The sequence below is a fragment of the Planobispora rosea genome (assembly GCF_014648175.1).
Lineage (GTDB): Bacteria > Actinomycetota > Actinomycetes > Streptosporangiales > Streptosporangiaceae > Planobispora > Planobispora rosea.
In genome coordinates, this window is record NZ_BMQP01000045.1 from 1 (window position 1) to 57,671 (window position 57,671).

Sequence of the window (57,671 nt, forward strand, 5' to 3'; positions counted from 1 at the left end):
GCTGAAGGAACGCATCCATGCCATATCAAACGAGCGACCACCAAATGAGTCACGCTCTAAAGCGGCCCTGACCGGGCCGCACGCGCCGTCGACTCGACGCGGGCCGGCCACGCCGCTGGGGCTCTGCGACCGGCCCGCACAGCGCCGGTCGGCAGGCGCGGACGAGAGGACAGGGCCGCGAGGCCGGGGAAGCGCACACCCGGGTCACGGGGTTGAGCTCATCCGCGCAGGCGCGCGCAGACACAGGGCTGGCCTTACTGCATGCCTCCGGCGGGGGCACTCCGGCTCCGGGCAGGCCAAGATCACAGCGTGCGGTGGTGGAGTGGTTGCGGCGGAAGCCTGCCCGCCTGCCGTCGCTCCAGGACAAGCCCTAGCAGACCAGCCGCGGGGCCGCCTTCGTTCCATCGCGGACGTGACGCCGGGCGCGCGGCCGGACAGCCCCACGGCTGGCCCGCCATCCCTGCGGGTGGGACGACGGCAGACGGGGCAGGCCAGGAGGGAGTTGCTGGCCCATGCTCACAATCCATGGTCCCGTTGGTACTTCTCTGGGTCTCGGAAGTACTCGGAAGCGACACTCGTCGACTTCACCACCATGGGGTCTGCCAAGGGGGCGGGCCATATCTGAAGGTAGTGGTCATCACCGGCGTCCTCCGCGCCCTCAAGATCCATGCCTTTGACGTGATATCGAATGCGGTAGGTGCCAGGGCCGGCCGGGAGACATGGCACGGGGCACATCACGGCTTCATCGAAGGTGAATCCAGTCATCTCTACCTCGCCCGACATGGACACGAAGCCGATTTCCATGATGTCTTCGTATGCCGCAAGAGCCGCCCCAGGGTCCTGGTCCGCAACGGTCACGGTGAAGTTGGCCGGCCCCCATTGGTGGGTGATATGGAGATTGACGCACCCCTGCTCGACCTCGATGAACCCGATGGACTGAGCCGGTGTATCGCCGTATCCACCCGGGTTCTTATCCAGCAGATGGGCGATACCGCAATCTTGAACTTCGACCGTCAGTCGTACAGTGCGAGTCTCATCATTGTCCATGGGAGTGAAGCGTAGACACCCTCACCGACAAGATGGTTGAGCCCACAATAGGCGAACCCGAGGTCAACGAGTCGCCTCGAACAGAACCCGGCCTTCAGTTCGGGAGGCGCAACCATCGAGTGGCAAAGTGAGTGACGTCCGGGGCGCACATGGCGACGCGGCCATGCATGTCAATGCACGCCAATCGTGAGGGTCACCAGGTGAAACACCACGTTGCGTGATCAGCACGTCTGCTTCACACCCAAGGAGTCAGTGAACTTTTCATCCTCTATCGCGCCCGAAGCCTCGAAAGCCCGTGATCACCTTCAGTCGAACCAGACGACCAGCCGCACACCGTCGTCTCCGAACCGCTCAGCCAAAGCCCGCATCACGCTAAAGACGTGCTCCCATCCCGTCCCCGGTCCCAGCGCGTGCAGCCGTGTCACCGGGCCGTATTCGAGCGTCGCTCCGGCGACCTGCCACCGGCCTGCTGGGACCACGGTGGGCGAGACGTCCAGCGGCGGCGTGCCGTACTGCTCAACGACCTCGTCGGGCCATCGGTCGTCGATCCGGTATCTGCGGATCGTATGGGGCATGGAGGTCGGCCCTGATCGAACTTCAAGCATTCCCCGGGCCGCAGGACGGGCAGACATGTCGAGATCACGAAGCTGCGACCAGGAGACCCACGTGCAGCCGTGTACGGCAGCATCGGATCGTGCGCAGCCTTCGTAGTCGGCACGGACCCGTTCCGACACATCGGCTGGTAGACCGCGGCCGGCCGCGACCGGAGGCCATCCAAGCCAGTTGCGGATCCCGAAGAGGCAACCGAAGGCCACATAATCGCTGCCGTCATGGAGCGGATAGAGGGACATGGACGTCAACCACGGCTCACCCTCGTACCCGTCCTCGTCAGCGGACGGGTGCCGGACCTCGATGAAACCGTAGATGTCAGTGGGCACCACGACAGGGTAGATGAATCGAGATCCGTTACCGCTTACCGGCATTGTGGTGATCATCCGCCTACCAGGGGCTGTTCTACATCATCGGGCGAACACCGGACCCGCGATCACGCTGTGACCAGCCGCCTATCCACCGAGGATGAAAAACCTCAGTGCCCGGTGCTACGTGTGAGACCGCATGACGTCGACAGACCGCATCATCCGATCGCCGTGATTGGCTGACAGGCTGGAGGGGAGCCAGATCGGGAGCCATCCAGGGTGAACGAGCGCGAACGTGACTGAACTAGGTTGACCGGGAGACCTCGTGCCTGAATCCGTGCGAACTGATCCAAATGGGGAGATCCTGGTTCGAGTCCTATCGCGGGAGCCGCAAGACGAAGGCCCCGGGAGCAATGCTTTCGGGGCCTTGCTGCTTCTCGTCCTCTTTTTGGAGGACAAAATATGGGGAATCACGGAAGATGATGAACAGCGCACTCCGCGTCGTCGTGATCGCGCCTGATGGCGCGGGCGAGACGGCTCGGGTGCGAGGTTGCCGCGGACTGTGACGATCGCAGCGGGGAAGGGCCGCTGCGGAAAGGGCACCGCGCCGCCCGGAACGGTCGCCGTGCCTGTGAGCCACGCATGGGTGGTTGTTCAGTTGCTGACCTGGCGAAGGTCCCGGCGGAGAGAGCCGGAGCCGGTCCACGGTGTCCACGGTCTCCCAGGAGGAGCCCCAGAACGTTCGGCGGGGTACGCCGACCCGGCGGCCGCCGAGGAATTCCTGATGATGTTCCACGCCGAGAACCCCGCGGCGGGACCGCTGAAGTCGCGCCTGCGCGAAGTGCGGGCCGAGATCGCGAGAACGGGGACCTACACGCACACGCCCGGCGAGCTGGCTTTCGGTGCCCGGGTGGCCTGGCGCAACAGCAGCAAGTGCATCGGGCGGCTCTACTGGCGTTCGCTGCGCGTACGCGACCGCAGGCACGTGGACACCCCCGAGGGTGTCGCGGTGGAGTGCGTGAACCACCTGCGGGATGCGGCGCCCGGCCGCCGCATCCGCCCGACGATCACGGTGTTCGCCCCCGACCGGCCGGGGGTGCCCGGCCCCAGGATCTGGAACGAGCAGCTCATCCGGTACGCCGGGTACGAGATGGACGACGGCTCGCTCGTCGGCGACCCCCGCTACGGCCGCTTCACCACCATGTTGCGCAAGCTCGGCTGGCCGGGAGGCCCCGGCACCCCGTTCGACGTGCTGCCGCTGGCCGTCTCGATCGGGGGCGGGTCGCCGCTGCTGTCGACGATCCCCGGAGACGCGGTGCTGGAGGTGCCGCTGACCCACCCGGTCTACCCCTGGTTCGAACGGCTCGGGCTGCGCTGGCACGCCGTACCGGCCATCTCGAACATGTGCCTGGAGATCGGCGGGATCTGTTACCGCGCGGCACCGTTCAACGGCTGGTACATGGGAACGGAGATCGGCGCGCGCAACCTGGCCGACGCCGATCGCTACGACCTCCTGCCCACCGTCGCCCGCGCCATGGGTCTGGACACCGGCACCGACCGCTCGCTCTGGCGGGACTACGCCCTGGTGGAGCTGAACATCGCCGTGCTGCACTCCTTCGAGAGGGCGGGGGTGACCATGACCGACCACCACACCGAGTCCCGGCGCTTCCTGACCCACCTCGACCGGGAGGAGCGGGCGGGCCGGCTCTGCCCGGCCGACTGGAGCTGGATCGTTCCGCCCATCTCGGCCTCGGCGACCCCCGTCTTCCACCGCTACTACGACGACCGGCAGCTGTCGCCGAACTTCGTCCACCACCGTGACTCGGTCGACCGCGGGCTGGGCCGCTGCATCGCCCTGTCGTAGGACGCCGTCGCCGGGGCCGCGCTGTCGCGGGAAGGAGAAAAGGTGTAGAACGTTATTCTGTATTCGCAGGGAAGAGGGAAGGGGCGCTGAGATGCTGGACCTGGTACTGCCGTCGCTCGACTACGGCGTGCTGACGCTGACCTTCAACCGGCCGGACCGGCTCAACGCCTGGACCGACGCGATGGGACGGCGCTACTTCGACCAGCTGGCGGAGGCGGAGGAGAACCCCGACGTCCGGGTGATCGTGGTCACCGGGGCGGGGAGGGGCTTCTGCGCCGGGGCCGACTTCCAGACGCTGAACGCCATCCAGGACGGCTCCTACGAGAGTGAGCCCGACAAGCGCCCCAACTCCTTCCCGGTCACCATCAGAAAGCCGATCATCGCCGCCGTCAACGGCGCCTGCGCCGGGCTCGGCATGGTCCACGCCCTCTACTGCGACCTGGTCTTCACCGCCGCGGAGGCCAAGTGGACCACCGCCTTCGCCCGCCGCGGCCTGATCGCCGAGTACGGCCTCTCCTGGGTCCTGCCCCGCCTGATCGGTCAGGCCAGGGCCATGGACCTGCTGCTGTCGGGCCGGACCTTCACCGGCGCCGAGGCCTACGAGCTGGGCCTGGTCGCCCGGTCGGTCCCCGGCGAGAACCTCATGGAGGAGACCCTGGCCTACGCCCGCGAGCTCGCCACCCACAGCTCCCCGGCCTCCATGGCGGTGATGAAGCAGCAGATCTGGAGCGACTGGAGCACCACCCTCGACGCGGCCGAGTCGGCCGCCGTCCGCATGATGGTCGAGTCCTTCGGCCGCCCGGACTTCGCCGAGGGCGTCGCCAGCTTCCTGGAACGCCGCGCCCCCGAGTTCCCGCCGCTGTAGCGCCGTACGGCGAAGCGGCGCGCGGTCCCCTCCCGGTCCACGTACGGCGAGCCGCCCGGTCAGGGGGCCGCCCGGTCAGGCGGCGGCCTCCAGGTCCGCCGGCTGGTCGAACTGGGTCCGGAACAGCTCCTCGTAGCGGCCACCGGCGGCGAGCAGCTCGGCATGCGTGCCGCGCTCGACGACCCGTCCGTCCTCGACCACCAGGATCAGGTCCGCGGCGATCACGGTGGAGAGCCGGTGCGCGATCACCAGGGCGGTCCGCCCGTCCAGCGCCTCGCCCAGCGCCGCCTGCACCGCCGCCTCCGAGGTGGAGTCCAGGTGCGCCGTGGCCTCGTCGAGGATCACCACCCGGGGGCGGGCCAGCAGCAGCCGCGCGATCGTCAGCCGCTGGCGCTCCCCGCCGGAGAGCCGGTAGCCGCGCTCGCCCACGACGGTGTCCAGGCCGTCGGGCAGCGCGGCGACGAGGTCGTCGAGCCGGGCGCGGCGCAGCGCCTCCCACAGCTCCTCCTCCCGAGCCTCCGGCCGAGCCAGGAGCAGGTTCTCGCGGATCGACTCGTGGAACAGGTGGCCGTCCTGCGTCACCATCCCGACCGTCTCGCGGATCGACTCGGCCGACAGATCCCGCACGTCCACCCCCGACAGCCGTACGGCGCCGCCCTCGACGTCGTACAGCCGCGGCAGCAACTGCGCGATCGTCGACTTCCCGGCGCCCGACGACCCCACCAGGGCGACCATCTGCCCCGGCTCGGCACGGAACGACACGCCGTGCAGCACCTCGGCGCCGCCCCGCGTGTCGAGGTTCGCCACCTCCTCCAGGGACGCGAGCGAGACCTTCTCCGCCGACGGGTATCCGAAGCGCACGTCCTCGAACTCCACCGACACCGGCCCGTCGGGCACCCGCCGGGCGTCCGGCCGGTCGGTGATCATGGGCTTGAGGTCGAGCACCTCGAAGACCCGGTCGAAGCTCACCAGTGCGCTCATCACGTCCACCCGGGCTCCGGCCAGCGCGGTCAGCGGCGCGTACAGGCGGGTGAGCAGCAACGCGAGCGCGACGACGGACCCCGGATCCAGCTGCCCCCGCAGCGCGTAGAACCCGCCCAGGCCGTAGACCAGCGCCAGCGCCAGCGCCGAGACCAGGGTCAGCGCGGTGACGAACGCCGACTGCACCATCGCCGTGCGCACCCCGATGTCCCGCACCCGCCCGGCCCGCGCGGCGAACTCGGCCGACTCCCGGGCGGGCCGGCCGAAGAGCTTCACGAGCATCGCGCCGGGCGCGGAGAACCGCTCCGTCATCTGCGTGCCCATCGCGGCGTTGTGGTCGGCCGCCTCGTGCCGCAGGCGCGCCAGCCGCGCGCCCATCCGCCGCGCGGGCAGCACGAACACCGGGAGCAGCAGCAGCGCGAGCAGGGTGATCTGCCAGGAGAGACGGATCATCACGGCCAGCGTGAGCACGAGCGTCACCAGGTTGCCCGCCACGGTGGACAGGGTGTCGGTGAAGGCCCGCTGCGCGCCGATGACGTCGTTGTTCAACCGGCTGACCAGCGCGCCGGTCCGGGTCCGGGTGAAGAAGGCGACCGGCATGCGCTGCACGTGGTCGTAGACGGCGGTGCGCAGGTCGAGGATCAGGCCCTCGCCGATGCCCGCCGACAACCACCGCGTCAGCAGGCCGAGACCGGCCTCCGCCACCGCGATGACGGCGATGAGCGCCGCCAGCCCGGTGACGACGCCCGCCTCCGCGCCCCCGACGATCGCGCCGACGGCCTCGCCCGCGAGCACCGGCGTGGCCACCGTCAGAATCGCCGTCACAACGCTGAGCAGCAGGAACAACGTCAGACGCCGCCGGTGCGGCCGGGCGAAGGCGCCGATCCGCCGCAGCGTGGCCATGGAGACCGGACGCCGGTCGTTCTGGGCGTTCATGGTCCGGTACAGCATGTTCCAGGCGGTCACCTCCATGCTCATCGCGCACCGCCCGTCAAGAGTCGGGGGCGCGAGATCGCGTGCCGCCCGTTCATGGAGAGTCCCTCACGTGTCTTCATGGGAAGACCCTAAAACCTCAATCTTTGTTGAGGTCAACTGCCGTCCGGCGGGTGTCGGGTTGACCTGCGGCTCCCCGGACGGGCCGCTCCCCGCTTAGAGAGCGCTCTCTTAAATCCGACTTAAAGTATTGACTTGAGTTGACCGAGGCGACACAGTGGCCACACCTGGTCTCCATGCTGCAGCGTTATCCGACCGTCTCCCTCGTCCCCCGGAGAGAGGCCGCCATGAGCCACCCCCCATCCAGAAATCGCTCTCTTACCTGGATCTCGGTCATCCTCGCGGCACTGGTGCTGCCGGTGACCGCGCTCACCGCCCACGCCGCCGTTCCACCGACCCCCTCGGGCTGGTCGCTGGTCTGGAGCGACGACTTCAACGGCGGCGCCGGATCCCTGCCCTCCTCCACCAACTGGATCATCGACATCGGTCACAACTACCCCGGCGGCCCCGCCAACTGGGGCACCGGTGAGATCCAGCGCTACACCGACAGTCCCGCGAACGTGAGCCTCGACGGTGGCGGAAACCTCCGCATCACCCCGCTGAAGAACGGCACCGAGTGGACCTCGGCCCGCATCGAGACCCGCCGTTCGGACTTCAAGCCCGCCGCCGGCCGCATCCTGCGCATCGAGGGCCGGATCCAGATGCCCAACGTCACCGGCGACGCCGCGCTGGGCTACTGGCCCGCCTTCTGGGCGCTCGGCGCGCCGTACCGCGGCAACTACCAGAACTGGCCCGCCATCGGCGAGTTCGACATCATGGAGAACGTCAACGGGATCAACTCCGTCTGGGGCGTGCTCCACTGCGGCGTGAACCCCGGCGGAGCCTGCAACGAGTCCACCGGTCTCGGCGCCAGCAGGGCCTGCCCCGGAGCGTCCTGCCAGTCGGCCTTCCACACCTACCGCTTCGAATGGGACCGCAGCGTCACCCCGAACCAGCTGCGCTGGTACGTCGACGGCCAGCTGTTCCACAGCCTCAGCCAGTCCCGGTTCGACGCCACGACCTGGAACAACATGACCGGTCACCAGGGTTACTTCCTGCTGCTCAACGTGGCCATGGGCGGGGCGTTCCCCAACGCGCTGGGCGGCCAGACCCCGACCGCCGCCACCGTTCCCGGCCGGTCGATGCTCGTCGACTACGTGGCCGTCTGGCAGAGCGGCTCCGGCCCCAGCCCCACCCCCACCCCCACGGTCACCCCCACCGGCGACCCCGGCGGGGTGGACGCCCGCTCGACCATCCAGGCCGAGCGGTACCAGGCGCAGTCGGGCACCTCGGTGGAGACCACCACGGACACCGGCGGCGGGCAGAACGTCAGCCGCATCGCCGACGGCGACTGGCTGCGCTTCGACAACGTGCGCTTCGGCGGCACGGCGGCCACCCAGTTCAGGGCGCGCGTCGCCTCCGGGGCGCCGGCCGGGGTCAGCGGGCTGGTCCAGGTCCGCCTCGGCAGCCCGACGGCCGCCCCGATCGGTGACTTCGCCGTCGGCAACACCGGCGGATGGCAGAGCTGGCGCACGGTTCCCGCCAACATCAGAGGGGTGACCGGGACCCACACGGTCTACGTCACCTTCAGCAGCGGGCAGCCGGCCGACTTCGTCAACCTCAACTGGTTCTCCTTCGGCGACTGAGCCCGTACGGCTCCCGCCGAGTCCCGCGGCTGGGCCCGTACGGCTCCCGCCGAGCCCCCCGGCTCCCGCACCAGTGTGCGGGAGCCGTACCCCTCCCACCGGGCGGGACGACGGGGCGGCGGGGTCAGGTGACGTGGGCCAGCCAGCGCGGGCGGGCCGCGAAGGGGGCGGCACGGGTGGCGACGGCCTCGAGGAGGTGCTCGGCCGCGGCCCGGGCGGAGGCGATGACGTCCGCGGGATAGGCGTAGCGGACCCGGTGCTCCTCGAACTCGTCCTCGTCGTCGAGGAAGACCCGGCCGTCGCGCATGCGGATCACGTCGAGGTCGAGGTCGACCATGGTGACCTCCCCATCGTTCCACTCCGGCACGGTGGTGACGTCGCAGTAGATCTCGGTCTTGTCCGGCTGGGCGTTGAAGACGGCCGTCCACCACTGGTCGCGGGGGAAGAGCATCACGAACGCGTGCGGCCACACGACCGGGGGCTCGTGACCCCGGCTGCCGCTGGAACCGGCCGTGCAGCCGGTCCAGACGCCGTGCTCGTCCTCGCCGAGCAGCAGACCGCGATGGTGCCAGTGCAGAGAACCGTCGAATTTGCGGTACACGACGTTCACGTTTTCGAAGGGCATGCTCCGACCCTAGGAGCTCGGGCACTCCGGCGCGGTTATCCGCTCGCGGCGGCGTCGGCGCCGGAGGTACCGTGATCGTATGACTGCCCAGGTGATGACGACCCGCTGACACCGGTCACGTTGCCGAGGCCCCGAAACAGGGGCCTCGACCTGGCTGCCGGAGCCCCGTCACCGGAGGTTCCGATGCCCCGAGTTCTCCTGAGCACCACCATCCCGTACGTCAACGCTCGTCCCCACCGGACGGGCGCAAGATCAGCAAACCCGGCGGGGCGGCCGTCGATCCGCTGGAGCTGGTCTCCGCGTACGGGGTGGACGCGCTGCGGTGGTGGCTCCTGCGCGACGTGCCGCGGGTCGGCGACGCCGACTTCACCGTGGAGCGCCTCGTCGCCCGGCACGACGACGAGCTGGCCAACGGGCTGGGCAACCTCGTCAACCGGGTGGTGGGCATGGTCCATCGGTACCGGGACGGGTCCGTGCCCTCCGCCCGGGATCCGGAGCCGGACGCGGTACGGCGGCGCGCCCCGGGAGCGGTGGCCGAGGCTCTCGACGCCTTCGACTTCCGCCGGGCCACCGGCGTGGTGTACGGGGTGGTCGAGGCCGCCAACCGCTACGTGAGCCAGGTCAGGCCGTGGCAGCTCGCCCGGGAGGGCTCCCCGCGCCTCGACCCGGTCCTGGGCACGCTCGTGGAGACCTGCCGCGAGCCGGCGGGCCTGCTCGCGCCCTTCCTCCGCGGCGCCGCGGCCCGCATCGCCGTACAGTGCGCGGGAACCACGGGGAGCCCAGGGAGTCCGGGAACCCCGGGAACCCCGGGAACCCCGGGGGATCGTCTGCCCGAGCCGGTTCCGCTCTTCCCGCGTCTCGCGGGCAGGGCGCAGACCTCCGGTCCAGCTCAGTCCTGGTAGGTGGCGTCGTAGAGCTTCCACAGGTCCTGCGGCGTGAGCTCCAGGCCGCTGTCGTCGGCCGCGGCCTGGACGACGCGGGCGAAGTCGGCCCGCCGCTCCTCGGGCAGGTCCAGCCCGTAGTGCTCGCGGAGGAGGTAGGCGACGCCGCCCTTGCCCGACTGGCTGTTGACGCGGATCACCGCCTCGTAGGTGCGGCCCACGTCGGAGGGGTCGATCGGCAGGTACGGCACGGACCAGTGGGAATCCTCGGCCGCGCGGGCCAGGCCCTTGCCGATGGCGTCCTGGTGGGTGCCGGAGAAGGCGGTGTAGACGAGATCGCCGCCGTAGGGGTGGCGGGGGTGGACCGGCATCCGGATGCACTCCTCCACAGTCCGGCGGACGAGGTCGATGTCGGAGAGGTCGAGCATCGGGTCCACGCCCTGTGAGTACAGGTTGAGGGCGAGGGTGACCAGGTCGACGTTGCCGGTGCGCTCGCCGTTGCCGAACAGGCAGCCCTCCACCCGCTGGGCGCCGGCGAGCATGGCCAGCTCGGCGCAGGCCACTCCGGTCCCGCGGTCGTTGTGCGGGTGGACCGAGAGCACGACCGACTCGCGCCGCCCCAGGTGGCGGTGCATGTACTCGATCTGGTCGGCGTAGATGTTGGGGTAGCCGATCTCGACGGTGGCGGGCAGGTTGTGGATCACCGGCCGGTCGGGGGAGGCGTCCCAGAGCTCGGTGAGACCGTCGCAGACCTCCAGCGCGAAGTCCGGCTCGGTCATGTTGAACACCTCCGGCGAGAACTCGAACCGGGTGCCCTCCCCCGCCAGCCGGTCCATGCGCGCGGCGGCCTCCATGATCATGGCGTGGAGCTCCGCCCGGTCACGGCCGAGCACCACCTCCCGCCAGACCGGGGCGGTCGGGGTGTAGAGGTGGACGATCGTCTTCGGCAGGCCCTCGATGGCGGCGAAGGTCCGGTCGATCAGGTCGGCGCGGGCGCCGGTGAGCACCGAGACGGTCACGTCGTCGGGCACCGCGCCGGTGTCGGCCAGGTGCCGGACGAAGTCGAAGTCCGTACGGCTCGCCGCCGGGAAACCGGCCACGATCTCCTTGAACCCCATCCCGACCAGCAGGTCGAACATGCGGCGCTTGCGCGGGGTGTCCATCGGCTCGGCCAGCGCCTGGTTGCCGTCGCGCAGGTCCTCGGCGACCCAGAGCGGGGCCTGCGTGATCCTGCGGGCCGGCCAGGTGCGGTCGGTGAGGGCGATCTCGACCCGCTCGTGGGCGGGCAGGTACTTCCGGTACGGCATGCCGCTGGGGCGCTGCGGATTCGTCAGCGTGCTCATCAGGTCTGTCCTTCGGTCGTCGCTGTCGTGGCTGTGGTCGGGGAGGGACCGGCAGCACGGCACCCGCGGCGGGGTGCCGGTCGGATCAGACCCCGCCGCGGCGGCCGAGAAGGAGACGGTGCGGCGACATACCGGTATGCTAAACACACCTCAGCTCCTCAGACAACCTGAGAGGTAGAAATGGCACTCGGAGCCCTCAGCCCCAGCTCACTGGTCGACCAGGCCACCCGCCGCCTGCGCGACCAGATCACCTCGGGGGAGTGGCCGGTCGGCACCAGGCTGCCCGGCGAGACGACCCTGGCCAAGACGCTCGGCGTGGGCCGCTCCACCGTGCGCGAGGCCGTCCGCGCCCTGGCCGGGGCGGGATTGGTGCAGGCCCGGCAGGGCTCCGGGGTCTTCGTCATCGCCACCGAGCCCGCCGAGGACTGGCCTGCCCGGCTCCGCCGCGCCGGCGTCGTCCACGTCTACGAGGTGCGCACGCTCGTCGAGGTACAGGCCGCCCGCCTGGCCGCGGAACGGCGGACCGACGCTGACATCGCCGCCCTCCACGAGGCGCTGACCGCCCGGCGCGCCGCCGCCGCAGGCGACGACGGCGCCTTCGTCGACGCCGACATCGCCCTGCACGCCGCGGTCGTGGCGGCCGCCCACAACCCCGTGCTCACCGACCTGTTCGCGGAGTTCGTCCCGGCGCTCCGGCAGGGGCTGGTCGACCTGGTCGACCTGCTCGGCCTCCGGGAGCACGACGGCAACCCCGGGGACGACACCCACGCCGCCCTGGTCCGGGCCGTCGAGCGGGGAGACGCCGAGGCGGCCTGCCGTACGCTCCAGGGCGAGCTGGACCACACCCTGGAGCTCCTGCGCAAGACGGCGCAGACCGGCGAGGGCGCCGGTGCCGCCCTGTGACGCCTCAGACCAGGCGGCGGGCTCCGGAGGCCGGGGTCGCGGGGTAGATCTCCGGAGCCGCCCAGCCGCGCTCGGCGTAGGCGGCCGTCACCGCCTCCCGCACGGACTCCACCCGGTCGTCGGCGACCAGCGCGATGGCCGAACCGCCGAACCCGCCCCCGGTCATCCGCGCCCCCCGGGCCCCGCCCCGGATCGCCGCCTCCACGGCCACATCCAGCTCCGGGCAGGACACCTCGTACTGGTCCCGCAACGACAGGTGGGAGGCGTTCAGCAACGCCCCGATCTCCCGGACCGCCCCCGCCCGCAGCAGCCCGATGAGCGCCTCCACCCGGTGGTTCTCGGTCACCACGTGCTGCACGCGCTTGCGCTCGTCCCCGCTCAGCTTCGCCAGCGCGCCCGCCAGGTCGGTGACGTCGCGCAGGGCGTCCACACCCAGCCGCTTGGCGGCGTTCTCGCAGTCCCGGCGCCGCCGGGCGTACTGCCCGTCGGCGAGCTCGTGGTGGACCCCGGTGTTGACGATCAGCAGCTGGAGCCCCTGCGCGGCCAGGTCGAAGGGGATGTTCCTGGTGCCGAGGGTCCGGCAGTCGAGGAAGAGCGCCCTGCCCTCCTCGCAGAGCGCCGACGCCGCCTGGTCCATGATCCCGCACGGCATGCCGACGAAGTCGTTCTCCGCCTTCTGGGCGAGCAGCGCGATCTCCATCGGGGTGAGGCCCAGGCCGTACAGCTCGTTGAGGGCGAGGCCGACCACCACCTCCAGCGCGGCGCTCGACGACAGCCCCGCCCCCTGCGGCACGTCCCCGTCGAGCACGATGTCCGCGCCCCGCACCGGATGCCCGGCCTCACGCAGCGCCCAGACCACCCCGACGGCGTACCGGGCCCACCCCTCGGCGCCGTCGAGGTCCCCGACGGTCACCGCCGGTCCGTCCACCTGGAGCGAGCGGAGCCGTACGACGTCGTCCTCCCGAGGGGAGACCGCCGCGGCGACCCCCCACGGCACGGCGAACGGCAGTACGAACCCGTCGTTGTAGTCGGTGTGCTCCCCGATCAGGTTCACCCGTCCCGGAGCGTGCCACACCCCGCGCGGCTCGGCGCCGAACGACTCCCGAAAAGCTTCAATAACGCGCATGACCCAACACTCCTCAACAGGCTCACACGGTACTCTAGTGCTCCGCCCCCGGGGACAGTAGGCGCGACGGCGACGCGCCCGGCTCGCCCGCGTCGTTGCGAGCGCGGTGCCGGCACCCGTCGCTCGGTCCGATCTCGCGCACAAAGGTCACATCTTGGATCAAGCGGCCCGCCGGATGTGCGAACGGGGCTCTCCTTTGGTTGAATGCGTTGGTACGGCTTGCGCGAGGGGCGGTAGCTCAGCCGGTTAGAGCAGGGGACTCATAATCCCTTGGTCGCGGGTTCGAGTCCCGCCCGCCCTACCCCTTGTGACCTGCGGTTGTTCGCTTTTACTGATCATTTGGATGTCCGGCTTGTCGCCGGGTGGGCACACGGTGGGCACATGCCGGACCGTTGCTGGACCATCGGGCGATTCCCCGTCCCTTCGTGGCGGTCACTTTCCGAGCGCGGATCGGGGCACGATCGCCGCCACGGCTTCGGCGGCGGCCTTGGCCACCTCGGGGAAGACGTGCTGGTAGAAGTCGCGAGTGAAGGCGGCTGTGGCGTGGCCGCACTCCTCCTTGACGACGTTGATGTCCACGCCCGCCGCGAGCATGAGCGAGGCCGCGCCGTGCCGCAGGTCGTGCAGCCTGATCGGCGGCAGCGGGGCCTGGAGAGTCGTCAGGATGGCGCGCTCGGGCACGGCGTGCGCGCGGGCGAGTCGATCGATGCTCCAGCCATCCTCCGTGTGCCTGCGGCGGATGGTGGCGTGGCGGGTGAGGAAGCGGTCGAACCGCTGGGAGATGCCGTCCGGGCTGAGCGCCTCGCCGGTCTCCTTGGTGAAGACCCTGCCAGAGTCCACCCAGCCGGTGCCGAGGGCGAGCCGCATCTCGCTCTGCCGCTTCTTGTAGGCGCGTAGGACCTGGACGGTCTGGTCGTCCAGGGTGACGGTGCGCTCGCCCGCGTCGCTCTTGGGGTCGTCCCAGTCATCCTCGTCGCCGGGGACGTGACCGGGATTGGTCTCGCGGACCAGGAGTGTCCCTGCCGCCAGATCGACGTCGCTCCAGGGCAGCCCGGCGACCTCGCCGCGCCGCAGCGGACGGTAGGCCAGCAGGTGCCAGAGTGCGTAGAGGGTGTCGTCGGCGACGAAGTCCAGGAACGCGCCGGTCTGCTGCGGCGTCCACACCATGACCGGTGCCGGGCGGCGGCCGGTCTGCTGCCAGCGCTCGATCCGCTCGGCCGTCCAGACCAGCGGGCGCCGCCTGCGGGGTGGCACGAGCTCGACGTGCTCGGCGGGGTTGAAGGGGATCCGCTTGCGGCGGACCGCGCTGTTCAGCGCACTGGTCGCGGTCGCGTGGATGCGCTTGATCCGCGAGGCGCTGAGCGGCCGCCGGGCCTGCTGGGTGTCGGTGCGGGCCTCCAGCAGGCGGCGCAGCATCGGCGACGGCCGCACTCCGTCGGCCAGGCGGCCGATCTGCCGCATGGCCGCGTACAGCTCCTCGAAGTGGTGGTCGCGCAGGTCGGACATGCGGACGTGCCCGAGGCCGGGCCGGTAGTAGAGCCGGATGTGCGTCAGGTAGCCCTTACGGGTGTTCTCGCTCAGCCCGACCTTGCCGGCGATCCACTGGTCGAGGTAGTCGCCGAAGGTCTGCCGGTTCACCCCGTGGTTGGTGCCCTTGTTGGCCCCGTCGACGGCCTCGGCCAACGCCGCCTCCGCCTCGGCCCTGGTGGCGTAGGGGCCGATCTTCTCTTGTCTGCGCTTTCCGTCTGCTCCGCGCGGCAAGTCGTAGCGGCCCCACCAGGAGCCGTGATCCTTCTTCTTCAACTTCGGACAGCTGGGGCGGTACTGCCTGCCGGTCACCGGGTTACGACAGCCGCAACGCTTGTAGGTGGAGCCCTTCACTGATGTGCACCTCGTGAGTCGTCGTCGGGGACGTCGGCGAGGGGAGGACGGTTCGGTTCCAGACCGAGCACCGCGAGCAGAACCGCGGTCGGGACCAGGTAAGAGCGGCCCACGCGGATCACCCGGCAGGGGAACTCGCCCGTGCGGGCCAGCTCGTAGGACTTGGTCCGGCCGAAGCCGAGAACCCTGCCTGCCGTCACGATGCCGATCACCGGCGGCAGCGCCAGCAGCTCCGCCCGGGACATGGGCGCGTTCATAGCCGCTCCCTGACTGCGCTCGGTATACCGCCGCCGTTCGACCCTCGCCTGTTGGACAGGCCCTGGACGGTGGCTGGGGCGCGGAACCGGAGCGGTTCCGGCCGGTCAGTCGTCCGGGGCAGGACGGATGCACCCCTGCCTCGGGCCGGGCCGTCAAGGTTCTCGTCTCGCCTGCCGGTGGCGTGGTCCCGCATGCAGTGCCGGAGAGCGGCCCCGGTTTCGTGCTTCGGATGCTGCGATGTCGTCATGCCGATGTGGCCCGGATCCCGCGCCACCTGGTCCCCTGCTAGGGAAATACCTGTGGGATGGGACCGGATCGGACATCGACGACGGTAAAGAGTTCGATCAGCGCAGCCGGCAGGCCCGATGGCGGCTCTGAGAAGCCATATAAGCGCAGGTCATAGCGTTCTCGGACACTTCCCGGACAGATTCCGGACATGGGGCTTGATGGACACCTGGCCGGTGGTCTTCCGGCCTCCGGGCCGACCATCTTCCAGTCAAATCCCCAAGGTCGGTGTCCCAACCCGGCCTGAATCCCAAGTCTTTTAACAAGCGATAGGGCAGCACGGACGGCTTGGAGCTTCGGGAGTCACCCGCCACCGGTCCCCACCGGCCAGTCCGTAATCTCGCGAGAAGGAGGAGAGCCCGCCGGCTCCCGAAGGATCCCGGGTCCCGTGCCGCCCTGACGTTCCAGCCTTCTTCCTACCGTTCTTCGCGATCCGCTTCCCTCTGCCAGGCCATTACCGGGACCACGCTCGCCACTGGTTGGCTTCCCGGTCTCAGTAATGCCGTGGCCGACCGTGACCGCGTCGAATCACGCCCTGACAGGCGCGCTGATGGGCGGGGCGTACAGCCCGCCATTGGGTCCCAGCCTGACGCCGTGACGCCGACGTCGGCCACCAACGGCCCGTCCTGCTACCGGCCGCCGATGTGTGAGCCCTCGGCGGCGTGCGCACCCGATTTCCGATCATGTAGCTGTCCGCAGACCCGTACCACCGAAGGAGCACAGGCCATGGCAAGAAACCCGCGCAGTCTCCGTCAGCCGACCGGTCCTCGCATCGACCCGTCCCTCATGGGCGAGCTCGCAGCCCGCCTCACCGACCGCGACCACGACCTGCTGGCCACGGTGTTCGAGCACCGCGTGCTCACCACTCACCAGATCGAGCACATCTTCTTCACCCGGCCGCAGATCGCCCGGCGACGCCTGGCCGTCCTTCACCGCCTGGCAGCGCTGGAACGCTTCCGCCCGTGGGCCCCGACCGGCTCCTCACCCTGCCACTGGGTCCTCGGCCCCGCCGGGGCCGCCGTCCTGGCCGCCCAACGGGGGATCAGCGTCGCCCAGCTCGGCTACCGCCGGGACGCCGCGATGAGCATCTGCTTCTCCTCCCGCCTCGGCCACCTGATCGGCGTGAATGACTTCTTCACCTGCCTGCACCGGAGCGCCCGGCAGAGTCACGCTTCGGCGCGGGTCGCCGAGTGGTGGAGCGAACGCCGCTGCGCCGCCCTCTGGGGCGATCTCGCCCGCCCGGACGCCTACGGCCGCTGGATCGAGAACGGTGACCAGGTCGACTTCTTCCTCGAACACGACACCGGCAGCGAACCACTGGCCAAGGTCGTCCGGAAGCTCGACGACTACGCCGACCTCGCCGAGACGACGGGCATCACCACGCCCGTCCTGCTCTGGCTGCCGAGCACCCGGCGAGAGGCCAACCTCCGCGAGCTCATCGGAGTCCCCGAGGCGCCGGTCGCCACGGCCGTCCACACCTTGATCGGCGACGGCCCTGCCGGACCCGTCTGGTTGCCCTGCGGATCGCAGGGACCGCGGCGGCGGCTGATCGAGTTGGCGGACGTTCCGCCGTGATCGAAATCGGCTCACAAATCCCGGCGGTGCCACTCTCGTGATCACCTTTGGTGATCGCGAGCCGTCTCCGCTTCAAGACCGCCACGCGCCAGGTGGAAGGCCGTACACGCGGCGGGGAAGAACTTCGAGTACGGCGAGCACCACGACGGGACGACACCCGACCTGGATCTGTACGGCGCGCACATATGGCAGGGGCGCCCTATGGGCGAGTCGGCCCCATCACGGCATCGTCCGAAAAGGCTTTGGCCAGCAGGAACGTGGAATCTCGAGGGAGGCAATCAAAGCAGCCTCATCGATTACAGCAGCGACCACAAGACGGACGGAGACCCCGGCAGGATGGCTTATGGCCACTCCGGATCCGTCTGGATGACGCTGCCGTGGAGTTGTCTGCGCGACTCGGGATCGTCCTTGACTTGATCTCTCATGATGATCGCTTTTCCGCGGGTTGCCCGGACCCGCACCAGCTAGGATCATGAATCGACTCTCCGTTGCCTCTCAAGCCCATCATCCGGGCAGGCCGCACCATCGGCACCTGACGAGGGGAGTTGATCAGCATGCTCCCGAAAACGGGAGACATCGTATGAGGAGAAGCCGTGGTCGAGTCGGAGCGGACTTTCGTCTGCGGCAATGACCATCTGGACCGGCTCTTGGCCGACCCGGGTATCGTGGCCGAGGTCGCGCAGGCACACAAGGCGGCCGAGGAGATGGATCGTGTCTACAAGATGATCCACAAGGCTGGGTAGATATCGTCAGGTGGTCTCGATGGCCTATGAGTCGGTTTCAGGCCCGGTGAGTCGGCTTATCGGGCCTGCCCTCGCAGGAGGGACTCCCAGAGCCGTACGGCGCGTGTGGTCACCGTCCACTCCGTCTCGTGGACGACGTCGCGGCCCCGAAGGGGTGCAAGGCGGCGGATGAACGCCAGCCCGCCGGCTTCACACAGCTCGAACTGGATCTCCCGGCAGATGCAGGTGTGGCTGCGCACCCGGATCCGATCGGTCCGGGGCACGGGTACGACCCAGCGGATCCGCTCGTAGGTGGTGGTGAGCGGGGCGGCATGGATGCCGTGAAATCCCGGGGGAAACGTCATGTCCGCCTCCTTGGATGGCTGCGGCGGCATGGTCGGGATGGTGATGCGTCTCGGCCATGCCGCCGCGTCGTACGGCGCCTTCCCCTCCACGAGCAGCGCCGTACGAGGTCGTCGGGTGTCGGATCGGTGAGGCGCGGCGACGTGTGGGATGGGCCCGCAGCCGCTTACGGGTTGGTGCGAGCCGCGCCGCCGTGCCGGTCAGAGGGCCGGTCGGCCGACCTCGGCGAGGACTCGCTCGATGAGGTCGGCGGCGGCCGTGACGTCGTCGACGCGGCTGATCGGCGCGCGCCAGGGGAACCAGTACCAGAGCGCACCGCCGTCGTCCGGGGCGGTCAGGATGCTCTCGGTGAGGACGGGCGCGGCGATGTTGGTGACGGTGAGGCTCAGCGGGCGGCCCTCGATCGCGCGGAGCCGCACGCTGAAGCACCGCTTCTCCAACTCCGCCGCCAGGCTCTGCAGCGCTTCGTGGGCGGCTTGGATGTCAACGAGCTCTCGGTTCATGCCGCCGACCGTACGGCCGCTTCCGGGCGGCGAACCCAACCGGCACTTGGGGGTCGTTAAGCGATGACGCGGGCGCGGACGGCGAGATCGAGCAGGGACGGTGCGGGGCGGCGCTGCTTTTCGATCAGCTCGGTGATGGCCTGCCGGGCGACCGGGCTGAAGAAGATCGTCTCGGTGGAGTGCTGCTCCGACAGGCGCAGGCACCCCAGCGCCTGCTCCGGGTCACGGCGGTGAACCTGGCTGCGGGCCAGGTTGATGAGATGCTGCGCCCGGCGGTTGGACGAGGGGATGCCGGAGACATCGATGGCCTTGGCGCGGTCGACCGCCACCGCCGACCGTCCGGTCTCCACCTCGATGGCCACGGCGTAGACGGCCACGTTCGCCTCGCCGAACATCGTCAGCGGATTGTGATGAGCGGGTCCCAGCGAGGATGCCGCACTATGGGCCAGGTCCCAGTGCCGCCAGGCATCGGCGGCCTGCCGGTTCTTCGCGCACGCGATCGCCGCGAACAACTGCAGGGAACCCCACGCCGACAGCGCCGCCTCGGACGTCTCACACGCGGGCCGCAGGTGGTTCGCCACGGCGGTGGCGACCTCGCACGCCTCGTCGGCCTGGTCGCGGCCCAGGGCCGCCATGGCGGAGGTCCAGGCCGAGGTCGCGATCAGGACCGGATCATCGGTCTCCTCGGCGGCGACCACCGCCCGGTCGGCGGCCCGGGCCGCCAGCTCCGGCTCGCCCACGCAGTACAGGAACCGCTGGGCCAGCTGGAACACCTCGGCCAGGACCGCCCAGCTCGCCCGCCGCTCGGACGGCTGCGCCGTACGGTGCACGCTGAAAGCGTCGCGCAACAGCCCGGGAGCCACGACGCCCAGCGCCGTGTACGGCCGCACCGACCGGTGCCAGGACGACCACGCCATGGCCAGCCGACGCCGCAGCCGGTCGACCTCGACCGACAGGTCACCGGCCGGCTGGGCGGGGAAGGCCGGGGTCGACAGCACCTGCCGCAAGGCGGGCACCGCCTCGTGCCGGACCCGGCCGCCCTCGGTCAGACTGCAGGTCAGCCCGCCCAACCGGTCCTCGGCGATGAGACCGAGGTCGCGGACACCGAGCACCCGGGCCAGAGTGACGAGGGTGGAGAGTTTGTCCAGCCGCTGCTCGCTGCGCTCGACCTGGCGCAGCCACTCCTCGGTGCGCCCGCACAACTCGGCGCAGGCCCGCAGGCCCAGCCCGTGGCGCAGCCGGAGCGCGCGGACACGTCGGCCGATGCGCCGGTCCGCCTCACCGTCATCGTTGTGCTGGGTCACCATGGCACGACCTCGGGCCTCGGACGTAGGGTTCGCGTGGAACCACAGTAATCACGCCGTTGCGCCATTGCAGGACGGCAACGGGTGATCGGTGCAGCGAGGAGCGCGGCGGGACATGACGAACGGCAAGCCGGTTCTGTATGTGATCGCGTGCGGAGGCCGGCCGGCGGGGGAACTTCCTGACCTCGTGACGCACGCCCAGCAGGAGGGCTGGACCGTCTGCGTGGTCGCGACCCCCTCGGGAACGAAGTTCCTCGACATCGCCGGGCTCGCAGCACTGACCGGGTATCCGGTGCGCAGCGACTACAAGCGCCCTGAGGATCCGGACGTCCTGCCTCCGGCCGATGCGATGGCGGTGGTCCCGGCCACCTTCAACACGATGAACAAGTGGGCCCAGGGCATCAGCGACACCCTCGCTCTCGGGCTGCTGAACGAGGCGCTCGGGCTGGGGCTGCCGATCGTGGCCGTGCCCTGGCCCAACGTCGCTCTCGCCCGCCATCCGGCCTTCGGCAACAGCGTGGCCCTGCTCCGGGAGTGGGGTGTGAAGGTCGTCTTCGACCCGGAGAGGCTCCCCGCTCCCGACTCGGGCCAGCCGGGAGCCGCCACGTTCCCCTGGGAGGACCTCCGCAAGGAGCTCCAGGTAATGCGCTCGGCCTGCAGAGGCTGATCATTCACTCGACGATGAATAGTTCGAGCTCATGAGACTCACAGAGCGTCTGACGGGTCATCAGCCGCTGGGCGGAAGCCACCGTTGGATCAGGTGCCGGGGGATGGTGGCATCGACATGCCACAGCTTCCTCTCGTTGAACCAGACAGGTCGCATGCTGGCAGCGCGCACCACGCGCTTGAACTCGTCATTCTCCCCATAGGGGACGCATATGTAGAGTCGTCCGTCCAGCACGTCGCCCGCTCTGACGTCGGAGACCGGGCTCGGCTCAGACGACGGCCCAGGCGGTGTCTGCTTCCAGGTGCGTGCGGGACGTTCCATCCGCGCGCGGTCGACGATGTGACGGACCCGCTGACAGGAAGCTGGGTCGGTGATCCGCATCATCAGGTCGGTGGGACCGGTGTTTGCAAGCAGATTGAGGGACCCGTGCCACAGCACGATGTCATCAATGATCATGATCTTCTCGTGCATGCGTTCGCGTACGGTGACTAGGCAACCGGCCGCCTCTAGTTCATGGACGAGATCCCGCTTGCGCGTGTCGTCGCTCTGGTCCCGGGTGTGGACGGTCACCTGGATTCCTTCCCTGATGCGCGGAGTGAGGCACCGTAGCCATCTGCTGACGGGGGTGGGATCCAGGAAGGCGCAGTAGATCTCGATGCTGCGCTGAGCCCGTTCGATGTCCCATTCAACGGCGCGGAGCACCTCGTCGGCGGGGAAGAAGGCGGGCCGGGCCAGCTCATCCTCGTCCAGCCCCGCCAGGTCGGCCGCACAGCGGACCGGTACAAGATCGTCGACCGAGAGCATGCGGGCATGGCGTTCCAGGTGGCTGAGCATACGTGCGGCTTCACTGCCGGGGCTGAGGTTGGTGTGGAGGAACTCGGTGTTGGCGACGACGATGAGATGGTCCTGCGCCCGGCTGAGGGCGACGTTGAGCAGGCGGCAGGTGGAGGAGGACAGGCCCACACCCTCGTAGAAGTAACCGAGCCGGTCGCCTGCGCCCGCCACGGTGTCGATCACCACAAGGCGACGCTGGCTGCCCTGGAAACGGTGGATGGTGTCCACCAGGCCCTCGTACTGTTCGCCGAACCGGTAGGACAGGCTGCTGCGGAGCGCCTTCACCTGGTCCTTGTACGGAGCGATCACGGCCAGCCGGTCGGACGGTCCCTCTCCAGAGGGTAGATCCGTCCACTTGCGGGCTGGAAGGACCTCGTCGTACTGCAGGCCGCGGACGAGTTCATGGATGACCGCCTCGTGCACCGCGTTGGCCTTGTGCCCGTTCCGGCGGCCCGACAGGCCGGGCACATGGCGCGGAGCGGTGTCCACGAGGATCAGCGGACCGTCGATCAGCGGTGAGTGCGGGAGGCTGCTGCGGTCACCGCGTCCGGTGCGCAGGGGCGCGTCAGGGTAGGCGACGACGTTGACCAGCTCACAGATCGACGGACGCATGCGGTACTGCGTGTCCAGGCAGACCATCCGGCGGTCCTGCCGGGCCGAACCCGTAGGGTCCACCAGCCCGGCCGTGGCGAAGACGTCGCGGTCCATCCAGAGTTGGGCGTGCTGCCTGTCCTCGGGCGATGCTTTCTTGTCACCGGAGGCCTTGGTCACGGCGGGCAGCTGCCGGAAGTCCCCGGCGACGATGACCCGTCGTGCGGCGAGTCCGGCGGCGTACCAGGCCGAAGGGGTGTTCACCATGCCGGCCTCGTCGATGACCACCGCGTCGACCGAGTCGAGCAGTTTGCGGGACTGCACGGCCTTGGCGACCGTGGTGCCCATAACGCGGCAGTTCGCGCGGACCGCCTCGGTGATCTTCGACTGCTCCTGCTCCAACGCGCTGAGCTGCTGTTGAAGGCGCTCGACGGCGTCCCGTAGGGGAGCGGCGGCGGGGATCTCCTTCAGCCGGGCGCGGAGGATGGCCAGTTCCGGCTCGAGCCTGGCGGTCTCGGCCGCGAGGTGCTGCTGAGCGGCCAGCGCGGCTCGTAACTGCTGATCGAGTGTGGCGACGGCGTTCCGGAGCGCCTGGTGCTCACGGTCGAGGGCATCGAGCCTGGCCTGTTTCCTCTTGGCGCGGAGTCCGGACGGGATGCCGATGTCCCGGATCTGCTGCTCGATCTCGGCGATGGAGGTTCGGCCGTCCTGGGTCCGGCGGTGCAGGACGGTGCTGTGCCGTGCGGCCTCGTCGTGTCGTGCCCGCAGGTCCCGGAGTTCGTCCGCGAGACGTCCGGCCTCGGAGTGGAGCGCGAGGTCCTGCCGTGCCGCGTCCAGCATCTCGCGTGTCCTGGTGATCTGCGCGGCGGTGGCGGCGGCGAGCCGGGCGGCGATCCGCCCGGCGTTGATCTGGTCACCGAATCTGCCGGCCAGGGAGGCGAGCTCGATGTCTCCGGCGCGCTGCACGAGTCCCGCGTCGAAGTCCTCCTCGTCCGAGAGCAGGTCGCAGATCCGCTCCAGTGCCTGGTCCACGGCGACCTTGGTCGGGGCGACGAAGAGGACCCGCATTCCCTGCCGGTAGCAGCCCTCGACGATGGAGGCGACGACGTCGGTCTTCCCGGTCCCCGGCGGCCCCCAGATGAAGGTGAGGTCGCTGCCGAGGGCCTGCTCGATCGCCTGTCGCTGTCGGGGATTGAACGGACGTTCGTGATACCCGTGGACGAAGCGTTCGGGGGTGGTGCAGCGGTCGATACGCGGCCGTCCCTGACCCAGCAGCCAGCCCGCAGTGGTGAGGTTGACCGGGCCGTCGGCCTCGCCGGCGGACTCCAGCCGCTCCACGAGGGTCTCCAGGCCCGCCGACTCGTCCATCCGCAACTGGGCGTTGTCGGGCCGGGTGCCCAGATCGGCCGCGGTGCGGACCAGGATCTTGCCGTCGTGCATTCGCGCGGCCTCGGCCCTCGCCCACGGAGCGCGGGAGCGTGACAGCCGGACGAGCAGTTTCTCCCCGGAGAACGTGTCCTTCCACTTCTGGCAGGAGAACAGGTACTCGTGGACCTCCCCGTCGCTTCCGTTCCTCCGTCCGGCGGTCAGGGGGATCTTCTCCCCGTCACCGTCGCTGCGGAGTTCGGCCGCGATCTCCAGCCGCACGGCCCGAAGGAGGTCGTCGACGGGGAAGGGTCTCTGCTGTGTTCCTGTCATCATGCTCCCTCGGGGGTGAGGAGACCGGCATGCCGATGATCGGAAACTCGGCTCTGCCGGACAAGGGCTGGATGGTGCCATCGCCGTTCCGGCGGCGGGGAGAGGTCGTCGGTGTCTCTGCGCCGGGGCGGCGTCGTCTCCACGCGCAGACGACGCCGCCGTACGGCAAGCCCGTGCAGGGACGGCCGACCCAGGCGGCTTCCGGCCGCCTGGGTCACGACGGGGTCATTCGGCGGGGATGCCGACGACCTCGACGTCCACGTCGTAGAGGGACTTCAGCGTCGTGGCCATGTTGACGAGCGCGACCTGCGCGAAGGGAAAGAGCGTCTCGGGAGTCAGCGTCCGTCCGGTCTTGAGGTGGATCGCGAAGACCACCTTCCTGGGCCGGTAGTCGAGAGGGACGTTCCGGGTCCCCTCGCTCACCTCGGCGACGACCTCCCGGAACCGTGCCCTGGCTTCGGGCTGGTTGACCAGTGCCTCGACCGCGACAAGGGCCTGGTTGAACAGGTGGCTCAGCGGAGGGGAGTCCTGGGCGGGCTTGACGCAGACGAGCCGGCCTTCCGGGCCGTAGTGGTCACAGGCCTCGAACCCGTTTCCCCGGTGGAGAGTGGTCCGCACGTACTTGCGGTCCAGGCACAGGTAGTTCGCGCGGCCGAGCTCGTGCTGGACCCGCAGGTTGTAGGCGGCCTCGTGCTCACCCTTCCTCCACGGCGGCAGGACCGTCGGGGAGTCCGTGCTGATCAGCTCGGTGACCTGCCTGCGGATGGAGTCGAGGTACTCCAGGCCGGTCTCGTGCCACTCCCCGTCGATCAGGAAGTAGTGGTGGGCACCGATGGTGAGCTCGGTCTCCAGCCAGCAGATGGCGGGGGCCCCGCCGAGGGAGCCGGTCCCGCCGCAGTCGCCGGACAGTTCGATGCGGCCCTCGCGCAGCGCCGCCGTCGGCGTGCTGCTGTGCAGGACGCGGCAGCGACTCAGGATGTCCTCCATCTCCAGGCTCCGCCTGTTCCTCATCCACACGGGGCCGATCCTGATGTTGTACGAGGCGGTTTCGGCGAGCTTGGGGACGAGGTCGACGGGCACGGCGAGGTCGAAGGGTGCGTCGACCTCGCCGCGGAGCCCCTTGTCGAGCAGGGCGTCCAGACGGCTGATGAGCGAGGCGTCCCGTACCGCCTTGATCGCCTCGATGAAGGCGAAACTCGGGTGGACGTTGGCCGCGCAGACCTTGGTGATCTGCTTGAGGAGCGCGACGAGCTTGACGTCGTCCAGGGGGATGGGGAGCCGCAGACCGGCGGAGCCGTCGACGAAGACGGAGGCCCCGTCCTCCAGCCCCAGGATGTCCGTGTGCAGTTCGCCGCCGAGCCGCCGCACGATCTCGGCGTGCTGCCGGACGCCGATGCTGCCGATGGGCAGGCCGGAGGGGACCACGGTGGAGTCCTGGCGGCCCCGGCGGGTCATCGACCGGCGGACGATGTCGCGGACGCAGTCGGGGTCGACCGCGCGGACGGCGAACCGGAGCCCGAAGTCGGGGTCCTTCAGGTCGTCGGGGACGAGCCGGAAGCCCTGGCCGAAGCCGATGGCGAAGACCTTGTCGTCGACGGCGATGAGGAGCAGCGCGGCGGCCTTCCTATCGTCGAGCGACAGGTCCTCTCCGACGAGCTGGGACAGGTCGCCGGACCAGCCGACCTTGGGGATCGTGAAGTGGCCGCGCACGAGGTAGGCGACGGCTCCGGGGAACTCGGGGAAGAGCGGAGCGAACTCCAGCTCGTCGAGGCGCTCTCCGTCGAGCGCGCAGAACAGTCCGGCGAGGGTGGGCTCGACGTCGAGCAGGTGGTACAGCGTGACAACGCGGGTGTCAGCCATGTCCGGTTCTCCACAGGGAAGCGGGCCGTGTCTCCAGGCACGACCGAGGGGAACGGCGGGATGGATGGTGCGGATTCGAACCACGTGCGACTGCTGGCGTCGCTAGACTTGCGACGCTGAAAGCATCTAAAGAAGACCATGGAGTGAAAGCATTGTCAATCAGTTTTACATTGTTCGCAATGTGTGTACAGTGAAGCGTGTCGACGATCCGTTCGAGTCTTGGCAGGTGAGTGGTGTCTCAGCAGCCTGAGCAGCTGACAGCTGCCGGGATATCCCGTCTCGCGGGAGTCACGCGGGCGACGGTCAGCAACTGGCGGCGCCGTCACGCGGACTTCCCGCTGCCGAGCGGGGGCACGGAGGCGAACCCCACCTATGACCGGGTAGCGGTCGAGGCGTGGCTGGCGGCCCGCGGGCAGCTTCCGGAACGGTCGCCAATGGACGAGCTCCGCGCGGAGCTGCGCGGGCTTCCCCGTGAGGTGACCGCCGACCACCTGTCCGCTTTTCTTCTCGCCGTCGCGCGGATGGACGGCGCCGCACGCCGGAAGCTGATCGGACTCTCGGACGAGGAGTTCCTTGCCCGGATACAGGGTCCGTTGGAGGAGCGAGTCGGTCTGTTGCCGCACGCCCGCCGGGACGGGCTCACGGCGTCGGCCGTCCCGGCGTTGAAAACCGTCCTGCGGGCCGTGAACGCGAGCGGAATCGCGGAGACGCTGGACGTGCTGCACGAGCGGCAGTCCGCTGACGGCACCGCACGCGGCGTGTACGGCACGCCTGAGGTGGTGGCCGACCTGATGGCCGTGCTCCTCGAAGGGACGACCTATCCGGCGAGCGTCTACGACCCTGCCTGCGGCTCCGGAGGATTGCTGATCGCGGCAGGACGACAGGGCTCCGCGAGCCTCATCGGGCAGGACGTCTCCCCGGTCCAGGCCGATCAGGCGGCCGTCCGCGTCGGTGCGCTCGTCCCCGGATCCGAGGTCCGGATCCGGGCGGGCGACTCCCTCCGGGAGGACGCCTTCCCCGGGCTGGCCGCGGAGGCCGTGCTGTGCAACCCGCCGTACGCGGACCGGGACTGGGGGCATGACGAGCTGGGCTACGACGCCCGGTGGGAGTACGGCGTGCCCCCCAAGGGGGAGTCGGAGCTGGCCTGGGTCCAGCACTGCCTGGCCCACCTGGAGCCGGGCGGGCCGGCGGTCATACTGCTGCCTCCCGCGGTCGCCGAGCGGTCCGGAGGACGGAAGATCCGCGCCGAGCTCGTACGGCGTGGCGCACTGCGCGCGATCGCGTCCCTGCCGCCCGGAGCCGCGCCGCCCCAGCACGTCGGCCTCCACCTGTGGATCCTCCGGCGGCCCGCCGACGACAGGGCGGACGTCCCACCGGTGCTCTTCGTCGACACGGCGCAGGATGATCTGCCCGGCACGCTGCGGCTCACCACCGGCTCCGGGAAGACACAGGCGGTCCTCGCGGAACTGGCGAGGAGCGCGTTGGGTAAGGGAGAGATCCGTGTACTCACGTGGAAGGAGTCCCCGCACGACTTCCGCCGGACCATCCTCCAACACTGGCGACGGTACGAGGAGGCGCCTGAGGACTTCGAGACGGTTCCCGGCGTCGCCCGTGCCGTGCCCGCCCTGGAACTGATCGACGAAGGCGTCGACCTCACCCCGAGTCGCCACGTCCGCACCGCGCCTCCTGCGGTCGCACCGGACCAGCAAGCCGAGTCGGCACGCGCCACACGCATGCGGCTGCGCCGCGCGGCCGACGCGCTCGTCGCGGTGAGCGGTGGTGAGGAGTGGAAACCCGGCGGTGCGAAGGCCGCGACGTGGCGCACGGCGACCGTCGCCGACCTCATGCGCGGCGGAGCCATCGGGCTCCACCGAGTGACAGGGGCATCACGGGGAAGACGGCTCACGGAGCCGGTCGTGCCGCCGGACGGCGATGGCCGCCGCGTCCTGACAGCGGGAGACGTCGTCGCGGACCGGACGGCATCGGGCAGCGCAGAGGAGAGCGCCCTCACCGAGTTGCTGGAGCTCCAGCGCGGCGACGTCGTGCTCCCGGAGATGCTGCACGGAGGCGCGGGAACGGCCCGGGTGGTCGACGACCGGGACGTGGGAGCGCTTCTCGGCCCGCACCTCTATCTCTTCCGGCCCGATCTCGACCGGCTCGACCCCTGGTTCCTCGCCGGCTTCCTGGCCGCCGAGGAGAACCTGCACAGCACGGCCACCGGCAGCACGGTCGTGCGCGTCGACGCCCGGCGACTACGGGTGCCGCTGCTCCCCCTGGAGGAGCAACGGCGGTACGGCCGGGCGTTCCGCAGACTGACCGCGATGCGGAGGGCCGCGAACCTGGCCGTACGGCTGGCGGAGGAGACCTCGCGGCAGCTCGGCATCGGACTCACCAGCGGGTCCCTGCTCCCGCCCGGCGACTGACCCGGGCGACACCCCGTCTCGGCATTCGAACCCTGAAGTAATGACGGAAAGGAAACCGGTGAACCACAGCAAGGTCGCCGAACTCGCGAACCACGCCTGGTCGGTCGCGGACCTGTTGCGCGGCGACTACAAGCAGTCCGACTACGGCAAGGTCATCCTGCCGCTCACGGTGCTGCGCCGTCTCGAATGTGTCCTGGCGCCCACGCGAGCCAAGGTCCTGGCCGAGAACAAGAGGGTGGAGGAACTGGGCCTCGACCCGGTTCTCTGGCTGACGAAGGCCTCGGGGCACAGCTTCTACAACACCAGCGAGTACACGCTCAAGAAGATCGCGGGCGACCCGGAGCATGCGGCCAAGCACCTGAGCGCCTACATCGGCGCGTTCTCCCCGAACGCCCAGGAGGTCATGGAGAAGTACGAGTTCGCCCAGCAGATCAGGCGGCTCGACGCGGCCGACCTGCTCTACCAGGTGGTGGGACGGTTCGCGGACCTGGACCTGCGCCCGGTGCGGCGGGACGTCGACGGCGAGGTGGTCATCGGCGAGGACGGCAAGCCGGTGGTCGTGGTCTCGAACCACGACATGGGCTACGTCTTCGAGGAGCTGATCCGGCGGTTCGCGGAGCAGTCCAACGAGACCGCCGGTGAGCACTTCACCCCCCGCGAGGTCATCGAGCTGATGGTCAACCTGCTGCTCGCCCCCGACGACGACGTGCTGACCGTTCCCGGCGTCTCCCGTACGGTGCTGGACCCCGCCTGCGGCACCGGCGGCATGCTGACCGCGGCCGAGGAGCACATCCGCGCCCTGAACCCCGACGCCACCGTCGAGGCCTTCGGTCAGGAACTCAACCCCGAGTCCTGGGCCATCTGCCGTTCCGACTTGATGATCAAGGGGCACGATCCGGAGAACATCAAGTTCGGCAACTCGTTCAGCGAGGACGGGCACCGCGGCAAGACCTTCGACTACCTGCTCGCCAATCCGCCGTTCGGGGTGGAGTGGAAGAAGGTCAAGGACGTCGTGGAGCGCGAGCACGAGAAGGAGGGGACGAGCGGCCGCTTCGGCGCCGGCCTGCCCCGTATCAACGACGGCTCGCTGCTCTTCCTCCAGCACATGATCTCCAAGATGAAGCCGGTGGAGAAGGGCGGCAGCCGCATCGCCATCGTCTTCAACGGCTCCCCGCTGTTCACCGGCGCCGCCGGGTCCGGCGAGTCGGAGATCCGCCGGTGGATCCTGGAGAACGACTGGCTGGAGGGCATCGTGGCCCTGCCCGACCAGCTCTTCTACAACACCGGCATCTCCACCTACTTCTGGATCCTCACCAACCGCAAGGACAAGGGCCACCGAGGCAAGGTTGTGCTGCTGGACGGCCGGGAGCACTGGGCGAAGATGCGCAAGTCGCTCGGCGACAAGCGCAAGTACCTCACCAAGGAGCACATCGCCGAGCTGACCCGGCTGTACGGCGAGGCCCTGCACGCCGCCGCCGACCCCGGGCACCCGCTGCACGGCAAGGTGAAGGTCTTCGCCAACGAGGACTTCGGCTACCGCCGGATCACCGTGGAGCGCCCGCTCAAGCTCCGCTTCGAGGTGACCGAGGCGACGTTGGACGCGATCCTGGCGTCGAAGGCCCTGGCCAAGCAGGTGGACGCGGCCGCGATGACGGAGGCGATCAAGCCGCTCGTCGGGCAGAGCTGGGAGGGGAAGCTCGCCGCTTTCGCCGGGGTGCGCGAGGCGATGGCCTCGGCCGGCATCCTCTGGCCGTCCACGCAGCCCTTCCTCACCGCGCTCCGCGACGTCATCGGCGTGCGCGACCCGGAGGGCGAGGTGCAGCTGAAGAAGGGCGAGCCCGAGCCCGACCCGGAGCTGCGCGACTACGAGAACGTCCCGCTGGACGAGGACGTGGAGGAGTATCTCCGGCGCGAGGTGCTGCCGCACGTGCCCGACGCCTGGATCGACCACGGCAAGACCAAGGTGGGTTACGAGATCCCCTTCACCCGTCACTTCTACGTGTACAAGCCGCCGCGCCCGCTGGCGGAGATCGACAAGGAGCTCAAGGCCCTGGAGGCCGAGATCCAGGCGCTGCTGGGGGAGGTGACGGAGTGATGACCGTGCGACTGCGACATCTTGCGGCAGTTAATCCGCCGACGCCTGCTTTTGAGCGTCTCGCTGATCAAGAGGAACTCACTTTCCTTCCGATGGAAGCGGTATGGCCAGGGGAAAGGCTGGATATATCGCGCCGTCGAACCAAGGCGGAGGTTGTTACTGGGTACACGCGGTTTCAGGATGGTGACATCCTTGTTCCAAAGATCACGCCAACGTTTGAGGCGGGGAGAGCTGTACTGATCAATGGCCTTCACTCGGGGGTTGGAGCCGGAACGACAGAGCTTCATGTGCTCAGGCCAAGTCCGCGTATCGATCCTCGATTCCTCTTCTACGCGGTAAACACCCACAGCTTCCTTAAAATCGGAAAGTCGGAGATGTATGGCGTTGCAGGCCAGCAACGTGTTCCTGACGACTTCCTGCGTAACCTGCCAGTGCGTCTACCTCCATTGGAGGAGCAGCGGCGCATCGCTGACTTCCTCGATGCCGAGACGGCCCGTATCGACAGGCTGGTCTTCTTGAGGGCTAGGCAGAAAGATCTTCTTGTGGAAGCGCTGATGGGGCGCGCCGCTGAGACCACAGGCCGTGTCGCAGTGCGGCAGGGGACATCTCCGGGTTCATGGGGCAGGGTTCCGCTCAGGCGGGCTGTGCGTTCTGTGCAGACGGGCAGCACGCCAGCAGGCTTGCGGGAAAACGATTCCGGCGACGTGGTGGAGGGGGGAGTGATGCCCTGGTATACACCCGCCGCCTTGAATGAGTTCATGTCTGTCGGACGTGCCGACAAGGCGGCTGATGTCGCCGAGACGGGCGGGATCCCTGTTTTCCTCCCCGGGAGCATCTTGGTGGTCGGCATAGGCGAGTCGCTCGGCAAGGTCGGCTACCTTGATCATCGGGCTACCGGAAATCAGCAGCTTACAGCTCTCCATCCAGCGGAGTCGGTGGACGGGAGGTTCATCGCGTGGCAGCTATGGGCGGCCTATGAGGAAATCAGGGCTTGGGCTCAGTACTCAAGGATCCGCATTATCAACAACGACGTCCTGAAGTCGTTCCCTATAGCTCTCCCTCCTGTTGAGGTGCAGGTTGCGGTGAGGAAAGGCCTTGATTCCGATAAGCAGAATCTCGATCGTCTTCGCGATGCGGCGGACAGATTTTCGAAGCTTATGGCCGAGCGCCGACAGGCCCTCATCACGGCGGCCGTCACCGGGCAGTTCGACGTGTCGTCCGCCAGTGGCCGGGGGATCGAGGTGCCATGACCGACACGCCTGAGCAGGCATCGCCGTTCGTCTCCCGGGTCCGGGTGAAGGGGTTCCGCTCCCTCGCCGACTGCGACGTCCGGCTGGGGCCGTTGACCGTGCTGGCCGGGTTCAACGCGGCGGGCAAGTCGAACGTCGTCGACGCGCTGCGCTTCGTGCGCGACGCCGCCGCGCACTCCGTGGGGCAGGCCCTGGCGGACCGCGGCGGCCTGGACTCCGTGCTGACGCGAGCCCGCCCCGCGGCGGGCGGGCGGGCGGCGACGTCGTTCGCCATCGCCCTGGAGCTGTCGCTCGGCGAGGCGGGCGGGACCGCCTCCTATGAGGTGGAGATCGGCCGTGATCCGGCGGGGGAGCACTCCCACCTCGTGCTCCGGGAGGCCTGCACCCTGTGGCTCCCCGGCGAGGAGGTCTCCTTCACCGCGGATCTGGATGGCGATGGGCAGCGGGTGGTCCGCGGTGGGATCCCGGGCGCGCGGCTCGGGCCGGAGGAGCTGCTGCTGCCGATCGTGGGCCGCCTGGCCCCCTACGAGGTCCTGCTCCGCTCGCTGCTGGCCGCGCGCTTCTACGAGCTGGACCCCGATGTCCTGCGCTCCCTGGACGAGACCCGGACCAGGCGGTCCCGGCTCGGCGAGCGCGGTGAGCACCTCGGGCAGGTGCTCGGCCTCCTGGCGCGGGACCACCCCGCGTACAAGGAGTCCCTGGACGAGTACCTGCGGGCGCTGATCCCCCTCTCACTCGGGGTGGACCGGCGGCTCCAGGGGGACTACGCCACGATCCAGGCCAGGTTCTGGACCGGTGAGCCGGTCCTGCCGTACTGGACGGCCGTCGCCGAGGACGCGGTCCATGCCGGGGACCCGCACGTTGAGGTGTTCCAGCGGGAGCAGCTCTCCGAGGGTACGGTCCGGGCCGCGGGGGTGCTCGCCGTACTGCACCAACCCGATGTGCTGACCGGCGCCGTCCCCCTCGTCGTCATCGAGGAGCCGGAGAAGGCGATCCACCCCTCCCACGTCGGTGTGCTCCTCGCGGCGCTCAAGGAGGCGTCCGAACGGACCCAGGTGATCGTGACGACGCAGAGTTCGGACCTCCTGGACACCGAGGAGGCCCACCCGTCCCAGCTACGGATTGTGGAGATGGTGGACGGGGTGACGCGCATCGGGGAGCTGAGCGACTACACGCAGCGCCATCTGATCGAGCGCCCGTCGCAACTACCCGAGATGCACCGGCAGGGGCAGCTGCGTCCGGCGAACCCCGCCGAGCGGGAGGTGTGAGCGCTGTGGGGAGCCCTGTCCGCATCGCCACCCTCGTGGAAGGGCACGGTGAGGTCGAGGCCCTGCCCGTGCTGCTGCGCAGGATCGCCGCCGAGGTCGCCCCGCATCTGTGGGTGGACGTCCCCGCACCCCACCGGGTCGGCCGGGACTCGCTGCTGGCCGCGCACGGGATCGAGTCGGCCCTCGACCGGCTCGTCGTCGGCGTCGAGGGCGTGACCGGCGTTCTCGTCCTGCTCGACGCCGACGATGACTGCCCGGCTGAGCTGGGCCCCGGCCTCCTGGCCAGGGCCCAAGCGGCTAGACCCGATGTGCCGTCCGCGGTCGTGCTGGCGAACAGGGAGTTCGAGGCGTGGTTCCTGGCCGCGGCCCCCTCGCTCGGCGGACGGCGGGGACTCGCCGCCGACCTTCAGACGCCGCCCGACCCCGAGAAGCCGCGGGGATGCAAGGAGTGGCTGACCAGGCACCGGACGGACGGTCGCCCCTACGACCCGCGCAAGCACCAGGCCGGCCTGGCGGCCGTCTTCGACCTGCACCTGGCGCGGGCGAACGCGCCGTCGTTCGACAAGTTCTGGCGTGACGTCGAGTATCTGATCACCGGGAAGAGGTAGATCCCCCCATGAGTCCCATCCACCACGAGTCGGCGTTCGGCGACGCGATCGTCTCCTCGATGCGCGCCAGTGGCTGGCGGCTCGGCCTGAGCTCCGACTACCGGCCCGACCTCGGGCTGGACACGGCTGAGCTGTTCACGTTCATCGGCGACACCCAGGCCGACGACTGGCACGATCTGGTCACCGCCTACGGCGGCGATGTCGAGGCCGCGCAGCAGGGCTTCGCCAGGCGGCTCGACCAGGCGATCGCCGCTGACGGCCTCCTCGAGGTGCTGCGCAAGGGCGTCAAGGACCGCGGGGTGCGGCTCCGGGTGGCGTACTTCAAACCGTCGCTGGTGACGTCCGAGGAGATCCTGAGCGACTACCGCAAGAACCGGCTGACCGTGGTCCGCGAGCTGGAGTACGCGGCCAAGCAGAAGGACAAGGGCAACCGGCTCGACCTTGCGCTGTTCCTCAACGGCATCCCGGTGGCGACCGCGGAGCTGAAGAACCCGCTCACCGGCCAGGGGGTGGAGGACGCAAAGAAGCAGTACCGGACCGACCGCGACCCCACGGAGCCGATCTTCTCGCGGCGGGCGGTGGCGAACTTCGCGGTCGACCCCGACCTGGTCTTCGTCGCCACGCGGCTGCGCGGGGACAAGACCGTCTTCCTGCCGTTCAACCAGGGATCGGAAGGGCCGGGCAGGCCGGGTGGCAAGGGGAACCCGAAGGCCGTGAAGTCCGGAACATACGCCACCTCCTATCTGTGGGAGGAGATCTGGCAGCCGGACAACTGGCTCGACCTGCTGGAGCGCTACGTCCACCTGCACAAGGAGAAGGGGCCAGACGGGCGGACCACCAAGCGGATCATCTTCCCCCGCTACCACCAGTGGCACGTCGTGCGATCCCTGACCGACCACGTCGCCCGCCACGGCGCCGGGCACAACTACCTCGTCATGGCGTCGGCCGGCTCGGGCAAGTCGAACACGATCGCCTGGCTCGGCTACCGGCTCTCGTCCCTGCACACCCCCACCGATCCCGCGCTCCTCGACCCCGAGGCCGTGGCAAAGGGCCTCAAGCCCGGGGAGCCGGTGTTCGACAAGATCCTCATCATCACCGACCGGCGGAACCTGGACGCCCAGCTCCGCGACACGGTCGGCAGCTTCGAGCAGACGGCCGGACTCGTCGTGGCGATCGACGAGAAGCGGGGCGCCAAGTCCGAGCAGCTCGCCGCCGCCCTGTCCCGGGAGACCGGGAAGATCATCACGGTGACGCTGCAGACCTTCCCCGCTCTCCTGGACTATCTACGGCGCACGCCGATCGAGATCAAGGGCCGCAGGTTCGCGATCATCGTGGACGAGGCGCACTCCTCGCAGTCCGGGGACGCGGCCACCGCGGTCCGCGACGCGCTGCGCGACCTGGGCCTGGACTCCGACAGCGACGAGGCGGGCGCGACCAGCCTCCCCGCGGCGCCCGCCGTACCGGACGGAAAGAGCGAGGACACCGACGCCAAGCTCAAGGAGAGGGCGGCCCGGCGCGGGATGAGCGCCAACCTGTCGTACTTCGCGTTCACCGCGACGCCCAAAGCCAAGACGCTGGAACTGTTCGGCACGCTCGGCGAGGACGGGGTCTACCGGCCGTTCCACACCTACGCGATGCGCCAGGCCATCGAGGAGGGCTTCATCCTCGACCCGCTCGCGAACTACATCACCTACAACACGTACTGGAAGCTGGTCAACAACAACCCGGAGGAGCGGGAGGTCGACCCAGTCAAAGCGAACCCGCTGCTCGCCCGGTACGCGCTCACCCACGAATCGACCGTGGCGCAGCACGCGCAGGTGATCGTGGAGCACTTCCAGGCCCATACCGCCGGCCGGCTCGGCGGCCGGGCCAAGGCGATGGTGGTGACCGCCTCCCGGCACAGCGCCGTGCAGATGGCCCGCTCCATCAAGCGCTACATCGGTGACCGCGGATACCAGGGCATCGGGGTGCTGGTGGCGTTCTCCGGGACGCTCGTTTACGACGGCGAGGAGACGAGCGAGTCCAAGGAGAACGGCGGCCTGCCGGAGCCGGCGTTGCCGAAGGCGTTCGCCTACACGCGCGCCGACGACAAGTCCGTGCAGCCGGGCGGGCCGGGGCAGCCCGAGTACCGGATCCTCGTGGTCGCCGAGAAGTACCAGACGGGCTTCGACCAGCCGCTGCTGACCACGATGTACGTCAACAAGAAGCTCACCGGGATCAACGCGGTCCAGACGCTGTCACGGCTGAACCGAACCATGGACATCAAGTCCCAGAGCGACCTGGCCGTACTCGACTTCGTCAACGACGCCGAGGACATCCAGGATGCCTTCCGGCCGTACTTCGAGGAGGCGCAGGCCTTCCCCACCGACCCCAACCTGCTGTACACCGCCCAGGCCAGGGTGATGTCCGTACCGATCCTGGTCGAGGCGGAGATGCAGGCCTTCGCCGCCGCATACCTCGCCGCGGAGGAGAAGGCCGCAGGTGACCAGGGGAAGTGGATCAAGCTCCATGCGGAGCTGTACCGGCTCCTCGCGCCCGCCTGCGAGAGATTCTCCGCCCTGCTGCACAGCGAGGACGAGGACGAACGCGAGTCCGCGGAGGAATTCCGGGCCGATCTGAATGACTACGTCCGTAAGTATGCCTTCCTCTCCCAGATCGTGCCCTACAGCGACGAGGAGCTCGAGCGCCTCCACCTGTTCGGGCGGCACCTGCTGAACCGCCTGGAACGGCGTGACGACGGCAGCGTGGACATCGGCGAGATCGACCTCACACATCTGCGCGTCGAGAAGACCGGCGAGCACGATGTCAGCCTCACCGCGGAAGGCCCGGAGACGCTGAGGGGGTTCGGCGACGGGCGCGGCGGCGGCAGGGAAGTGGAGAAGACGCCGCTCTCCGAGCTGGTCGAGAGGTTCAACGAGCGGTTCGGTACGGAGTTCACCGAACAGGACCTGATCAAGCCCTTCGAGGAGACGATCAAGAATGAGAAGGTCCAGCTCGCGGCCGTCGCCAACGCCGACGAGGAGAACTTCGGCTTCGTCTTCGACCGGGTCTTCGAGGAGAAAATGATGGAGCACTTCGACACCATCGCGGACCTGGGACGCAAGTACTTCGGCCCGGATCCGGACTTCCGCAGTTCGCTCAACCGCAGCGCCCGCAGTGCCGCGTGGAATCTCATCCGCCGCCAGCAGGGGATCGGGGACGACGTCAGGTGACATGCGCCGCTGCTCCCGTGAGGGTGGGGGACCAGCGGTGATGAGTGGTTCCCTGGACGGCGGACGGCCTGAAAGATCAAACTGGTCCCATAAACGGGAGCAGGGGTGAGATGACCGGGGAATCGGTGCGGTCGCGGACGATCGGCAGACGCTACGAACTCGTCGGAGAGATCAGCGCCGGGGGAATGGGCCAGGTCTGGCGGGGATACGACACGGTCCTCGACCGTGAGGTAGCGATCAAGTTGATCCTTCCCGAGGCCGTCTCCTCCGCCGAGCACGCCGAGGTACTGGCCAGACGGTTTCGCCGTGAGGCCCGCATCACGGCGCGCATCAACCACCCCGGCGTCCCGCAGGTGTACGACGCGGTCCTGGATGAGGATTTCACCCGCCTCTTCCTGGTGATGGAACTGGTCCGCGGGACGCCGCTGACGGCGTTCATCTCCCAGAGCACCCCACTGCCCGTCTCCTGGGCGGCAGCGGTGGTGGCCCAGATCTGCACCGTGCTGTCCCACGCGCACGCGATCCCCGTCGTCCACCGGGACCTGAAGCCCGACAACCTCATGGTCGCCGAGGACGGGACCGTCAAGGTCCTCGACTTCGGGATCGCCGCGATCCTGCGGACCGACGTCACCAGGCTCACCGCCACCGGCCTGTTGATGGGGACGACGCGCTACATGTCCCCCGAGCAGATCCAGGCGATACAGGTCACCCCGCAGAGTGATCTGTACGCCGTCGGCTGCATTCTGTACGAGCTTCTGGCAGGCAGGCCGGTCTTCCAGGACAGCCCCCGGCTCATGCAGCAGCATTTGTTCGAGGCGCCTCTCCCGCTGCGCGGATTCCGTCCCGATGTTCCCGCCGATCTGGAGTACCTGACCCTGGAGCTACTGGAGAAGCTGCCGGAGCAGCGTCCCGCGGACGCTCAGGAGGTCTTCGAGAGACTGGTCCCGTTCCTTCCCTCCGCCGGAGCCCGCCCCAGTGGTTCGGAACGGGCTCCGGCAGGGATTCCCGACCCGACCCGCCCCTACCGAAACCCCTGCGCACCGCGGCGCCGTCCCGAGCAGGCGGTGACCGAACCACCCGCTGAGGAGAGCGTCGTCTCAGCGGACGAGGCCGTCATGGCGATCAAAGCCGCGGTGGACCAGTCCGACGACCTGCTGGCCGATGACCGGTTCACGCAGGCGGCCGATGTGCTGCGGTCGGTGCTGGAGCCGGCCGCCGCCGCACTCGGCGCGGACAATCACCATGTCCTGTCCCTCCGTCAGCGACGTGCGGCGATCCTGGTGATCGGCGGTGACTTCCGGCGGGCCCTGCCCGAGTTCGACCGGCTGGCGGAGGCGTACGCACGTGTCGCGGGACCCGACGACATCGAGACCCTCGGATGCCGGCGGCAGGCCGCCCTCTGCCGGGCGGAGCTCGGACAGGGCACGGCGGCGCTCGAGCAGCTCCGGCAGGTGCTGGCCCGGTACCGCGCGGCCAAGGGCGACGGCGACGAGACCGTGCTGGAGCTGCGGCGCGACATCGGCGCTCTGCTGGCCGCCGAGGGCCACGTCGAGGATGCGGTCGGTGTGCTCCAGCCTCTCGAGCAGGACCTGAACCTGCTGTACGGCCCGGCTCACTCTCTGACTCGAGAGGTGAGAGATCTCCTGGCCAGGCTCCGTCTCACCAGCGGTTGATGCGGACCGGCCGCTCCTGGGCCTTCCCGGTGTGGACACCGGGAAGGCCCATGAAAGCGATCAGGACCCGTTCGCGTCGGGCCGGCGAGGACGGACGGGTGTCCTGCCGGCGAAGAGCCACACACCGTTGCTGTACGTCGCTCCGAGAACCCGGCCGTCGTCCAGGAGCCAGGGATACTCCGCCTGAAGTTCCTTGTAGCTGTCGTTGGTCACGATGACGGCGTTCTTCTTCTCCGCCAGCATGGTGATCAGCCGGTCGGCCTTTCCGTGGGTGCCGGCGGGAGTCTGGGTGATGATGCCCTGCCGGATGGCGTCCTGGAGGACATCGCGCTCCAGAGAGGTGAGCCGGTGGGCCATGGCGGCGTCCACGAACACGCTGATCTCCGCACCGGGGAACTGCGCCTTCAGCGCCTCGATGCCCTTCAGAAGCTGGTCCAGGCTGGGTACGTCCCCCTTCTTCACGTCACGACCGAACCAGGCGAGATTGGATCCGTCGACGACGAGAGGTCGCACACCGGGCACCGACGGCTCCGGCTCCGCGACGGGCACGGGAAGTGACGCCGCCTCGGGGGCGGAGCTGAAGACGGGTTGCGGAGGCGTGGTCACGGTGCGGGGCTGCGGAGGAGGAGCCTGGGGAAGTCCTTCCAGAGCCCGCATATGCCGCTGGATCTCCGTTATGGACAACGTGTCACCATGGGTGAAGTCCCTGATCTCCTGATCGAGGACCACCTCGCCGGTCTTGTCGAGGACGGCCTTCACATGCAGGAGCCCGTCCTGCGTGTAGGTGTAGTTCAACCTGAAGACCGCGTCCTCTTTGGGCATAGGTCTGGGGTACTTCAGCTCCAGCGTGGTGAGCTGGAAGTTCTCCGGATCCTCCAGCGGTTTGGCGGGGTCGGCCTCCCACACCGAGATCGAGAGCCGCTCCCGGTTGTCCTTGACCGGGTTGTACTTGTTCTCTCCCTCGATGGGCAGGGGTGAGTGCTGGTCGATGATCGTGCTGAAAACCTTCTTGCCGGTCTCCTTGTCCGTTGCGCCCGTGCCCAGGGCGAACATGGACGACACCTGAAGGTAGCTGTCCAACTCGCCATCGAAGATCGCGGCGGCGATGGCCGCACCCCGGGCCACCGCGGTCATGGGATGACAGATCTCGGCAGGGACGGTCTCGTCGTCCATGAACTGCTCGACGGCCCGACGCACGCAGGGCATCTGACTGGTACCGCCGATCATCAGCACGCCGTCGATCTCGTCAGGGGCCATGCCGAGATCGTTGAGGCACATGCGGGCGGGCTGAAGGGCCTGTTCGACCAGGTCAGTGATCTCGTCCTCCAACTCGTCCCGGGTGACTTCGAGCAGCTTGTCGCTGCCCGGAATTCCCGCCAGGACGGCCTCCTCGGTCGAGAGCCGGATCTTGGTTCGTTCCACGACCAGGTCGAGCTCTCGGGAAGCCTCCGTGGTGAGGGTCGGACGCCGTCCCAGCTTCCGGAAGAGGAGTTCGCGGAGTCGCTTGTCCACCTCAAGGCCGCCGAGCTGGGTGATGCCCTTGGAGGCGAGTTCCTCGAACACTCCGTCGACGTGCTCGAGGATGGTGACGTCGATCGTTCCGCCGCCCCAGTCGAAGACCATGATCCGGCCCTCGTCCTGCATGTCGTGCATGTAGGAGAGCGCCGCGGCCGTGGGCTCGTTGAGCAGAGCCTTCACCGTGATGCCGGCAGCGCGTGCGGCGGCTCGGGTCCGGTAGCGGGCGGCGCCTCTGGCGTTGGCCGGAACGGTGATGACAGCGCTGTCGATCCGGGTGAGCAGGTTCTGCTCGGCCCTCTCCCGCATGGCCTGGAAGACTCCGGCGGCCACCGCGGACGCCGGCACCCTCCTGTCACGCAGCTGCAGACTCGCGTCGTCCTTGAGCATGCGCTTGCACGCTTCGAGGACGCGGTTGGAACGCAGCTTGGCCTCCCAGCCGAACAACGCGCCCAGCCGGGTGGAGCTCTCACCCGCGATGGTGGGGAAGAGATTCTGGAACGACGGGTAATGCCAGTCGGAGTCGAGGTTGTCGCTGTCGAGCGCGAGCACTTCGACGTCGTCCCCGACCCACTGGGCCACCACGGAATTCGTGGTACCGAAGTCGATACCTGTTGCCACGGTCAGATCTCTTCTCCAGACGCAGGACCAGAGCTTTCCGGAAGGAAGACCGGGTCGGCCACGTGCCGCAGACGCCCGTTGCGGACGACCCGGCCCGTGGCGCCGTCGAGGTACGCCGGCTGGACCATGGAGATGAACTGTCCCTCAGCCGGTGTGTTGACGATGGTGAAATGCTGAGGGTGGTCCGTGTACGTCTCCATACGGCGGAGACCGGCCACGGTGAGCAGCTCGTCGACCAGGAGGAGAAGCGACTCCGGCCCGCCGGTTTCCCGGAGTCTGCAGTCGAGCTCAGCCAACTGCGCGAGGTGGAGCTTGCGGCTCTGGAAGGACTCGAGGACCGCCTGCCGGAGAGTGCTCACAAGCTGTTGCTGAGTAAGGTCGCCGTGCCTGCCTTCTGATTCGGCGAGGAGGTCGGCGGCATGGTGGACGAATCCATCGAGGATCTTCAGAGGGTCGAGCCGTTCGTGATCGTTCACCATGGACTTCAAGCGGTTCGCCATCTCGACACGGATCTCATGCGTGATCTCGTCGCGGACCTCCGCTTCGATCTCGGCTCGAATCTCGTCCTTGAGCGCCGACCGGACGCCGGACCGCACTTCGGCCTGGATCCTGTGGCCGATGGTGGCGGACATCGCGGCGATCTTCCCTTCCAGGTCATGCCGGAGGTCCTTGAGAAGAGAGATCGTCGCGATGTCGCCCCGGTTGGTCCCACCGTGTGTGGAGCGCGTCTCCCGCGAGACGGGCGAAGAGGCAGGACGGTCCACCCGGCCTCGGCCTGACGAACCCGAACCGTTTTTCTGGGGCTTACCTGCCATGGTCGGCATCCTCTTCGATGGTGACTTCGCGGAAGTGGTTGAGAATTTCGTGGGCGGCGGCATCGCGGAGTGCGGCGAGTTCTTCCCGGGTCGCGGGAGACGTCCGACGGGGGAGCGGCTCGATCGGCGGTAGCAGTACCGGAGAGCGCTCGGAGGGCGCCGAGAGCGTCTCGTCGTCCAGCGGGACCAGAAAGAATCCCGTGCCGCTTGTTTTGTCATCCATCAGACGCTTCACCGCCTTGTTGACGGCTGCGAGTCGCTTGACGTCCCCGCGGAGGTCTTTCAGGAGTGATCGGTAATGGTCTTTCCAGTCCTCGTAACCGTGGGGGAGACCGATGGCCAGATAAGGGTTCTGCCAGTCCTGGCGCTCGTTGACGGTGGTTTCCGATCGTTCTCTGACGATCTTCAGGTTCCTTGCGGCGCTCGGTTCGATGTCCTTGACTTCTTCCAGCAGCCGGATGGCGAACTCGAGTTCGTTCGTGTCCTGCGCCAGGTAGGCGCAGATATTGTTGATCTCCGCATAGGTGGTCTGGTCGACGAGGTACTCTCCTCGGTCGTCCTTCGCGGCTGCCGCCTCCAGCAGCTTCTCCGCTTGTGTCTTGGCCTTGTCCAGCCAGCCCATCAAGATCCATCGGTAGCAGTTGTAGAAGGCCCGCCATGCGTGGAACTCGGTCAGTTTCGCGTCAACGGCCGCGGACGGTGTCCATAGCGCGGAGAGCAGCGACCACAGGCCGTAGTCACTGGTGAGGTGCTCGGGCCAGCGCCCGGTCTGCGCACCGAGCAGGATCTCGTCGAGAACCGCCTGCTTGCCGGCCGGGAGGAGGGGGCGGAGCCGTAGATTCTGCTCGCCTCGCCACAGCGAGGCGAGCAGGCCGTAGACGTCTTCGCCGGTGAGTTCGTCGCCGACGAGGAAGGCGTGCCGCCGTTGCATGTCCGACCAGCGGATCAGCTCCGCCCCCTCCGCGCTGATCGTTTCCGGAGCGACTCTGGCGCGGATGTAGACGCGCTCCTTCTCCTGCCCCGGGAATTTCCAGGGTTCGTCGGTCCGGTCGAGGAGAGCGAGGTCGATGAGGTCATCGACGACGGAGATCGGCGGATCGGGCAGACACGCGATGATCTCATCTGCGGAGACCTGGCTGGGGTGACCGAGTGCGGCCAGGTAGGTACGCCAGGCAGGTCCTCCATCGAGGAGGGCGGGTGGAAGCGTCCTGATGGTTCCCGCTCGGGGCATGTCGAGGGACAGCAGTTGGGCGCGCTCGCCCCCGTGCTCACTCATCCACGGCATTCCCGCTTGAAGGAGCCGGTTCACTGTCGTGATCAGCTTCTGCGGCGCGAGAGTGCTCAGCAGGGTGCGGACCGCGTTCGGCAGCGTGGGGTCGGGCACGCCGTCGACCGCGGTTTCCACGATCCCCCGCTCGGGGGTGGGGGCCGGGGAGAGGTTTATGAGATCACTCAGGCAACGCTGGAGTGCGGCGACCGTGTCGGCGCCTTGGACTCCGAGTTTCTGCCAGCCCGCGGTAACAGGATTGACGATCTTCCCGTCTGGTCCCCGAGACGCTTTACGCCGCGCTCGGTTCTCCCGCCAGGCCGCCAGGGTCTCGGAGCGAGATGATTGGCTGGGCAAAGAGGGTCCAAAGAGAACTAAGGATTGGCTGTGATAAGATGATAAATTTTCAAAATGCTATAAAATTGTAATATTTTAGCCCTTCTATGATATGCCCCAGATTGGCTTGCTCGGGGCATGGCTTACTCGGTGATCGCTGAATCATTTCTGGTCGGCGATGCTGGTCAGATGAGCCCGAAGAGTAAGGCGGCTGGGGGTGGACGGGGGCTCCTGGTGGGTGGTGGTCGGCGAAGAGCCAATGTCTCGATCAAGGAATCGGTGCTGCCGTACGCTCCGTTCCACTCCTGCAGACCCGCGTTCAGGCAGGAGGGCAACTGGCTTATCGGTCTTGACCAACGACGTCCATGACGTCGGAGCTTCGCTGTTGCCCTCGCTGCGCCACCGTGGTGAGCAAATCGTCCTTGGCTTGTGCGCCACCGGGATTGATCGCCGCTCGGGTGAAAGAGTTTGGTGATCACCCTCCGTGGTGAGCCTCGGTCTGTCGTCCGCGCCCCGTGGGATGTCAGCAGCCGTCCGTCACCGGATTCATACTCGGTGAGTCGCGGTCAGATGCCACTGCCCTATCGCACCGGCCTATGGTCTCTCGCGTGTCAACGGCCAAGTGCGTGTCGCCGCTGGTGGCCGGGTCGAGGTCCCCATCCCGAAGAAGTTGACTACTTCTTGGTCAGGCGTCCGCCTGTCCGGGTTCGTGCCTGTTTCATGCGGAAGGACTTGCCCTCGGTGACCACGACGACGGTGAGATGCCTGTTGGGCCGATGTGATGATCGCGTAGCGTCCGGCCCTACCAAGGACTGCAGTCGGCAGGAGGCCGAGGGTCAGGAGGTAAGCCCAGATCCGCCAGTACCGCGAGTGCCTCGGAAAACGGCCTCAGGAGAGGATCGTGCGAGACCGGCCGGACGCCGTCGAAGCTCCTCTGGGCGGTGAGGCTGCGTGGATCACGAAGACCGGTGAGCCGGTAGTGGCGCCACAGAGTACGTGGGCCGGCGTCGATGGTGAACAGGTCCGGTCGACGCCACATGACCAGCGACCAGGTGCCATTGGAGGAGGTGGCCCAAGCCCCGACAAGGCTAGAAGCCTGGGCCGCTGCGACCGCCTGGAGCGCGACAAGACGCGCGTTGCCGAAGGCGCCGGTGACGTGCAGCAGGCGTTCTCCATGCCGGTGTACCTTGTGGCGCTGCTCTGCGAGCGTGCGCAGAGCGCCGGTGAGAGGGTCGGCCTGGACGATCTCAGCGGCGAGACTCTGGATCGCGTACGGACTTAGCTCCGGGCCGAATGCGTCCTGCAGCAATTCGCTGTACTGCTCGATGTACTCCGGTTCGGCAGCGGGGAGAAGGTGATCCACCACAGCGGCGGCTCTGGTGAAGGCGACCGTGGTGGCGGTGCTGACATGGCGGGGAGCGTGAGCGCGAAGAACGGCGAGGCCGACGGCTGCCAAGCTGGCCACCTGCGGTTCTACTTCGGTAGGCGGCGTATCGGCACCCAGTTCGCCTACGGCGTCCGCCAGGAGGTCGAGCCAGGCGTGGTCGTCGTGATCCCAGGCGCCGGCCGCTGCCGTCCAAAGCAGGAGCCTGGTGACGAGCATCCGCTCTGGCAGCTCCAGCGTCGGCGCGACCCGTGTGAGCCGGTCGGCCCAGCGCTGGTAGCGGCGACGTGTTGCGGCATCGCGTGTACGCAGGTCGGGAGGGGCCGTGACGGTGGCGGGCTGATCGGTCACGGTTTCGGGGTCGTCGTTGTCGAGCCCGGCGTCGACGTCGTTCGCGAACTGCTCCTCCCAGGGCACCGGCGGCACCTCCTCGTAGGTGCCTTCCTGCTCGGCTGCGAGAGAGGGCAGGCCGAGGGCGAAACGCAGCAGTGGCGTTCCAAGGCGGCCAGCGCATTTGTCTAGGTAAGCTGTCCACCCGCCGCCGAACAGATTGGAGGCGCCCTCGACTCCCGTGGTCGTGGTCGACGCCGCGGCTGGCGCCGGCAGGGTGGAGGGCCGGGTCAGCGAGGTGGCGAGAGTGTTGAGGTCAGCGAGGAACTTGTCGGCCAGGCGCTCGTTGGTGAAGAGCTGGCCGGGCTGGGTCGTGGGGGCGGGGGCACGCGTGAGGCCCTGTCGGGCCTGTGCGCGGGGAAGATCGACGGCGAAGACGACGTTGCTGTGACGCACCTGGCCGTCCACGGTGGTGACCAGTCGGACTCGGCTGCCGCCGTCAGTGGGTTGGGTGACCAGTACCTCTGTGAGGCCGGCGGACACCTCGCCGGCGCGTTCCCACGTCTCGGGCGGGGCCGTGGCGGCGGACAGTTCCAGGTATCCGCCTGTGCGCAGCGTGCGCGTGAACATGACGTGCAGGCCCCGTTCGGTCCGGGTGGCTCCGAGTAGAAGTGGCGCTCTTCGCTCGGGCCGCGAGCGGATCGAGAATTTCAGGGAATGCAGATCAGCAGGGGGAACGATTGCCCCTGCGGGCATGCGTGAGGCCTCGATCGGTGTGATGAGACCGAGTTCGCAATTGCCGCCGTTTTCCAGGGACGTGGACAGTGCGGCGGCCGACAGATTAGGGCTGCCGGTGAGCGCGTACCGGCGGCCCTCGACGACCCATTCGATGAGCTTGCCGTGCCGGTAGCGGGGTTCGGCATCGAGGCGGACGTCGGCATCGAGTTCGGTGACAAGGTCGGCGAGCGCGCGGCCATCGAGTTCGGTGCGGCCGGGTTGGAAGCTAACGACCAGCTGACGCGGCCTCATACGCTCAACCAGACGGCGCAAGGTGACAGCACCAGGATCATGGAACGGCGCGCACACCGCGAGTTCCTCAACCGGGCCTTTAGGGAGCTGTTCGATGATGGGCCGCTGGCTGGACGACATCAGCCGGAGGTCCGGATGCACGACCTCGGCTCGCTCCTGCAATGCCGCAAGACCATCGGCGACTCGGCGGAGCGCATCTGGCACGCCCACGGAGAACCGGACTCGGTCCGGCAACCCGGACAGCCACGTCGCGAGATCACCGAACAGGCCGGGGACGTGGCTCTGGTCGGCTCGTAACACGGTCCACAGTTCCGCGTTGGCCTGCCAGCCTGCGAGTGTGACATTGCCGGAGCCGATGGCGACGGTGGCCCGCTTGGGGCCCACCAGTACCATCAGCTTGGGATGGAAGGCTCCATCACAAACGGCCTGGCCGGGCAAGTAGACACGTCCGGCGCGGCGCACGGCACGCGGGTCGATCACGCTCATCGCAGCGTCGCCGACCAGACTCACCCGCGCCCCGCACATCTGGGTGATGCCCAGCACGACCGTTTCGAAGAAGCCGAGATCGGTGGTGAAGCTGAGGAACAGAGCCTCCTCAGCCTGCCGGTCCCCATGCCGCTCCTCCTCCATCAGCAACGTCAGCGGGGAGGAGAGCTCCAGGTTTATCGGTGGCTCAGTCAAGGAGCACCTGCCCGGCAGCGGTCACTCGCCAGGTCCCGCCGGTCAGTTCGAGCACCCCAGCGCCGGCCAACACAGAGGTGAGCTGTGCCAGCCGCAGTCCCACGTCACCTCGTCCTTCCTTGCTGGTCCGGTAGAGGAGTCCGTCACGTTCGTGCAGCCGGGTGGGCAGCCATAAGGTTCCGTTCGGCCGGCGGCGGGCCTTCGACAACGCCACGCGGCGGGCGCGGGTCAGCAGATCGTAGGTGAGCCCCCGAACGAAATCACGCGGCGAGCCAGACCAGGACTCGGCCAGCCGCCATGCCATCCACTCAGGGCCGAGTTCGACGCCGCGTTGCCCGAGGAAGGCGTCGCGTACTCGGCCGGACAGTTCCTTAACTCGCCGGGTATTGACGATTAGCACTGCCAACTCGCGTACCGGGACGGGGAGGTCGCTCATTCGCAGCTGTTCCTCTGCTGGGGCGGGGGCACCGGTCGGAGTGACGGTGGAGGGCAGCCCATCCATGAATGTGGCCATGGTTCCGTCCGGCATGCTGTCGGCGAACCGTTCGGCGAGGTCGTCGGCGGGCATCAGGCCGACGACCTCGGACACGAGCCACGACCACAGTCGCCGCCAAGCGCCCACTGCGTAGTTGCGTAGCACCACTCCACGCCAGGCCGGCGCCGTGTCCAACGAGGCGGTGACGGGGTCACTGGTCAGGAAGTCTCCGTACGCGATCACTGGCCTGACGTGGTTAGTGACGTCGCCGATCTCATGCGTCTGCATCACCCGGGCGAGCAGTCGAATGGTGCTTCGCCGGCTCAGCGCGGTGGTCTGGGCGGACTGGTCGTCGGGCTGGCAGAGTAGCCTCGCGAGCCACGCGCCGTCGGCCGCTCGGCCGCCACCACACACGCAAAGGTGCGGGTGGTTCCGTAGCTCGTCCACGCTGAGTTGCCGACGGGCCGCCAACTCAAGGATGCCGTCTAACCCGGCGATCACCTGCTCGGCCGCGCACGCGGGACCTGGGACCGGCATGCTCGCGGATGAGAGGATTCCGAGGGAGGTCTCCGAGGCCTCGTACGGTTTCCAAAAGCCCCACGCGTTGCGTACGTAGCCGCCCTTGACGGGCTGCGCGGCCTCGGCCATGACCACCTCGCCGCTCTGTAGCCGAGCTGCGAGAGCATCGAGGCCGTGCGCCCGCGGCAGTCCGATCTCGCCGTGATCATGCGCGTACGACACCGCTGCCATGACGACCTCACAACGGCGCAGCAGGTCCTGCGCCTGCTGGGGGGACAGACGGCGGCGCTCCGCCTCTATGGCGACGAGGGCGTGCAGACTGTAGTAGCGGGCGTGCGGCGTCACCGTCGTCACACCTGGCACCAGCAGGTCAGCCATCCGCATCACATGCCGCTCGACCGACAGCGGATACCTGCCCGCGGCGACGTCGAGTCCGCTGGCGCTCCAGCCGGGGCCCTGCACCATGTGCATCGACGTCTCCTGGATCCTGGGCGTCATAAACGCCGACACTACCGAGCATGTCCGCTTGATGAAGCAGATAGTGATGAGAATGTCACCCAGAGAGATGGTGTGCGGATGTGCATCTGGCCGCTGATCGACTTGATTGAGACATGAGGGAACCGTGGCATCCTTCTCCTGGATGTACGGGCCGCAGTAGGCGAGCATGCCGCGTTCACGCTAGGACTTCACGGCGAGGGCGTCGAGTTGACGGCGAAAATGGACGGGCGTGAGAAAATCCACACTCGTCCGGGTGTCGTGCTCCTCGGCATGGCCGAGGTCTTGGGCTTCGGCGATCCGGAGATCGGGTGCGTGCTTCTGGACAACTTTGACCGTCCGCACCCGTAAATCTGCGCAGCAGTCGGGTGGTCGTGTAGTGCGACTGTGCTGCTGGAGTCGGCCGACTACCTGCGTGGCCGGAGTTCTTTCTGTTCGCGGACTTCGGTGATCTGCTCGCTGCCCACGCTGTAGGTGACGACTCCACGCCAGACCTTCCGGGCGGGATCCTTGTGCCACTCCAGCAGGAGGCCCGGCAGCCACGTCGACTCACCGCGGATCCAGCAAGGCTTGGCGTTCGCGGGCACGAAGTTGGGAAAGCATGGAATGCACGCTCCGCGTCCCTCAGCCTGTGCCTGGCGGAGGGGGACCGGCCTCGGCTCGTGAATCTGTTGTCCGAAACGCGCAGCTTTACGCTGGCCTTCGAGAAGGGCCTCGCAGGAAGCGGACCGGTGAAAGACCGAGCCGCCCTTGGATGTGTACACCGTATTTGACAACCCTGGTGGAACGGGTGCGCAATCGGCGCATTGACCCAAGACCAACTCATGTATGCAGCGTTCTTCGGCCATATCAACGATGATCTCCCGTGTGATCATCTTTGGCAACGGAAAATCGCTGCTGTGAAGCATATGAAAATCGCAGGGAGTGCTGGATGTGGCCCGGTGCGGTCACTGCGCGGCCACGTTCGTGATGGGCACGTGGTGGGCACGGACGGGTGTCCGTGCCCACGTACGAACCGTCAGTAGCCGTCACCGACAACCGCCGCTGACGTGCGGAAACGGCCCCGTCCGGCACCGCCGGTCATGGGCCGTCACGGGGCGAGGCACGCTCATAATCCCTTGGTCGCGGGTTCGAGTCCCGCCCGCCCTACCCCTGCCAGCCTCTACAAGAGTGCCCCTGACCTGCGTGTTTGCACCCTGAAGATCTCTCGCCGTATCCGGCGGTGTACGGCTGTCGCCGGGCCATTGCGGCTTGCTCTTCCCAATGCCTTCCCGCAGGATCATGCCTTTTGAGTGCCTTGGGAATCCGGCGTCGGGCGGCCTCGTCCTAACCTACGATGCACTTGGCGTAGATCCGTAGGAGGACGTTCATGCTGCGGCCGGCCCACTGGACAACTCTGGGGCGTGGAGGCCTCAGAGTTGTGTCAGGCCGACACACAGGCGTGTTGGAAGTCGTAGACCTTCCCTCGGAAACTTCAAGTGTGATTGTGAAATAGCAGGTCGGGAAGTGTCCTCCCCACGCCCGTGGGGGTGAGCCGCAGCGGGACAGCTCGGCGGTGGCGGTGTGCAGGTCCTCCCCACGCCCGTGGGGGTGAGCCGATGAGCCACTCCAGCGTCAGGTCGGGGGCGGGGTCCTCCCCACGCCCGTGGGGGTGAGCCGAGCACCACGACGACGCCCCCCAGGCGCCCGAGTCCTCCCCACGCCCGTGGGGGTGAGCCGTTCGACGGGCCGCTGCGGGTTCTACTGTTCGGGTCCTCCCCACGCCCGTGGGGGTGAGCCGACCCTCAAGCACGGCTGGGGCGTGGCCAAGACGTCCTCCCCACACCTGTGGGGTGAACCGAATCGAATCAGGACAGCGTAACCCTGAGACGCTTTCGCTGTGTTCGGCTGTCGTCGATCTCCTGCGGTTTTCCCCAATGTCTCTCACAGGATTACGTCTCCTTGAGCGCTTCGGAGATCCGGCGCCGGGCGGTCTCATCCTGGCCCACGATGCATTTGGCGTAGATCCGTAGAAGGACGTCCACGCTGTGCCCCGCCCACTGGGCGACCTGGGGCGCGGGAACCCCGGCGTTGAGCCAGGTCGACACGCAGGCGTGCCGGAGGTCGTAGATCCGCCTGGCCAGAGGCAAGGCGACCTCCTGGGGGGTGAGGGCCTGCTCGCGCGCCGCTGCCCACGCCCGCCGATAGGTGATGGCGGGCAGATCCCCACCCTTGACCCCGTAGAACAGTCGACCGTCGGGGTCATCGCCGAACTCGGCGAGGTGCGCACGGAGAATCCTGGTCAGCTCCGGTGGGCACGGTACGGAACGCGCCTGCCCGTCGGCACGGTGCTTGAGGGAACGCACCTCGCGCAGTGCGCCATCGTCGGTCCATTCGCGGCCGGCGAAGGGCGCGGCCTCGGAGAAGATGAGCTCTCCCCAGTCATCTGCGGGTTCCTCCATCTGTCCCGTCTCCGGGTTCTGGATCAGGGGCGGAATCGTGACGTTGTGAACCCGGAGGTGGACGGCTTCCTCGGGGCGCAGCCCGGCGTAGTACATGATCGCGAAGAACGCCTTGAGCCGCTTGCCGCTCGGTCTCCGCGCCTCCACGGCGGCCAGCAGCGCCCGCGCCTGGGCGTGGTTGACGACGCTGCGGCGGTCCACCTCGGTGGCGGTCCTGGGCCGTTTCCACTTCAGGGCCTTGATCGGATTGTGGGAAAGGATCTTGAGCTCCACGGCGTAGTCCAACGCGGTCTGCAAGATGGTCTTGTTCCGCAGCACGGTGCTGGTGGCGGCGCGCTTGCCGTCCAGCCGGGAGGTGGCGACGGCCAGCAACTCCCGGACGGCCGACGGATCGGCGAGCGCAGACAGGGGCTTGGTGTTGGCCGCCAGCCAGCGCAGCACGGCGGCCGCATCCTCAGGTGCGCTATCCCGCTGCCGGGTGTTGAAGGCCCAGCGCTTGAGTGCTCTTCGTACGTCCTGGTCCGCGGGTCTGCCACGCCCATCGATGATCATCGCGGGAGTGGCTGCAGTCAGCGCCCGCGCGATGTCCTGGCGGTAGTTCGCCGATGAGGCGCTCCATTTCATATCCACGAACGTGCACGCGAAGGCATACCAGCTCATCTCCGGCATGTCGATCCGCTGCCAGGAGAGGGGCTCGCCGGTCAGCAGGCTGAACGGCTCACCGGTCCGCGCGGCCGTCAGTAGCGCGCTGCGGTAGGTGTCCGCCTGGGCCTGCCGGGGGAACGACTTCTTCCACGGCTTGCTGGCGGTCTGCCACAGCACCCGGTACGAGGTGACCTTGCCCTTCGCGTTCGTGCGCTTCTCGATTTTGTAGATGCGCACGTTATGGGTGACGTCCCTCATCGGGCGTCGTCCTCCAGGCCGGCCAGCCAGCGGTCGAACTCGCTGCGGTAGATGCGCAGCTCCCCGTTGGGCAGCCGGAAGCACCTGGGCGCGCGACCCTTCTGGCGCCAGTCGTAGAACGTGGAGCGGGTGATCCGCAGCTCGGTGCAAATGTCGGCGACGGTGAGCTTCTCAGCCTTGGACATGGCGGGACTCCTTGCGGTCTTCGATGACGGGGCGGGTTCGGTGATGCTCGGCCACGGCTTCCGGAGGGATGCCATGGCGGCACAGCGCGCATCCGGCCGAGTGGGAAGCGCCGTGCGGGCAGGTGGAGGTGAGGGCCTCGGCGACGCTGCGATCGGCCGGGCTGTACCGCAGTGGCGGGCGGCGCGGTGGAGCGGGCAGGTCGGCCAGGCGGGCGGCCAGGACGGCGTACGGATTGCGTACGCCCAGGACGTTGGCGCCGATATGGGCGGCCAGGGCGTCAGGGCTCCAGCCTGTGGCCAGCGCGGCCGTGACGGCCGGGGTCAGGCGCCGGATCTGAGCCGGGGACAGCGGCCAGGCCGATCCGAGCACTTCGATGAACCGCCGGATCGGCTCCTGCGGCTCTTCCGATCGTTCTGAGTGAGATTTCCCGCCGCCCGGACCTCGGCCCGTCACCGGACCGGTGCTCTTGAGCGTTCGCGCGGGAGGTGGTGGTTCCTGGTGGTTCTTTGGTGGATCGGGTGACAGCTGCGTCACCCCTCCCCGGACACCCGTGTCACCCCCTGCGGTCACCGGCGTCACCCCGGACAAGTTGTCCGGGGTGACAAGTTGTCCGGGGTCAGCGCAGTTATCCACAGGCTGCGCGGGAGTGTCTGCGGGCGTACGGAGGATCAGCGTGTAGCCGTTGGTGCCGTGACGGCCGCCGCCACGGGTGACCTTCAGGTGCCCGGCGGCCTCCAGTTCGGCCAGGATCCGGCGGACGCTGCGCGGGCTGATGTTGGCCTTATTCGCGACGGCGGCCACCGCCGGCCAGCAGCCGGTGCCGTCGTCGCGCGAGCAGGCATCGGCCAGGGCGAGCAGGACCAGACGCTGGTTGCCGGAGGTGGGCGAGTGCTGCCACACCCAGTTCATGACCGCGATGCTCACGGGTGGTGTCGACCTTCCCTGTGGTGCTGATGGAGTGCTCAAGTGGGAAGGGCGGGTTCATGGCGCCGGTCCGAGAGCGTTCCGGGCCGACGGGGGACGAGCCATCGGCTACCACGCCCCCAGCGGCAGCGCGGTGACCAGCATGGCCAGGGCAGCCAGCAGCAGGTGCACCGCGGCCTTCAGCCGCCGGTACTTGGTGCGGGTCAGCGCCGACAGGCCGAGAATCTCGGTGCCAAGCCGCTGCTCCGGATCGGCGGTGAGCGAGCCGATCAGAGCCTCGACATCGGCGGCGTCAGCGTGGGCGATGAACCCGGTCCCGGACCGCCCGCAGCGCGGCAGGGCGGGCCGGATGACGATGAGCAGGACGACGATCGCTGCGGCCAGCAGGGCGGCCCCGGCGATGACGGCGGCCAGGGCAGCCGCGGGCGGGGGGATAACAGTCAGTGCGGCGGCCAGGACGGCGAACATGGTGCCGGCCGTGCCGAGCAACGCGGTGGCCTTGACGTCGATGCGGCCCAGCTCCAGCCGTACGGCGTCGGCTTCGCACTGCAGGGCCTCAGCAGCGGCAGGGCCGGGGCGGTAGGCGCGTACCGCACGCAGCAGAAAGGCAGCGACCTCGGCAGGGCGTTCAGCGGAGATGTCGATCCACAGGTGTGGCGCATCTTCGGTGGTGAGGTCATTGATGGTGATGGCCCACTGGCAGTTGGGGTGGAGGCGGGGATCGCGCAGTGGGATCGCCTGCCAGAAGGTGGTATCCGGGTTCGGGCTGTTCGGCTGGTCAGGGGTGGCCGACGGGCGGGTGGTTGGCATCATGGAGGTACTCCTGATCTCGGTTGAGTGAATGGGGTGAGCGGGCGCGCCCGGCGCGGGCTGGTCTTGGCGGATTGACCGTGCTGGTGCGCGCCCGTCCCGGGGTCAGCGGTGGTCGGTAGCGAGGTGGCGCAGACGCATGGCCGGGCTCGGGTGGCTGTCGAGCATCCAGCCGATCAGCCGGTGCCAGCGGCTCGCGGCCGGGAGCGTGGCCAGGCAGGCGGTGAGTGTTGCTCGGCCGTTGCGGCCGATGGCGTCCAGCAGCCGCACCGCATGGGCGTCGGCGGCCAGTTCCTGGCGGCGCGAGGCTCGGGTTGCAGCCAGGCGCCCGATCAGGTGAACGGCCAGGGCGGCGTCGGTGGCGGCCACAACTATCCAGCGCGGTGCCGCGAGGAACAGCGCGCCCAGAGATAGCAGGAACAGCGCGGAGGTGAGGGTGCTCCAGACTCTCGCGCCCGGTTCGGCGTCGTGGTCCAGTACGTGGTGGGCGATCTCGTGGGCCACCACCATCGTCAGCTGGTCCGGATTCTCCTGATGTAGTAGGTCGGTGCCCAGGATGATGCGCGGGGTGTGGGTGCAGGCATCGACTCCGGCCACCGCGTCGGCCTTCAGGGTGGGGTCGAGGGTGACCAGCACGCCGGGCGTGCCGGGCAGATGGGCGGCGCCGGCCAGGGCCCGGGTCAGGTGGGCCAGGCCGGGCAGAACCGGTGACGAGGTGTGCGGTAGGTCGGCGCCCTCATCACGTACCCGGATGGTGGCGGGGACGACGGGCGGGCGGGATTGTGAGCCGTTCGGTCCGGTCATTTGCGGAGGTCTCCTTGTCGGGTGATGGGGATGGCGGGAAGGTGAAGTCAGGTGCTGCCGGTGATCCAGCGGCCGGCATAGGGCATCAGGCGGCCGCGGGCGATGAGGGCGTAGATGGCGGCGTAGGTCTCGCCCAGGGTGACGGGCACGGTGATCAGCCGGGCCAGGGCGTGCTGAAGCCGGTACGGCACAGGGGCCAGGACCTCCAGGGCGGCCTGGCAGTCGGCGATGGTCGCGTAGGCCCAGGCGACGACCTTTTCGTTCTCGTCATCCAGATGACATTCGGCGTCGCGGCAGGTGGCTTGGATGACGGCGATGGCGTCGATGATCTGCTGGTCACGCTGGCGCAAGGCGATTTCCAGCTCGACCAGGGCACAGATCAGCGCATGGTCGCTGGCCCAGCCGACGCACATGCGGTGCGGCTGTCGGCCCAGGGTGACGGCGGCGCCGATCAGCCCGGCGTAGGAGCGCACGTCCAGGCCGGCGCGGGTGCAGCGGCCGGCGTGCGCGGCGGCGACCACGGCTAGATCATCGGTGTCAGCCAGCACTTCCGCCTGGGTGAGATAGCTCATGATCATCTATCCGGTTCGGTGACGGTACGTGGTCGATGACGACGCACGAGGGAAGGCGGCCGGAAAATGTCCCAATGTCCCAGCGAGCCTCCTAATACAGGCCCTCTGACGGGGGTCGGGACATTGGTATGGGACATTTCCTGGGACATTTCGCGGCCCCTTGATCGGCTACGCTGCGTCGCCGTCGGCGGTGCCTGAGGTGGTGTTCGGGTCGCGGTCCGGGTGGTAGCCGATCAGGTGCCAGCGGCTGCCGCGGCCGCGGCCGCGCAGCTCGGCGAAGCCGTCCAGGCGCAGCCGGTCCAGTGAGCGCCATGCGCCCATGCGTGACAGGCCCATGGCCTCCAGAGCGCGTTCCACCTCGCGTACGGTGGTGCCGCCGTCTCGGGCCAGCAGCTCGATCAGGCGGGCCAGCACGTTGGGGGCGATCTCGGTCTGTTCGGCGGCCTGGGTGCGGCGGGCCTCGGCGGCCTGGGCCAGCCGCTGCGCCATCTGCGCATCCACCACCGGTAGGTCGGGTAGAGCGGCCAGGTAGCGACGGGTCTGCTCGCGGCTGCTGGCGGCCTGGGCCAGCCGGGCGGCCTGGCCGTCTTCTTCTATGTCCATGTCCTGCCCCTCCGGGTTGTACGGCTGGTGCGGGGGTGCGGCGGGCTGGCCGGCCGACTCGGAGAGATCGCCGGGAACAGCGGACGCCGGCGCCTCGGAAGCCACTGCGGCGACCGCGGCGGCGGCAGCGGAGGCCTCGCGGCCGCCGATCGGGGCGTTGGCGGTGGCGGGGTCCTTCAGTCGGGCATAGGCCGGGCCGATGCGCTCCAGCAGTTCGGGCTCCAGGGCCGAGGAGCGGCGTTCGGCGGCCAGGGCGGTGATGTCGTCGAGCTCGTCCAGGCAGAAGGTGCGCCCGGCGGTGTGGGAGCCGTCCAGGTCGGCGACCAGGGTGACGCCCTTGTGGCCTTCGCCGTAGCGGGCCATGTCCGGCAGCTCCAGGCCGAGCTCACCGGCCACGTGGGCCATCTCGGTGCGGCGCGACAGACGCAGCATGACGATGTTCTCGATCTGGGTACGGATGTCGGTGGAGCCGATTTGGCCGATGGTGCCGCGCTGACCGACCAGGATGAGCTCGACGCCCTCGGAGCGGCCGGCGGTGGCGACGGCGGCGGCGGCCTCCTTGATGGCCTGGGCCATCGGGTCGTTGCCGGCGAACAGCGCCGACATCTCATCGATCACGATGGCGATCAGCGGGTGACCGGGTCCGGGCTGGAAGACCTTGTTGTCGTTGAGCGCGGCACGCTCGGCGATGATTTTGACGGCCAGCTGCAGCATGCGCAGCGCCTTGCGGCGCTCGCCTGGTAGCGCCAGCAGGTCCAGAGCCGGAGCCCAACGCCTGAGGTCCTTGCCCTTGCGCAGGTCGATACCCCAGATGCAGGCGTCGTCGGCGGTGCTCAGCTCGGCCAAGATGTCGTTGAGCAGGACGGTCTTGCCGGACCCGAGCATTGCGATGATCATCGTGTGGCGGGCGCCGTCGGAGGTCCAGACCGGCAGGATCAGCGGGCGGCCGGTTTCGGGATCCATGCCGATGACCAGCGGCTCGCGTACGGTGCCGGTCTCCGGCAGGGTGATTTCGGCCTCCGGATCCAGCCGCGGATGGCGGATCTTGTTGGCCCACGGATCAATCAGCCGGATGGTGATGCGGATCCGTCCGGCGATCTTGTCTGGGGCCACCTTCACGCGGGTGAGAGGCAGCTTGTAGTACTCGGCGACGCGTTCGGCCAGATCGGAATGGGTGATGGTCGAGGCGCGCCGGCCGGTGCCCTGCACATCGATGAGCAGCTGCTCACCGAGACGAGTGGGCTCGACGCGCAGCAGGTGCGAGCCGCCGATGCCGAAGTGTGCGGCCAGGCGGTGCCATTCGGCGCGGCGGCGTCGCTCGGCGATCGCGGCTCGGGTCGCCGCGTCCATGCGATACAGGCCGTAGGCGGCGGTGGCGAAGGTCCAGTAGGCCCAGGTGAGCATGCCGCCGGGGCCGGCGGCCGGGCCGAGCTCGGCCGCCAGTGCCAGCCACAGCCCGGAGGCGGTGACCAGGGCACCGGTCTTACCGGCATGCTCAGGATGGCTGCGGGCCACGGTGGCGTAGGCGGCCAGTGCGCCGCCCGCGGTCACCGGCACGATCCCGGCGGCGGGCAGGTCCATCAGGTCGGCCAGGCCGCCGGCGCCGTACAGCGCGGTCGCCAGTGGCAGCGGGGCCCGCTGCAAGGGCTTGGCCCGCACCCAGCGCACCGCAGCGGCCAGCCCGCGGCCGCCGGCGCGCAGCAGACCCGCCCCGGTCCCGGCCGCCGACGGGCCGCGCCGCATCGAGGCATGGCCGAAGTGCGGAGGGATCGGGCAGCGCTCAGCGGCGCTGCGAGTGCGGGCTTCACGCAGGCTGGGCTTGGGTGGGCGCGCGCGACGGGCCAAGACGAGTCTCCTTGCAGCAGGTGGATCACGACGGTCGCGGCGTGGGATTCCCGGTCCCGGGAGAAGGCGGGCCGGGAGCCCCGGCCGGGATCAGGCTGCGCCGGTGAACCAGCGACCCTGATAGGGCAGGACCACCCCGCGGGCCACGGCCTCCATGACCTCGGCGTAGACGGTCAGGAACTGCTTGTGCGCCTCGACCATGCGCGCGGCCAGCTCGGTGGCCGAGGCGGAGTACTCGGCCAGGCCCTGCACCGAGGACGGGTCCAGCCCGACGGTGTTGACGCAGGTCTCGTGCAGCGCGCCCAGGGCGTCGGCATAGCCGCACACCCCGGCGACCTCGCCGGCCATCAGCTGCAGCAGCTCGGTGTCGTCGGCCGGGGCGTGCTCGGTGATCCGGGCGATGATCTGGATCCAGTCGGCCGGGGGAGCGACGCTGGTGACGGTGCCGGCGGTCTGGGTCATGGTGGGTCCTTTCGCGAAGGCGCCAGGGGCGCCGGGAACGGGATCGGTGCTGGTCGAAGTGGTGTCGGAAGTGGACCGCCCGGTGGGGCGCGGCAGGGGATGGGGGACAGCGCGTAACACGTCTTGCGCGTTGGGCTGGGAGGCGGGGCGTCCGTTCGGCGGCGCGGACGAGGACGGGGCACCGGTCGGTTCTGCGCCGGGCAACGGCTCCAAGGCGCGCAGGCACCCATGGCACAGCCACCGGCCGCGCCGCTGACTGAAGCGGGTCAGTTCGGTGGTCGAGTGGCAGCGGGTGCACGGATGCCGCTCGGGCGCAGCTGACTCGGGCGTCTGCGGAGTCGGCTCGTCAGTGTC

Annotated in this window: 41 protein-coding genes, 1 tRNA gene and 1 CRISPR repeat array (1 of these 43 running past the window's edge); of the genes, 16 read left to right on the plus strand and 26 right to left on the minus strand. The window is 68.7% G+C overall.

Annotation, left to right across the window (positions count from 1 at the left end; genetic code table 11):
- Window positions 1-516: 516 nt before the first annotated feature.
- Entirely contained in the window at window positions 517-1,047 is a 531-nt protein-coding gene (locus IEZ08_RS31920) for a hypothetical protein (protein WP_068922131.1), read from the minus strand.
- 305 nt (window positions 1,048-1,352) lie between these two features.
- The gene (locus tag IEZ08_RS31925) at window positions 1,353-1,985 is read right to left on the minus strand and encodes a hypothetical protein (protein ID WP_189243572.1); all 633 of its coding nucleotides are present in this window, start codon (window positions 1,983-1,985) and stop codon (window positions 1,353-1,355) included.
- A 625-nt stretch (window positions 1,986-2,610) separates the two neighbouring features.
- On the opposite strand from IEZ08_RS31925, the gene IEZ08_RS31930 reads away from it, so the two are divergent.
- Entirely contained in the window at window positions 2,611-3,828 is a 1,218-nt protein-coding gene (locus IEZ08_RS31930; protein WP_268249388.1) for a nitric oxide synthase oxygenase, read from the plus strand.
- A 91-nt stretch (window positions 3,829-3,919) separates the two neighbouring features.
- The gene (locus IEZ08_RS31935) at window positions 3,920-4,693 is read left to right on the plus strand and encodes an enoyl-CoA hydratase-related protein (RefSeq protein ID WP_189243573.1); all 774 of its coding nucleotides are present in this window, start codon (window positions 3,920-3,922) and stop codon (window positions 4,691-4,693) included.
- 75 nt (window positions 4,694-4,768) lie between these two features.
- Here IEZ08_RS31935 and IEZ08_RS31940 read toward each other — a convergent pair whose 3' ends face one another.
- On the minus strand, window positions 4,769-6,652 hold the full coding sequence (locus IEZ08_RS31940) for an ABC transporter ATP-binding protein (protein ID WP_068922134.1): 1,884 nt from the start codon (window positions 6,650-6,652) through the stop codon (window positions 4,769-4,771).
- A 302-nt stretch (window positions 6,653-6,954) separates the two neighbouring features.
- Between IEZ08_RS31940 and IEZ08_RS31945 the strand changes: the two genes are divergently transcribed.
- Window positions 6,955-8,352, plus strand: a complete 1,398-nt coding sequence (locus IEZ08_RS31945; RefSeq protein WP_189243574.1) for a glycoside hydrolase family 16 protein — start codon at window positions 6,955-6,957, stop codon at window positions 8,350-8,352.
- Between the two features lie 124 nt (window positions 8,353-8,476).
- Here the strand turns inward: IEZ08_RS31945 and IEZ08_RS31950 are convergent, their stop codons facing one another.
- Window positions 8,477-8,977 (minus strand): DUF402 domain-containing protein, encoded by a 501-nt coding sequence (locus tag IEZ08_RS31950; protein WP_189243575.1) that lies wholly within the window; start codon window positions 8,975-8,977, stop codon window positions 8,477-8,479.
- A gap of 251 nt (window positions 8,978-9,228) precedes the next feature.
- Between IEZ08_RS31950 and IEZ08_RS31955 the strand changes: the two genes are divergently transcribed.
- Entirely contained in the window at window positions 9,229-9,879 is a 651-nt protein-coding gene (locus IEZ08_RS31955) for a class I tRNA ligase family protein (RefSeq protein WP_084779737.1), read from the plus strand.
- Here IEZ08_RS31955 and IEZ08_RS31960 read toward each other — a convergent pair.
- Window positions 9,867-11,201 carry a 2-isopropylmalate synthase gene (locus tag IEZ08_RS31960; RefSeq protein WP_084779739.1) on the minus strand — a complete coding sequence of 445 codons (1,335 nt, stop codon included), beginning with the start codon at window positions 11,199-11,201 and terminating at the stop codon, window positions 9,867-9,869. The genes IEZ08_RS31955 and IEZ08_RS31960 overlap by 13 nt on opposite strands.
- Before the next feature lie 180 nt (window positions 11,202-11,381).
- Here IEZ08_RS31960 and IEZ08_RS31965 point away from each other — a divergent pair, with 180 nt between their 5' ends.
- A complete protein-coding gene (locus IEZ08_RS31965; RefSeq protein ID WP_189243576.1) occupies window positions 11,382-12,104 on the plus strand; it encodes a FadR/GntR family transcriptional regulator in 723 nt (240 codons plus the stop codon).
- Window positions 12,105-12,108: 4 nt separating this feature from the next.
- Here the strand turns inward: IEZ08_RS31965 and galK are convergent, their stop codons facing one another.
- Complete coding sequence (gene galK / locus IEZ08_RS31970) at window positions 12,109-13,230, minus strand: galactokinase (protein ID WP_068922138.1); 1,122 nt, start codon at window positions 13,228-13,230, stop codon at window positions 12,109-12,111.
- 227 nt (window positions 13,231-13,457) lie between these two features.
- On the opposite strand from galK, the gene IEZ08_RS31975 reads away from it, so the two are divergent.
- Window positions 13,458-13,531: transfer RNA gene (locus IEZ08_RS31975), tRNA-Ile, on the plus strand.
- 131 nt (window positions 13,532-13,662) lie between these two features.
- On the opposite strand, the gene IEZ08_RS31980 is transcribed toward IEZ08_RS31975, so the two are convergent.
- Both IEZ08_RS31980 and IEZ08_RS31985 read right to left on the minus strand, forming a co-directional pair.
- Window positions 13,663-15,033: a tyrosine-type recombinase/integrase gene (locus IEZ08_RS31980; RefSeq protein WP_203863581.1), complete on the minus strand. Its 1,371-nt coding sequence runs from the start codon at window positions 15,031-15,033 to the stop codon at window positions 13,663-13,665.
- A gap of 74 nt (window positions 15,034-15,107) precedes the next feature.
- The gene (locus IEZ08_RS31985; protein ID WP_203863580.1) at window positions 15,108-15,368 is read right to left on the minus strand and encodes a DNA-binding protein; all 261 of its coding nucleotides are present in this window, start codon (window positions 15,366-15,368) and stop codon (window positions 15,108-15,110) included.
- Between the two features lie 1,012 nt (window positions 15,369-16,380).
- Here IEZ08_RS31985 and IEZ08_RS31990 point away from each other — a divergent pair.
- Both IEZ08_RS31990 and IEZ08_RS31995 read left to right on the plus strand, forming a co-directional pair.
- Window positions 16,381-17,229, plus strand: coding sequence for a replication-relaxation family protein (locus IEZ08_RS31990; RefSeq protein ID WP_189243578.1), 849 nt, complete (start codon window positions 16,381-16,383; stop codon window positions 17,227-17,229).
- Window positions 17,230-17,822: 593 nt separating this feature from the next.
- Complete coding sequence (locus tag IEZ08_RS31995) at window positions 17,823-17,972, plus strand: hypothetical protein (RefSeq protein WP_189243579.1); 150 nt, start codon at window positions 17,823-17,825, stop codon at window positions 17,970-17,972.
- Window positions 17,973-18,028: 56 nt separating this feature from the next.
- Here the strand turns inward: IEZ08_RS31995 and IEZ08_RS32000 are convergent, their stop codons facing one another.
- The 3 genes from IEZ08_RS32000 to IEZ08_RS32010 all read right to left on the minus strand — a co-directional run bounded on the left by IEZ08_RS32000 (window position 18,029) and on the right by IEZ08_RS32010 (window position 20,124).
- On the minus strand, window positions 18,029-18,316 hold the full coding sequence (locus IEZ08_RS32000) for a hypothetical protein (RefSeq protein WP_203863579.1): 288 nt from the start codon (window positions 18,314-18,316) through the stop codon (window positions 18,029-18,031).
- A 198-nt stretch (window positions 18,317-18,514) separates the two neighbouring features.
- A complete protein-coding gene (locus IEZ08_RS32005) occupies window positions 18,515-18,817 on the minus strand; it encodes a hypothetical protein (RefSeq protein WP_189243581.1) in 303 nt (100 codons plus the stop codon).
- Between the two features lie 56 nt (window positions 18,818-18,873).
- On the minus strand, window positions 18,874-20,124 hold the full coding sequence (locus IEZ08_RS32010; protein WP_189243582.1) for a helix-turn-helix domain-containing protein: 1,251 nt from the start codon (window positions 20,122-20,124) through the stop codon (window positions 18,874-18,876).
- 112 nt (window positions 20,125-20,236) lie between these two features.
- On the opposite strand from IEZ08_RS32010, the gene IEZ08_RS32015 reads away from it, so the two are divergent.
- Window positions 20,237-20,788, plus strand: a complete 552-nt coding sequence (locus IEZ08_RS32015; protein WP_189243583.1) for a flavoprotein — start codon at window positions 20,237-20,239, stop codon at window positions 20,786-20,788.
- A gap of 60 nt (window positions 20,789-20,848) precedes the next feature.
- Here the strand turns inward: IEZ08_RS32015 and IEZ08_RS32020 are convergent, their stop codons facing one another.
- Window positions 20,849-23,914, minus strand: a complete 3,066-nt coding sequence (locus tag IEZ08_RS32020; protein WP_189243584.1) for an AAA domain-containing protein — start codon at window positions 23,912-23,914, stop codon at window positions 20,849-20,851.
- Between the two features lie 222 nt (window positions 23,915-24,136).
- The gene (locus IEZ08_RS32025; protein WP_189243585.1) at window positions 24,137-25,771 is read right to left on the minus strand and encodes a DUF6119 family protein; all 1,635 of its coding nucleotides are present in this window, start codon (window positions 25,769-25,771) and stop codon (window positions 24,137-24,139) included.
- A 233-nt stretch (window positions 25,772-26,004) separates the two neighbouring features.
- On the opposite strand from IEZ08_RS32025, the gene IEZ08_RS32030 reads away from it, so the two are divergent.
- The 7 genes from IEZ08_RS32030 (at window position 26,005) to IEZ08_RS32060 (ending at window position 38,300) form a co-directional block, all read left to right on the plus strand.
- Window positions 26,005-28,194, plus strand: coding sequence for an N-6 DNA methylase (locus IEZ08_RS32030; protein ID WP_189243586.1), 2,190 nt, complete (start codon window positions 26,005-26,007; stop codon window positions 28,192-28,194).
- 58 nt (window positions 28,195-28,252) lie between these two features.
- A complete protein-coding gene (locus IEZ08_RS32035) occupies window positions 28,253-30,289 on the plus strand; it encodes a type I restriction-modification system subunit M (protein ID WP_189243587.1) in 2,037 nt (678 codons plus the stop codon).
- Window positions 30,289-31,539, plus strand: coding sequence for a restriction endonuclease subunit S (locus IEZ08_RS32040; protein WP_203863577.1), 1,251 nt, complete (start codon window positions 30,289-30,291; stop codon window positions 31,537-31,539). Before IEZ08_RS32035 ends, IEZ08_RS32040 begins: the two co-directional genes overlap by 1 nt.
- A complete protein-coding gene (locus IEZ08_RS32045) occupies window positions 31,536-32,807 on the plus strand; it encodes an AAA family ATPase (RefSeq protein WP_189243589.1) in 1,272 nt (423 codons plus the stop codon). The genes IEZ08_RS32040 and IEZ08_RS32045 overlap by 4 nt, the downstream gene beginning before the upstream one ends.
- A 5-nt stretch (window positions 32,808-32,812) precedes the next feature.
- Entirely contained in the window at window positions 32,813-33,415 is a 603-nt protein-coding gene (locus IEZ08_RS32050; RefSeq protein WP_189243590.1) for a DUF4276 family protein, read from the plus strand.
- An 8-nt stretch (window positions 33,416-33,423) separates the two neighbouring features.
- Window positions 33,424-36,627 (plus strand): type I restriction endonuclease subunit R, encoded by a 3,204-nt coding sequence (locus IEZ08_RS32055; protein WP_189243591.1) that lies wholly within the window; start codon window positions 33,424-33,426, stop codon window positions 36,625-36,627.
- Between the two features lie 110 nt (window positions 36,628-36,737).
- A complete protein-coding gene (locus IEZ08_RS32060) occupies window positions 36,738-38,300 on the plus strand; it encodes a serine/threonine-protein kinase (RefSeq protein WP_189243592.1) in 1,563 nt (520 codons plus the stop codon).
- A 60-nt stretch (window positions 38,301-38,360) separates the two neighbouring features.
- On the opposite strand, the gene IEZ08_RS32065 is transcribed toward IEZ08_RS32060, so the two are convergent.
- The 13 genes from IEZ08_RS32065 to IEZ08_RS32125 form a co-directional block, all read right to left on the minus strand.
- Window positions 38,361-40,436 carry an Hsp70 family protein gene (locus tag IEZ08_RS32065; RefSeq protein WP_189243593.1) on the minus strand — a complete coding sequence of 692 codons (2,076 nt, stop codon included), beginning with the start codon at window positions 40,434-40,436 and terminating at the stop codon, window positions 38,361-38,363.
- 2 nt (window positions 40,437-40,438) lie between these two features.
- The gene (locus IEZ08_RS32070; RefSeq protein WP_189243594.1) at window positions 40,439-41,251 is read right to left on the minus strand and encodes a hypothetical protein; all 813 of its coding nucleotides are present in this window, start codon (window positions 41,249-41,251) and stop codon (window positions 40,439-40,441) included.
- Entirely contained in the window at window positions 41,241-42,656 is a 1,416-nt protein-coding gene (locus IEZ08_RS32075; protein ID WP_189243595.1) for a hypothetical protein, read from the minus strand. The genes IEZ08_RS32070 and IEZ08_RS32075 overlap by 11 nt, the downstream gene beginning before the upstream one ends.
- 1,000 nt (window positions 42,657-43,656) lie before the next feature.
- On the minus strand, window positions 43,657-46,278 hold the full coding sequence (locus IEZ08_RS32080) for a phospholipase D-like domain-containing protein (protein ID WP_189243596.1): 2,622 nt from the start codon (window positions 46,276-46,278) through the stop codon (window positions 43,657-43,659).
- Window positions 46,271-47,938, minus strand: coding sequence for a hypothetical protein (locus tag IEZ08_RS32085; RefSeq protein WP_189243597.1), 1,668 nt, complete (start codon window positions 47,936-47,938; stop codon window positions 46,271-46,273). The genes IEZ08_RS32080 and IEZ08_RS32085 overlap by 8 nt, the downstream gene beginning before the upstream one ends.
- A 1,337-nt stretch (window positions 47,939-49,275) precedes the next feature.
- Window positions 49,276-49,547: a CRISPR direct-repeat array (repeat unit 29 nt; unit sequence GTCCTCCCCACGCCCGTGGGGGTGAGCCG).
- 151 nt (window positions 49,548-49,698) lie between these two features.
- Window positions 49,699-51,111 carry a tyrosine-type recombinase/integrase gene (locus IEZ08_RS32090; protein ID WP_189243598.1) on the minus strand — a complete coding sequence of 471 codons (1,413 nt, stop codon included), beginning with the start codon at window positions 51,109-51,111 and terminating at the stop codon, window positions 49,699-49,701.
- On the minus strand, window positions 51,108-51,296 hold the full coding sequence (locus IEZ08_RS32095; RefSeq protein WP_189243599.1) for a helix-turn-helix transcriptional regulator: 189 nt from the start codon (window positions 51,294-51,296) through the stop codon (window positions 51,108-51,110). The genes IEZ08_RS32090 and IEZ08_RS32095 overlap by 4 nt, the downstream gene beginning before the upstream one ends.
- Window positions 51,283-52,221, minus strand: coding sequence for a helix-turn-helix domain-containing protein (locus tag IEZ08_RS32100; protein WP_189243600.1), 939 nt, complete (start codon window positions 52,219-52,221; stop codon window positions 51,283-51,285). Before IEZ08_RS32100 ends, IEZ08_RS32095 begins: the two co-directional genes overlap by 14 nt.
- A 108-nt stretch (window positions 52,222-52,329) precedes the next feature.
- Window positions 52,330-53,034: a Pycsar system effector family protein gene (locus tag IEZ08_RS32105; protein WP_189243601.1), complete on the minus strand. Its 705-nt coding sequence runs from the start codon at window positions 53,032-53,034 to the stop codon at window positions 52,330-52,332.
- A gap of 102 nt (window positions 53,035-53,136) precedes the next feature.
- Window positions 53,137-53,835 (minus strand): M48 family metalloprotease, encoded by a 699-nt coding sequence (locus tag IEZ08_RS32110; protein ID WP_189243602.1) that lies wholly within the window; start codon window positions 53,833-53,835, stop codon window positions 53,137-53,139.
- A gap of 47 nt (window positions 53,836-53,882) precedes the next feature.
- Complete coding sequence (locus IEZ08_RS32115) at window positions 53,883-54,407, minus strand: hypothetical protein (RefSeq protein ID WP_189243603.1); 525 nt, start codon at window positions 54,405-54,407, stop codon at window positions 53,883-53,885.
- Between the two features lie 168 nt (window positions 54,408-54,575).
- Window positions 54,576-56,855 carry a hypothetical protein gene (locus IEZ08_RS32120; protein ID WP_189243604.1) on the minus strand — a complete coding sequence of 760 codons (2,280 nt, stop codon included), beginning with the start codon at window positions 56,853-56,855 and terminating at the stop codon, window positions 54,576-54,578.
- 90 nt (window positions 56,856-56,945) lie between these two features.
- On the minus strand, window positions 56,946-57,671 hold the 3' portion of the coding sequence (locus IEZ08_RS32125; RefSeq protein ID WP_189243605.1) for a hypothetical protein. The gene runs 498 nt beyond the window's last position; 726 of the gene's 1,224 nt are visible here — the last part of the coding sequence; its start codon lies beyond the right edge, outside the window — the gene reads right to left on this strand; the stop codon is at window positions 56,946-56,948.

Excerpts from the sequence above, each read along its gene's own strand:
- IEZ08_RS31920 (WP_068922131.1), bottom strand. The coding sequence starts at position 1,047 with ATGGACAATGATGAGACTCGCACTGTACGACTGACGGTCGAAGTTCAA.
- IEZ08_RS31935 (WP_189243573.1), top strand. The coding sequence starts at position 3,920 with ATGCTGGACCTGGTACTGCCGTCGCTCGACTACGGCGTGCTGACGCTG.
- IEZ08_RS31940 (WP_068922134.1), bottom strand. The coding sequence starts at position 6,652 with ATGAGCATGGAGGTGACCGCCTGGAACATGCTGTACCGGACCATGAAC.
- IEZ08_RS31945 (WP_189243574.1), top strand. The coding sequence starts at position 6,955 with ATGAGCCACCCCCCATCCAGAAATCGCTCTCTTACCTGGATCTCGGTC.
- IEZ08_RS31950 (WP_189243575.1), bottom strand. The coding sequence starts at position 8,977 with ATGCCCTTCGAAAACGTGAACGTCGTGTACCGCAAATTCGACGGTTCT.
- IEZ08_RS31960 (WP_084779739.1), bottom strand. The coding sequence starts at position 11,201 with ATGAGCACGCTGACGAATCCGCAGCGCCCCAGCGGCATGCCGTACCGG.
- IEZ08_RS31965 (WP_189243576.1), top strand. The coding sequence starts at position 11,382 with ATGGCACTCGGAGCCCTCAGCCCCAGCTCACTGGTCGACCAGGCCACC.
- galK (WP_068922138.1), bottom strand. The coding sequence starts at position 13,230 with ATGCGCGTTATTGAAGCTTTTCGGGAGTCGTTCGGCGCCGAGCCGCGC.
- IEZ08_RS31985 (WP_203863580.1), bottom strand. The coding sequence starts at position 15,368 with ATGAACGCGCCCATGTCCCGGGCGGAGCTGCTGGCGCTGCCGCCGGTG.
- IEZ08_RS31990 (WP_189243578.1), top strand. The coding sequence starts at position 16,381 with ATGGCAAGAAACCCGCGCAGTCTCCGTCAGCCGACCGGTCCTCGCATC.
- IEZ08_RS32000 (WP_203863579.1), bottom strand. The coding sequence starts at position 18,316 with ATGACGTTTCCCCCGGGATTTCACGGCATCCATGCCGCCCCGCTCACC.
- IEZ08_RS32005 (WP_189243581.1), bottom strand. The coding sequence starts at position 18,817 with ATGAACCGAGAGCTCGTTGACATCCAAGCCGCCCACGAAGCGCTGCAG.
- IEZ08_RS32010 (WP_189243582.1), bottom strand. The coding sequence starts at position 20,124 with ATGGTGACCCAGCACAACGATGACGGTGAGGCGGACCGGCGCATCGGC.
- IEZ08_RS32015 (WP_189243583.1), top strand. The coding sequence starts at position 20,237 with ATGACGAACGGCAAGCCGGTTCTGTATGTGATCGCGTGCGGAGGCCGG.
- IEZ08_RS32020 (WP_189243584.1), bottom strand. The coding sequence starts at position 23,914 with ATGATGACAGGAACACAGCAGAGACCCTTCCCCGTCGACGACCTCCTT.
- IEZ08_RS32025 (WP_189243585.1), bottom strand. The coding sequence starts at position 25,771 with ATGGCTGACACCCGCGTTGTCACGCTGTACCACCTGCTCGACGTCGAG.
- IEZ08_RS32040 (WP_203863577.1), top strand. The coding sequence starts at position 30,289 with ATGACCGTGCGACTGCGACATCTTGCGGCAGTTAATCCGCCGACGCCT.
- IEZ08_RS32045 (WP_189243589.1), top strand. The coding sequence starts at position 31,536 with ATGACCGACACGCCTGAGCAGGCATCGCCGTTCGTCTCCCGGGTCCGG.
- IEZ08_RS32055 (WP_189243591.1), top strand. The coding sequence starts at position 33,424 with ATGAGTCCCATCCACCACGAGTCGGCGTTCGGCGACGCGATCGTCTCC.
- IEZ08_RS32060 (WP_189243592.1), top strand. The coding sequence starts at position 36,738 with ATGACCGGGGAATCGGTGCGGTCGCGGACGATCGGCAGACGCTACGAA.
- IEZ08_RS32070 (WP_189243594.1), bottom strand. The coding sequence starts at position 41,251 with ATGGCAGGTAAGCCCCAGAAAAACGGTTCGGGTTCGTCAGGCCGAGGC.
- IEZ08_RS32085 (WP_189243597.1), bottom strand. The coding sequence starts at position 47,938 with ATGCTCGCCTACTGCGGCCCGTACATCCAGGAGAAGGATGCCACGGTT.
- IEZ08_RS32090 (WP_189243598.1), bottom strand. The coding sequence starts at position 51,111 with ATGAGGGACGTCACCCATAACGTGCGCATCTACAAAATCGAGAAGCGC.
- IEZ08_RS32095 (WP_189243599.1), bottom strand. The coding sequence starts at position 51,296 with ATGTCCAAGGCTGAGAAGCTCACCGTCGCCGACATTTGCACCGAGCTG.
- IEZ08_RS32105 (WP_189243601.1), bottom strand. The coding sequence starts at position 53,034 with ATGATGCCAACCACCCGCCCGTCGGCCACCCCTGACCAGCCGAACAGC.
- IEZ08_RS32110 (WP_189243602.1), bottom strand. The coding sequence starts at position 53,835 with ATGACCGGACCGAACGGCTCACAATCCCGCCCGCCCGTCGTCCCCGCC.
- IEZ08_RS32115 (WP_189243603.1), bottom strand. The coding sequence starts at position 54,407 with ATGAGCTATCTCACCCAGGCGGAAGTGCTGGCTGACACCGATGATCTA.